We start from the raw sequence: 55,732 nt of genomic DNA, 5'->3' as shown, positions 1-55,732 counted from the left end.
CCCGACAGCGCGGGCATCCCGCGCGCCGTCGCCGACGAGATGCTGATCGCGCCCTTCAACGACATTGAATACATGCGCAGCTTGCTTGATGAATATGCCGGGCAAGTGGCCGCCATCATCGTCGAGCCGCTGCAACGTGTCATCCCGCCCGTACCCGGCTACCTGCAAGCGCTGCGCGACGAATGCACCCGGCGCGGGGTGTTGCTGGTTTTCGACGAAATCGTGACCGGCTTCCGCTTTGCCTATGGCGGCGCGCAGGAGCTTTATGGCGTGACGCCTGACATCGCCACACTGGGCAAGATCATCGGGGGCGGCTTCCCCTTGGCGGCCACTGTCGCCAGCGCCGACATCATGGCCCATTTCGACAAATCCAAAGTGGGTGCCGAAGGCTGGCTGATGCAGCTTGGCACACTGTCGGGCAACCCGGTCGCTGCCGCCGCCGGGCTCAAGACGATGGAGGTGTTGCGGAGGCGAGGGGCTTACGACCGGCTGCGCAGCCATGGCCAGCGCCTGATGGATATGCAGTCGGGTGCCCTGACCTCTGCGGGCATCCCGCACCGCGTGGTGGGTGACCCGACCCTCTTTGACATCGTGTTCACCGACCGCGACGTACGCAGCTACCGCGACACCCAAGCGGCAGATCACGCCATAAACACCCGCTACAATGCGGCTCTGCGGGCCAATGGTATCTTCAAGAGCCCCACGAAACTCTATCCGTCACTTGCGCTGACCCAAGCGGATTTCGACCAGACCGAAGCCGCAATTCAGTTCGCCATCACAGTCCTTTAACCCGCCCCTTGGCAGCCGGTGCGCCCCGCGCTACCTTGTCGCACAAGCGGGCGGACAACGCCCGTAATTAGGGAGAAACATCAATGAACAAGATTGCTGTCGGCGCCGTTGTTGGCGCCATTTCGTGCACCTTCGCACTGGAGGCCGCGGCCACCGAATGGAACGTGTCTGTCTGGGGCAAGCGCCGCGCCTTTACCGAGCATGTCGAAAAGCTGGCCGAACTGGTGAGCGAAAAGACCAACGGCGAATTCACCATGAACATCAGCTATGGTGGCCTGTCCAAGAACCGCGAAAACCTCGACGGGATCTCCATTGGCGCTTTTGAAATGGCGCAGTTCTGCGCTGGCTATCACCGCGACAAAAACCGCGTGATCACCGTTCTGGAACTGCCCTTCCTCGGTGTCGAAAACCTCGAACAGGAAGTCGCCGTATCGAGCGCTGTCTACGCGCACCCCGCCGCCGCAGAAGAGATGGCGCAGTGGAACGCGCGCCTGCTGATGACCTCGCCCATGCCGCAATACAACCTCGTCGGCACTGGTGAACCCAAGACATCGCTGGCCGATTTCGAGGGGATGCGCGTGCGCGCCACAGGCGGCATCGGCAACGCCTTTGCCGCAGTGGGTGGTGTGCCCACTTCCGTGACCGCGACCGAAGCCTATCAGGCGATGGAATCGGGCGTTGTGGACACGGTGGCCTTTGCCCAGCACGCGCACTTGTCCTTTGGCACGATCAATCAGGCCGAATGGTGGACCGCAAACCTGAACCCCGGCACGGTGAACTGCCCCGTGGTCGTGAACATCGACGCCTATGACAGCCTGTCGGATGACCACAAGGCCGCGCTCGACAGTTCCGTCTCCGAAGCATTGGACCACTACCTCGCCAACTATGGTGAACTGCTCGAGCGGTGGGACAGCGTGCTTGAGGAAAAGGGCGTGCAAAAGGTCGAACTCGACGACAGCGTGATCGCTGAATTCCGCGCCGCCGCAGCCGACCCGATCCGTGACCAGTGGATCGCGGACATGGAAGCACAGGGCCTGCCGGGCCAAGAGCTGTATGACCTCGTGGTCAAGACACTCGCCGACGCCAAAGGCGGCAGCTAAAGCAGGGGTTGGGCGGGGACATCCCCGCCCACCACCGCCGCCCGCGCGGCGCAACAAGGGGGCAGATCATGGCAGGTACAGCCACAGTGCTGGAGGATTCGAGCCTCCTCAGTCGGCTTGACCGGGCGTTGTTGCCCATCGAACGGATCATGGCGCTGCTCAGCGGATTTGCCGCCTTTTCGCTCATGTTCCTCGCCGTGTATTCGGTGGGCGGGCGCGAATTCTTCGAATCCCCGCTGCTGGGGTATGTCGACCTGATCGAGATGCTCATGCCCCTGATCGCGATCATGGGTGTGTCCTTTGTCCAGCGCAATGGCGGCCATATCCGCATGGACATCATCGTGGGGGCCATGCGTGGGCGACTGTTGTGGCTGATCGAACTGATCATGGTCCTGTTGATCCTGTTCCTGATCACGTTTTTGGTCTGGGGCGCGTGGGCGCATTTTGACCGGTCCTTTGACTGCGCGCGCCCGCTGTGTTCGCGGGACAGCTCCATTGACATCTCCCTGCCCATCTGGCCGTCCAAGCTGATCGTGCCCCTCGCTTTCGTGGTGCTGGCCGCGCGCCTGATCCTTCAGGCCATGGGCTACGCGCGCGCCTTCTGGCTGGGGCTCGAAGCGCCTGTCGCCGTGCCCATGATCCAAAGCGTGGCCGAACAGGCCCGCGCCGAGGCCGAAGCGCTGGACGGAGCAGAATAGATGGATCCGATCACCATTGGCCTTTGGACCACGGGCGGTATGCTGGTCCTCGTTTTTCTGGGGATGCGCGTGGCCTTTGCCGCAGGGCTTGCCGGGTTTGTGGGCCTTGTCTGGCTGCGCTGGAACGGGTTTGACTATGATCCCGCGCGGCTCGGCAAAGCGGTCGAGATCAGCGCCAAAGTGGCCGGGCAGGTGCCCCATTCCAAGGTCTCCGCCCACGCGCTCAGCCTGATCCCCACCTTCATCCTGATCGGCTATCTGGCCTATTACGCCAAGCTCACCACCGCTCTCTTCGAGGCGGCCAAGAAATGGATCGCCTGGGTGCCCGGCGGTCTTGCTGTATCAACGGTTTTTGCAACCGCAGGCTTTGCCGCCGTATCGGGCGCGTCCGTTGCGACTGCGGCCGTCTTTGCCCGCATCGCCATCCCCGAAATGCTCAAGATCGGCTATAACAAGCAATTTGCGGCAGGGGTTGTGGCCGCGGGCGGCACGCTTGCCTCCCTGATCCCGCCGTCCGCCATCCTCGTGATCTACGCGATCATTGTCGAACAGGATGTGGGTAAACTCCTGCTCGCAGGCTTTATCCCCGGCATGTTCTCGGCGCTTGTCTACGCCGCACTGATCATTGGCCTTGCCCTCACCTTCAAGAATATTGGCCCGCCCGTGGGGGGCTTTTCCTGGGGCGAGCGTTTCGTAGCGCTGCTGCCGGCGCTGCCCATCGTTGCGGTTGTCGTGATCATCATCTTCTTTGTCTACAACCCCTTTGGTGACGCCTGGGGCACCCCAACCGAAGGCGGCGCCGTCGGCGCGTTCATCGTCTTCTGCATGGCGCTCTACCGGGGGATGCGCTGGCCCGCGCTCAAGGACGCATTGATCGAGACGGCCAAGCTCACAGTGATGATCTTCACCATCATCTGGGGCGTGCTGATCTATGTGCGCTTCCTCGGCTTTGCCGATCTTCCGGGCGCATTTTCCGACTGGATCACGTCTCTCACCGTGTCGCCCATGCTGATCCTAGTCTGCATCCTGCTGGCCTACGCGGTGCTTGGCATGTTCATGGACGCGATTGGAATGCTGCTTTTGACCCTGCCGGTCGTCTACCCCGCCGTTATGGCGCTGAACGGGGGCGAATTCGTCTCCGCCGAAGACAGCACCTTTGGCATGTCGGGTCCGATGTGCGCCATCTGGTTTGGCATCCTCGTGGTCAAAATGGCCGAGTTTTGTCTGATCACCCCCCCCATTGGCCTCAACTGCTTTGTCGTGGCGGGCGTGCGGGATGATCTCAGCGTGCAGGACGTATTCAAGGGCGTCACCCCCTTCTTCATCGCCGATGGCATCACCATCGCGCTGCTGGTCGCCTTTCCGGCCATCGTGCTCTGGCTTCCCAGCCTCGCTTAGCCCTTCTTCTCTTTGGAAAATACTCCGGGGGGCCCGGTACGGGCGGGGGCAGCGCCCCCTCCGCGCTCAGCCCAAGGTGCCTGTATCCACAACTACGCGAAATCCGGTATGCGAGGTGGTGCTGTCCGGCGTGTTAAAACTGCGCGCCGCAATCCTGTAGCGGTAGCAATAGGATTTGTGGCACAGGAACGACCCGCCCTTGACGGTGTAGGACGGTGTCGCCTGCGCCTCGGCCTGCGCGGCACGCGCTGCCTTTTTCAAGGACCGCACCCGGTGCCGGTCCGCCGTCCATTCCCATGTGTTGCCGCACATGTTGAACAGGCCATAGCCATTAGGGTCGAAACTGCGGACCGGGGCCGTACCGGCATAGCCGTCAGCCCCCGTGTCATGATGCGGGAACCGTCCCTGCCAGATGTTGCAGGGCTGAAAGCCCGCATCATCCGGCTCTGCATCCCCCCAGGGAAAGCGCGCCTGTTCCAGCCCTCCCAGCGCGGCAAATTCCCACTCGGCCTCGGTCGGCAAGCGTCCCCCGACCCACGCCGCATAGGCGCTGGCGTCCCGGTGCGACACATGCACCACCGGGTGGTCCGCCGCGTTCCTCCAGGTCGTGCCTGGTCCTTGCGGCGCGTGCCAGGCCGCGCCATCGACCTTGCGCCACCATTCCAGCCCCGGCAGGGGCTCATGCGCCTCCGGGGTCTGCAAAAGCCCCATGAACACATAGGTCCAGCCAAACTGTTCTGCGTCGGTCACATATCCGGTCTCATCCACGAAGCGCGCAAAATCCGCGTTGCAAACCGCCGTGTCGGAAATGGCAAAGGGTTTGACCCGCACCCGTCGCGGCGGGCCTTCGCCATCTTCGGGAAAGAACTTGTCGTGTGTGCCCATCTCGAACCGTCCGCCGCGCAAGGGGACCAATCCTTCGACCCGGACGGTCCCGTCCGGCATGGGTGCGGCGGGGGCCGCGCCTTCGGCATCACGCGAGGGGCAGCAGGTCACGCCACGCCCATGTGGCGCAGCACCGCATGTGTCATGGCATGTGTCCCCATGTCGCCGCCAAACTCCATCGGGCGCAAATCATTCGCCTCGAACCCGCGCTGCACGGCGGCCTCAATCGCAAGACCTGCCGCCTCGAACCGCGCATCGTCGGCCTTGTCCGCCAGATAATCCAGCATCAGAGCGCCCGACAGGATCGCCGCCAGCGGGTTGGCCTTGTCCTGTCCCATGATGTCCGGGGCAGAGCCGTGGGCAGGCTGAAACAGGCCAATCCCGTCCCCGATCTCGGCGCAGGCCGCCATGCCCATGCCGCCCACAAGCCCACCGGCCAGATCGCTCAGGATGTCGCCAAACATGTTCTCCATCACCATCACATCATAATCCCACGGCGCGCGGATCAGGTTCAGCGCCTGTGCGTCCACATAGGCATAGTCGTGCGGGGCGTCGGGAAACGCCACCGCCACCTCGTCAAAGATTTTGCGGAAAAACGCCATGGAGGCAAAGACATTGGCCTTGTCCACGCACGTCACGCGCCCTGTGTGCCCCCGCGCGCGGCGCCGTTCAGCCAGACGAAAGGCAAAGCGGTGCAGTTTTTCGGTCGTGCTGCGGGTGATGCGCATTGTGTCTTCGACGGCTGTGTCATCCTCGATCCGCGCGCGGCCATGCACGGCGGCGGAATAAAACAGCCCTTCGGTCGACTCGCGCAGGATCACCATGTCGATGGCCGCCGCGCGCGGATCGGCGAGGCGTTGGGGCGCGTTTGGATAGGCCTTGACCGGGCGCACCCCGGCATAAAGACCGTAGCGGTCGCGCAGGCGCAAATGCGGGCTGATTTCGGTTCCGTCCGCGTGCCGAACCGATGGCAGGCCTATGGCCCCCAGAAAAATCGCGTCGGCCGCGCCTGCACGTTCTTCGCCGCCCGGTTCGATATCCGCACCGGTCTCGGCAAAATATTCTGCCCCGGCGGCAATCTCGGTCACGGCAAGGCTGATGCCTTCGGCGGCACAGGCGGCCTCTGCCACGGCCATTGCGGCCTCGGCCACGTCCACGCCAATCCCGTCGCCTTTGATCAGCGCAACCTCAGCGTTCCTGCCCATGACCCCTCCGTCAAAACTTCGATACTTCGATGGATGCACGATTTTTTGCAAAGTATCAATTTTTTGCGTAAGCAATGATCGGAACAGGAGGATCGCACATGCAGTGGACCGTTCATGCCATAAAATATGCCGAGCGCAATGCGCGCACCCGTGGCGACAGCTTTGTTTTTGATGATCACGCTGCGGCGGCGCATGGGATGGATTATTTTGTCTGGCTGCTGGAATGCGATGGACGGCGGATCGTTGTGGATACGGGCTATGACATGGCCGAAGCGGCGCGGCGCGACCGGCCCATCCTGCGTGATCCGGTCGAGGCTTTGGGCGCGCTGGGCGTTTCGGCAGAGACGGTCGATACGGTGATCATCACCCATTTGCATTACGACCATGCGGGCGGGCTCGACCGTTATCCGGCGGCGACCTTTCATTTGCAGGCTGCCGAGATGGCCTATGCCACGGGCCCGTGCATGTGCCATGATGTGCTTCAGATGCCGTTCACCGCCGACCATGTCTGCGAGATGGTGCGGCACGTCTATGCGGGCCGCGTGGTGTTTCACGACGGCAGCGCCGAGGTGGCGCCGGGGGTGCGTGTGCATTGCGTGGGCGGGCATTCTCGCGGGCTGCAAGTGGTTGAGGTCGACACCGGCCACGGGCCCTTGTGCCTCGCCTCGGACGCCTCGCATTACTACGAGAATTTTCTTGCGGCCAAGCCGTTCCCGATTGTGGTGGACATGCAGCCGATGCTGGACGGGTTCGACACGATCCAGCAGCTTGGGGGCGGGGCGTCCCGCGTGATCCCCGGACATGACCCGCTGGTCACGTCCCTGTTTCCCGTGCACGAGACGGTGCCCTTTGCCTGGCGGTTGGATGTGGGGCCGTCGCGGGCGGTCAGCCTCGATACGCTTTAGCCCGGTTTGTAGACCCGGTTCGCCTCCGGGTCGGTCGACTCGAACGGCAGGTCGGCCAGCGCGTCCCACACCGCTTGCGGAATGTCTGCCTGTGCCCACGCCAGCGTCTGCGCCACGCGTTCGGGTTTGCTCACGCCCACAAGGGTCGAGGTGATGCGCGGGTCGCGCATGGAGAACTGGAGCGCCACGGCGCCGGGCGCCACGTCGTGTTTGGCACAGATCGCCTCGATCGTGCGGACGGGAGCGAGGGCTTCGTCCGTGGCGGGCTGGTAGGTGATACGCGGCATGTCCGCGCTGCCCTTGGCCAGCACACCGCCCGCATAGGGGGCTGCGTTGATGATGGCGATGCCGCGGGCGTGGGCGTCCGAGAACATCCGGTCCGCCGAGCGGTTCAGCAGCGTGAAGCGGTTATGGCTGATCAACGCGTCGAACGGGTGGGCGGCCAGAATGGGCTCCATGATGTCGAGCCGCCCCATGGCGAGGCCCACAGCGTCGCACAAGCCGTCGTCCTTGAGTTTAAAGAGTTCGTCTATGGCCCCGTTTTTACAGGTGATTTCATTCAGGTCGCGCGCATGTTCCGGATCGTGCAGATGCAGGAGCGGCACACGGTCGAGGCCCAACCGCCCAAGGCTCTCCTCAAGCGACTGGCGCACGCGGGCCGCGTCGAACCGGCCGGTGCCCATGTCGCGGTCAAGTTTGGTGGCGAGGACAAAGCCATTGGGCAACGAACGGTCGCGCAGCACGTCGCCGATGCGCGCCTCGGACCGGCCCATGCCGTAATTGTTGGACGTGTCCAGCATGTTGCACGGTCCGTCCAGTATCGCGGAAACGGTGGCATGGGCGCGGTCGGCGTCCACTTTATAGCCATAGGTATCCGGCATATCGCCCAGACCCGAACTGCCAAAGCTGAGCGGGGTCAGGGACAGGCCGGTATCACCAACCGCGCGCCGCTCCATCAGATGGACCCTGCGTCGACCATGAAGTTCGAGGCCGTGCACATTGCGGCATCATCGGAGGCGAGGAACACCACCATGCGCACCACGTAGATGGGGTCAATCAGGTCGGGCAGGCATTGCCGGTCGCGGTGCTTGTCCAGCGCTGCGGGCGTCGCCCACAGCTCTTTCTGCCGCTCGGTCATGATCCAGCCGGGCACAACGGTGTTCACGCGGATGCGGTGATCGCCCAGATCGCGGGCCATGGTACGGGTGAGGCCGTGTACGGCGGATTTGGCGGTGGCGTAGGCCGGAAAGCCGCCACCGGCCTCCCACCACGAATTGGAACCCACATTGATGATGGACCCGCCGCCTGCCGCGATCATGCCGGGGGCCACGGCCTGAATGGCAAAGAACATATGGCGTAGGTTCGTGGCCATGCGTTCATCCCAGTATTCCGGCGTCACGTCGCGCCAGTCGTGGCGGTCGTCGCGGGCGGCGTTGTTGACGAGGACCTGAACCTTGCCCAGACGCTCTTCAAGCCGCTGGATTGCGGCTTTCATCGCGTCGATGTCGCGCAGGTCGCAAATCTCGTAGTCTACGGTGCCGTCGGTTTCGGCTTTCATGGCGGCGCTGGCGTCGGCGTTGAAATCCAGAAACCCGACCTTGGCCCCTTGGGCGGCAAAGGCGCGGACGGTGTCGGCGCCGATCCCGGACGCGCCTCCGGACACAAGGACGGTTTTTCCGGCGAGCGATGGATAGGCGGCAAAGGTCATGGCGTGGCCTCCTGTGGCTGAACGGTGAATGCAGAGCGAAAGGCGTGAAGCGCGTCCTCCGCATGATCGGAGGCGTACGCCTCGAGTGCTATCGGCCCGGCGTAGCCCATGTCGTAAAGGGCGCGGGCGACGGCCGGGTAATTGATCTCCCCGGTGCCGGGTTCAAGCCGTCCGGGATTGTCGGCGACCTGAATTTCTCCGATCCACGGCAGGCAGGCCTGACACCAGCGGATCAGGTCTCCTTCGCCGATTTGCGTGTGATAAAGATCGAGGTTGATGCGCAACTGTGGCCGGTCGATGTCCGACACCAGCGCCAGAACGTCAGCGGTTGTGTTGAACGGGCAACCGGGGTGGTCGCGCAGGTTCAGGTTTTCGAGGGTGAAGGTAACACCGTGGTCTTGGGCCAGATCGCAGATGCGATGCAACGTGTCGCGCGCCTTGAGCCACATGGGGCCGGTTGTGGTGTCGTGCTGCCACAGCGGCACGCCACGCTCGCCAAGGCCGGTGCCATGCAGGTTCAGGCGGTCCACACCCAGCCGTTTGCCAACCTCGATCGTCTCGCGGACAGAGCCGAGCAGCATGTCCGCACCTTCGTCATCCGCAAGCCGTCCGCGCAGGTAGCCGTTCATAATGGTAAAATGCGCGCCTGTTGCTTCGAGCGCGTCGAAATCCCAGTCCGGCCAGTTCCACAGGCCCACACCAAACCCCAGTTCGGTGAGGCGCGCGGCACGCCATGCCAGCGGCTTTTCCGGCCACAGCATCTCGGCGCAGGCGGCAAGTTGGAAGGGGCTGCTCACCCGTCGCGTTCCATGATCCATTCCACCTCGGGGGCGGGCACAAAGCGCCAGTTCCGCCGGGGGCCTGCCATGACGTTGAGGTAGTAGAGGTCGAACCCATAGGGCGCGCCGCAGGGATGGTGGCCACGGGGGACGCAGACCACCTCGCCATCCGACACGGCCATGGTTTCATCGAGCTGCCGGTCGTCGGTATAGACCCGCTGGATGGAGAACCCGTTGGCGGGGTCGATGCGGTGGTAATAGGTCTCTTCGAGGTAGGTGATGCGGGGAAAGTCATCCTCGTCATGGCGGTGGCTGGGGAAGGATGACCAGTTGCCTGCGGGGGTGAAGACCTCCGTGACCAGCAGGCTGTCGGCATAGTCCTCGCCCTCCATTGCGATGTTGTTGATGTAGCGCGTGTTGGTGCCGGTGCCGCGTGGGGTGAGCGTGATTCCGTCGGGGCCGATCCGGCGCGGTGCGTGGCCGCCGTGGCCGGGGGCGGAGCAGACTGCGATCACGCAATCGGTTTCTGCCGTCGCTTTCCAGTCGGAGCCGTTGGGCAGGTAGAGGCAGTGGGGCGGGGTGCGTTCGAACACGGAACGACGCTCGCCCAGCACGCCCCAGTCCTGATCCGCGCCGGTGATTTGTGCCTTGCCCTCGACCATCACAAGGATGACCTCGCGGTCGCCTGTCGCCTCGGCGGCGGTATCACCCGACTTGAGGTGCCAGAGGTCAAAGCCGACATAGCGCCAGCCCGCACTTTGCGGCGTGATGTTGTGGACCTTGCCACGGGTGCCAAAGGGTTTGCGCAGAAGGTCAGGCATCGTCGCCTCCGTAATTGTCGGGATCAAACAGGATGAAGAATTCCAGAATGCATATTGCGGCGAGGATGGCAAAGAAACTGGCCCAGCCGGTATTGCCCAGCCACAGCTCGAACCCGCCCCAAAGGGTGATAGCCAGCACTGTTGCCACCCGCCGCCAGGGCGGCAGGAAGAACGGGTGCTGGAGGCCGAGTTTTTTGAACATCTGATCTTTTCGCAGGGTTTAGGAGACGGTCAGGCCGACTTCCTGACAGTGGCCGATGATCGTCTCGAACCCCAGTTTAGAGTATTCATATGGTGGTGCCTTGGCCGGGTCCTGTTCTGCTTCGACCACGATCCAGCCGTTATAGTTGAGCGATTTCAGAACTTTGCTGACTGCGCCAAAGTCGATGCAGCCGTCGCCGGGGACAGTGAACGCACCCGCGATCACCGCGTCGAGGAAGGACCGGTCATTCTTGCGCACATCCTTGACCACTTCGGGGCGGATGTCCTTGTAGTGGACATGGTGGATGCGGTGGCCCCAGCGGTTCATCGTCGCCATGACGTCGCCGCCGCCAAAGAGCAGGTGGCCAGTGTCAAAGCACAGATGCAACGCATCGCCGGAGCCGTCCATCAGTGCGTCCACATCCGCCTCGGCCTCCACGATGGAGCCCATGTGGTGGTGGTAGGCCATGGGCATCCCCTGATCGGCGGACCATTTGGCGACCTCGGTGAGTTTGGCACCGTAAGCCTTCATGTCGTCGCGGCTCAGCGTGGGGCGTTTGTTCACGGGTGTGCCGATGTCCCCTTGGATGGTGTTGGAGCATTCGGCGTAGACGATGCAGGGCGCGCCCAGATCGACAAATTGTTTGACCTGTGCGGCGATGGCCTTGCACTCCTGCGCGACCGAGTTGTTCAGCAGATTGCCCGAACACCAGCCGCCACAGAGCGCAAGGCCGGCATCGTCCAGATAGGCGCGCAGGCCTTTGGTGTCCTTGGGCATCCGCTGGCCGCGTTCGACGCCGGTATAGCCGATCTCGCGGCTTTCACGCAGCGCCTGTTCCATGGTATAGGCCTTGGTCAGGTCGGGCAGGTCGTCGTTCTGCCATGCGATGGGAGAAATCCCGATGCGGACGCTCATTGGCTGTTTCTTTCCTTGATCGCGGCCTCGTAGGCGGCGCGTTTTTCCTGAACTTGTGGCCGCACGCTGACTTCGGGCACGGCGACCTCCCACCATGTGCCACCATGTTCTGTAGAAGGGTAGGGGTCGGTGTCGATGACAACGACATAGGGGCCTTTGACCGCGTGACGCTTGGTCAGCGCGTCTTCCAGTTCCGCGATGCTGGAGACCTTGAGCGACGTGGCCCCCATGGCCTCTGCGTGCTTGGCAAAGTCGATATGGCTTGGGTTCTCGTGCACGGCGTGGTCCAGCAGGTTGTTGAACTGCTCACCGCCGGTGCCCATTTGCAGCCGGTTGATGCAGCCAAAGCCGCGGTTGTCTGTGATCACGACCGTGAAATCGATGCCCATCATGGCGGCGGTCGCCATTTCCGAGTTCGCCATCATATAGGTGCCGTCGCCGGTAAAGCAGATCACGTCACGGTCCGGGTCGGCCATCTTGATCCCGATGGCTCCGGCGATCTCGTAGCCCATGCAGGAGAAGCCGTATTCCATGTGGTAAGACATGGGACGCCCGGCCTTCCACAGCTTGTGCAGTTCGCCCGGCATGGTGCCTGCGGCGCACATGGCGACGGTGTTGTCCTTTGCGCTGCGCTGGACGGCACCTACAACCTGCATGTCGGTGGGGAGTTCGTTGCCGTCAGGGGCATTGGTGAGCGTGTCGACCTTGTCGAACCAGTCGGATTTCACCGACGGCGCAAACGCTGGCGCGGTGTAGTCGCCAAGGGCGGCGGTCAGTTCCTCAAGGCCCACACGTGCGTCGGCCATAAGCGGCATAGCTCCGTGCTTGTTGGTGTCATAGGCCTGCACGTTCAGGCCGATGAGCTGACCCTCCGGGTTGGCGAAGAGGCCCCATGAGCCGGTGGTGAAATCCTGTAGCCGCGTGCCCACAGCCAAGATCACGTCGGCGGCGGCGCAGCGGTCATTGGCGGGCGCGCCACCCGTGACACCAATGGGGCCGAGGTTCAGCGAGTGGTCCCAGGGCAGTGCGGATTTGCCCGCTTGGGTTTCGGCGACGGGGATACCATGCGCTTCGGCGAAACGTGCGAGCGCATCCGTGGCATCCGAATAATGCACCCCACCGCCGGCGATGATGACCGGCTGGCGGGCGCTCTTCAGTGCCTTCATCGCGCGGTCCATCTCGCCTGCATCGGGGCGCACGCGGCGCTGGTACCAGACGGTGGGTTCAAAGAAGCTTTCCGGATAGTCATACGCCATCGCCTGCGTGTCCTGACAGAAGGCCAGCGTGACGGGGCCGCACATGGCCGGATCGGTCATGGTGCGCAGGGCACGGGGCAGGGCGGTCAGCAGGTGTTCGGGCCGGGAAATCCGGTCGAAATAGCGCGATACGGGGCGGAAACAGTCATTGGCGCTGACCGTGCCGTCGGAAAAATCCTCGATCTGTTGCAGCACGGGGTCGGGGCCGCGGGTAGCGAAGACGTCGCCGGGAATGATCAGCACAGGCAGCCGGTTGGCATGGGCCAAGGCGGCCGCCGTCACCATGTTGGTGGCCCCCGGACCGATGGACGATGTCACGGCCATCGCCCGCCGACGACCCGACTGCTTGGCATAGGCAATCGCGGCATGGGCCATAGTCTGTTCGTTGTGACCACGCCACGTGGGAAACCGGTCCTTTGCGCCGTGCAGCGCCTCGCCCAGCCCGGCCACGTTGCCATGACCAAAAATCGCCCAGATGCCCGCCAGGAAACGCGCCCCGTCTTCGTTCATCTGTGCCTCAAGATACCGCACAAGGGCCTGAGCCGCGGTCAGTCGGATGGTGCTCATGCGTGCTTCCTTTCCATAGGACAAGCAGGGACAACCGTGCGTCCTGCACGGTCTGACAGCTGGGGGAGTGGAGGGGTCTGCATGGCGCGCCTCCGGAGTGTGTTCAGGGTGCGGTGCGGATGACCTGACGTGGTCGGACCCGGTTGCCGCGGCAGGTGACGAGCGCCCCGTCGGGGCGCTCTTCGGTGTTCTAACCGATCTCGGCCAGTTCCTGTTCGAGATCGCCCATTTCGGCACCCCCTGACATCAGGCGGCGCATTTCCTTGTCTGTAATCTCTTCGGACGTGCCGGCACCGATCACCTTGCCAAGCGCAAGGAAGCTGAACCGGTCGCCCACAAGGCGCGAATGGATTTCGTTGTGGGTGATGAAGATGATGGCGATGTCGCCCCGCTTGCGCACCCGTTTGATCGTCTTCAGGACACCCATCTGCTGTTTCTGACCCAAGGCCGAGGTGGGTTCGTCGAGGATCAGAACCTTGGCACCAAAGTGGATGGCGCGCGCGATGGCCAGTGTCTGGCGCTGACCGCCCGACATGGTGCCCACGGCCTGCGTCGGATCGGAAAAGTCGATCCCGATCTTGAGCATTTCGTCATGTGCGATCTGGTTCATCTTGTCGAGATCCAGCATCCCAAAGCTCTTTTTCAACTCGCGGCCCATGAAAAAGTTGCGGGTGACGCTCATCAACTGGTTCAGGGCGAGGTCCTGATAGACCGTCCCGATCCCGGCGGCAGAGGCATCGCGGGGCGAGCGGAATTGCACCGGCTTGCCCTCGATATAGATCTGCCCCTCGGTCGGTTGGTGCACGCCTGCAAGCGTCTTGATGAGGGTTGATTTGCCCGCACCGTTGTCGCCCAGAAGGGCGTGCACTTCGCCCGGGTACACTTCGAGATCGACACCACCCAGAGCGGTGAAGGGCCCAAAGCGTTTGACCAGCTTTTCAACGCGGAGATATGGCTCGGCCATGTCATGTGCTCCTTTTCATAAGGAATCGGTTTTTGCGGCCTGTCGGCGTTGCCTCCAACGCGAAACCTGTCGAAGAACGCATTATGTCAAAGGAGATCATCATATTCCCCCTGTGATGCGTTTGCGGATGCGTTCGTTGGCGAACACGGCAGCGAGCAGGATTGCACCGAGGAACACCCGGAACCACGCGCCGTCGATGGCAGGGATGAAGAACACCGCGTTGGCCACAAGACCCACGGTGATCGCTCCGAACACCACGCCCAGCACGGTGCCGAACCCGCCGGTCATCAACGTGCCGCCGACAACAGCGATGGCGATGGCAAAAAGCTCCATCAGGTTGCCCTTGGCCGCGTCCGATGTGTTGTTCTCGAACACCTGACAGGCGGCAAAGATGGTGGCGCAGAAAGCGGTGAACATGAACAGGCCGATCTTGACCTTGTTTGTGGGCACACCGTTGGCGCGGGCCGCATCCTTGTTGTCGCCGGTGGCGTAAATCCAGTTGCCCAGCTGCGTGCGGCTGAGGATGTAATATGCGACCAATGCGATCAGGATGAACCACAGGAACCGTGCGTCAAACCCTTCGACCCATTGCGTGCCGCGGCGGTTGAGGTTGCCGCCCAGCGTGAACCACTGGTCGCCGCGCTCGACGCCCATGTTCACGAACTGCACGCCGATCCAGTACCACGCGTCGTAGAACCAACCGAACACTTCACCGCCAAAGACCCAAGCGACCCAGCTTTCTTCCTTGAAATCGGGCAGGCCGGACACCTGCGTGGACTGGTTGATCAGGCGGAAGGACACTTCGGTCACGCCACGCATGAAGAAGAGAAAGGCGAGCGTCACGATAAAGGATGACAGACCGGATCGCACCACAATGGTGCCGATGATCCAGCCGAGCGTCAGCGTCATGGCCAGCGTGATCAGCAGAGCGGTGAGCGGCGTCGCCGCACCCAGACCAAAGGGCAGGCCCCATTTCAGCATGATCGCCATGGACATGCCCGCAAAACCGATCATGGACCCGATAGACAGGTCAAATTCGCCCGCGATCATCAGCAGGGCAGCGCCAATGGCGATGATGCCATATTGCGCGATAATCTGAATGTTGTTCTTGAGACCGAGCGCGTTGAACGCCTTGCCGTTCGACGCCCACGTGAGCACCACAACGATCACGATCATCACGATGAACGATCCGATCTCGGGACGGCGGATCGTCCGTTGCAGCCACGTTTCCTGCGCCAGTCTGTCAGCTTCGCTGAGATCGGCCATAATTCCCCCCCAATAGATGTCTTGAATGTGCTGGCTAAGCTCACAGGCGGGCGCGGGGCCCGCCTGTGAATGAAAGTGTCAGATCAGACCGATTACCGGTCGATGCCTGCCAGTTCCTTGACGGCTGCGGCGTTCGACTTGTCGACGAAACCGGGGCCGGATGCGATGTTGTTGCCGGGCAGCAGACCTGCGTGGTTGTTGTACAGGTGCAGCACGATCACGGGCATGTAGCCCTGCAGACGCTGTTGCTGGTCGATGGTGAAGGAGGCGCGACCGTCTTCGATCATGTCCATCACACCGGGCGACAGGTCAAAACAGGCCAGGTGCACATCGGCACCGACGGCTTCGATCGCCTTGGTTGCGGCTTCGCAGACGTGCGGGCCAACCGCCAAAACACCGTCGATCGATTCGTCAGCTTCCAGAGCGGCGGCTGTCCGTGTTTCGATCTGTGCGGGGTCATTCGACACGTCGATCTGGTTCAGATCGGCGCCCATGGCGTCAAAGTAACCGGTGCAGCGGTCCACGAGGGCTGTGTTGAACGCCTCTTGGTTCAGGCAGAGACCTTTGGTCACGCCTTCGGCCATCGCGCGTGTGCCAGCGGCAAAGCCCGCGTCACGCTCGGGCTGACCGACGTGCATCAGCGCGCCCAGTTCAGCGGAGGATTCCAGACCGGAGTTCATGGTCACAACCGGGATGCCATCCGCCACGGCGGATTTGATGGCCGGGCCAAGCGCGTCGGCGTCGGGCAGCGACACGATGATCCCATCGGGGTCGGAGGCTGCGGCAGCTTCGATCAGTGCGGCCATCGCGGCCATGTCACCGGAGACGTCGAAGTTGTATTCGAGTGTCGCGCCAACGGCGGCTGCGGCGTCACGGCCACCTTTTTCCACGACGGGCCAGAACGGGTCTGTGCCTTGTGTGTGCGTGATCATGACATAGCGTTCACCATGACCGTCGGCATAAGCGGGTGCGGCCAGTGCGGTTGCAGCTGCAAGCGCTGCGAAAACCGTCTTTTTCATCGATGTTCCTCCCTATGAACATTCAATTTTGTTACGGGGCCGGGTTGGCCCCCTTTATCCGGCTTTTGCCGAATTCCTTATGTTCCGGATTTGCCTCCGGACATGTTCTTTGGTTGCGCGCATCTCACAGCCATTTTCACGCAACATCAACAAGTTTTACGGGCTTTTTATCCTTGACGGACCGTGTCGCGGCCTCGGCCATGACAAGCGCTTGCACGCCGTCATGGAGAGAGACGGGCATCGGCGTCCCGGTTTCGACGGCCTCGACAAAGGCCGACCATTCGGCTTCGTATGCGGGCATGTAGCGTTCAAGGAAAAAGTAGGTGGGTTTGGCCCCGGTCACGCCCTGTGCCGTGGATTTGACCACCAGATTTTCCAACATGTTCTGGGCCTGAAGCATTCCGTCAGAGCCCAGAAGTTCAATGCGCTGATCATAGCCATAGGCCGCCCGGCGCGAGTTTTTGATGACCGCAATCCGGCCATCCGCATACGTCAGCGTGACGGCGGCGGTGTCGACATCGCCTGCGGCGCCGATCTCGGGATCGACGATGGCGCTGCCCACGGCCATGACCGTTTCAGGAGCGTCGCTCATGATGAAATTGGCCATGTCAAAATCGTGGATCATCATGTCGCGAAACAACCCGCCGGACACTTTGACATAGCTGACCGGCGGCGGGGCAGGGTCAAAGGACGTGATCGACAAAAGCTCGGGCTTGCCGATCTCGCCCGCCTTCAGCGCCGATTTGAACGCACCGAAACTGGGGTCGAACCGGCGATTGAACCCGATCATCACGGGCTGACCGGTTGCCGCGACCGCGTCCTGACATGCGCGGGCGCGCGACAGGCTCAGATCAACGGGCTTTTCACACAGCACCGCCTTGCCAGCGGCTGTCGCGGCTTCGATGAAATCGCAATGCGTGTCGGTGGATGTTGCGATCAGAACGGCGTCAATGGCAGGGTCTGCGATGATTTCATCGCTGGTGCGCGCGTCGGTGCCATATGTCTCGGCCAAACGGGCCGCGTTGTCTGCGACGACGTCCGAAATCGCGGCCAAGGTGCTGCCCCGATGCGCAGTGATCGCGCGGGCATGAACAGCACCGATGCGGCCTGCGCCAAGCAACCCAACGTTCAACAAAGTGATTCCTCCCCCACCTCGTGACCGCTAACAGAGGCGCTTTTGCACCCGCGTGCAAGAAAAATTTGCACCCGCGTGCAAAATTAGTGGCAGGGGGGCGGGACGCGGCGTATGGTCATCTGCGGGGGAGTTCACAGCATGGCATCGGACAAAGCCTACGAGACGATCACTGCGGACGATGTCGCGCAGTTGGCGGGCGTGTCGCGCTGGACCGTGCACCGCGCGTTCAAGAAAGACGCGTCGATTTCGGCCAAGAGCCGGGGCAAGGTTATGGCTGCGGCGGAAACGCTGGGATATGTGCCGGACTTGCTTGCGGTTAGCCTTGCGTCGGATCGCAGTGGCCTTGTGGCGATCCTCGTGGATGACTTTGCCAACCCGCAACAGACGACCAATATTGCGCTTTTGACCAAGACCTTGCGCCGCGCGGGCTGGCACACGCTTTTGGTTCATACGCTGGACGAGGTTGATGCGTCCGCCGGGTTGCTGCACGCCAGCCAGCACCGTGTGGACGCGGCCATCCTGATCGGGGGACGGTTCAACGACGAAGAACTGGCCGCCGCTTTGGGCGCGCAACGCCTGCGCCGTCTCATCGTCTATGGCCGGGTGTCGCTGAACCCCAAGACCGTGTCAATTTGTTGCGATGACACGGACGCCATGACCGAAGTGGCCGAATACGTTCTGTCGCGCGGCTACCGCAAACCGCTGTTCGTGGCCGGTCCGCCGACCAAGTCGGCCCATATCCTGCGCAAGGACGTCTTTCTGCAACGATGGGCCGAGGCGACGGGAACCACGCCGGAGGTGATCGTGGCGGGATCTTACGATCCCGATCACGCCAATGGTGTCGTGACCGCGCATTTCGATGCGCTGGAGCGGGCCGCCTATCCGGATGTTGTGGTCTGCGAGACCGATGCGATTGCCATGGGGGCGATGGATGCGCTGCGGTACGGGTTTGGCCTGCGTGTGCCGGACGATATCGCTGTCACCGGCTTTGACGACGTGCCTTACGCGGGCAACCGGAATTACGATCTGACGACCTATCAGCAGCCCAACGCGGTTCTGGCCGATGCGGTTGTCGAAGTCCTCAAGGGCGCGGCAAACACCGCGCAATTCTCGAAACTGTCGGGCAAACTGGTGGTCCGCAGCAGCGCCTGAGCGTTGCACCTGCCGCAACGAGGCGGCACAGTCACACCGAACCACAAAAGGAGAGGCATATGCTGGACTGGTCCGGGCAAGGGGCGATTGTAACAGGCGGAGCGTCGGGGCTGGGGGCTGCGACGGCGACACGGCTGGCGTGCGCGGGCATGAAGGTCACGCTGTTTGATCTGAACGCTGACCTGGGGGCGGCGCACGCGGCGTCCATCGGCGGGACCTATGCGCAGGTGGACGTGACCAATGACGCTTCCGTGTCGGACGGAATTGCGGCTGCGGTCGCGGCCCATGGCGCGCCGCGCGTTCTGGTCAATTGCGCGGGTATCGCAGGCGCTGCAAAGACCGTGTCGCGGGGCGAGCCGCACGAACCTGCGCTGTTTAACAAGACCATTGCCGTGAATCTGATTGGTACGTTCAACGTGGCCTCACAGGTCGCGGCACAGATGGTCGGTGCCGATCCCATCGCCCCCGACGGTGCGCGCGGCGTGATCGTCAACACGGCGTCGGTTGCGGCCTTTGACGGGCAGGTGGGGCAGTTGGCCTATGCCGCCTCCAAGGCGGGCGTGGCGGGCATGACCCTGCCCATGGCGCGCGATCTGGCGGACAAGGGTGTGCGCGTCTGCGCCATCGCGCCGGGCCTGTTCCTGACGCCCATGCTCGAAGGGTTGCCCGAGGACGTGCAGGCATCGCTGGGCGCGCAGGTGCCGTTCCCGTCGCGGTTGGGCGATCCGGCTGAGTTTGCGGAAATGGCGTTGCACATCACACAGAACCCGATGCTGAACGGCGAGGTTATACGGCTCGATGGTGCAATCCGAATGGCACCGCGCTAACGGAATTTGGGGGCGCGTTTTTCGAGGAAGGCGCGCATACCTTCCTTGGCCCCGTCCGAGGTCTGCGACATGGCAGCAGCAAGGCTTTCGGTGAACAGCCCGTCACCGCGCGACATGTCCGACACGCGGGGCAGGGCGTTGATCATCAGGTAGTTGGAAAAGGGTGCGTTGTCCGCAATCTTGCGTGCAATGTCCTGCGCGAGCGCAAGACCCTCGCCCGCGCCCACGCTGTAATGCCCAAGCCCCAGCGCCAACCCCTCGTCCGCGCCATAGCTGCGCCCTGTGAGCATCATTTCGCGCATCCGGTCGGGGCCGAGGATGCGGCCCACGCGCACCGTGGCCCCGCCACCCACAAAGATGCCGCGCCGCCCTTCGGGCAGTTGAAACCGCACGGACGGCTCCGCAATGCGCACATGGGTCGACGTCGCAATCTCGAGGCCGCCGCCAATCACCGCGCCATGCAGCACGGACACGACCGGCAGACCGCCAAACTCGATCAATTCGGTGACACGGTGCCAGTTGCGGGAATGATGCACACCGTCGATCGGGTCGCGGTGCTCGTGTTCCGCCAGATCCAGCCCGGCGCAGAAATGATCCCCCGCGCCGCACAGGATCACCGCGTTCACACCATCGGGCGGGCGGGCAAAGAACGCATCCAGCGCATCGATCAGCGCGTCGTTGATTGCGTTGCGCTTGTCGGGGCGGTTGAAGGTCAGCGTGGCAATGTCATCCGCCATGTCGATCTGGATCAGGTCTGTCATGCATTTTCCCTTTTGCGAGCCCCGCGCGCGTCGAAGAAAAGTTGTAAGAACAATCGGTTTTTAAGTATAGCGGGTTTTGGAGGCGGGCCACGGGAGGGGCGGGCATGGTGGATTTTGCAAAGGTGAAGGCGATCGACTTTCACACCCACGCCGAAGAGCCGTGTAACACCTGCCGCGACGATGGCTATAACGCGTTTCAGGCTGGCATGGCGGCCTATTTCAAGAACCCGGCGGGGGCGGAGGGGATGTTGCCCACGGTGACCGACACCGCCGCCTATTACCGCGAACGCAACATCGCCGCCGTGATCTTTCCCGTTGATGCAGAGCGCGAGACCGGCTTTCGCCGGTATTCCAACGAAGAGGTGGCGCAACTCTGCGCGGAGAATGACGATATCCTGATCCCCTTTGCCAGCGTTGACCCGCACAAGGGCCGCGCGGGCGCGCGAGAGGTGCGTCGGCTGGTGCGCGAGTTCGGCGTGCGCGGGTTCAAGTTCCACCCCACGATGCAGGGCTTTTTCCCCAACGACCGGGAGGCCTGCTACACCGTGCTGGAGGCCTGCGCGGAGGAGGGCGTGATCACGCTTTTTCACACCGGGCAGACCGGCGTAGGGTCAGGGATGCGGGGCGGCATGGGGATGCGGCTGAAATACTCGAACCCGATGCACCTCGACGATGTCGCCGTTGATTTTCCCGACCTCAGGATCGTGATGGCGCACCCCAGCTTCCCGTGGACCGAAGAAGGGCTGGCCGTGGCCCAGCACAAGCCCAACGTCTACTATGATATGTCTGGTTGGTCGCCCAAGTATTTCCCCGAGATTTTTGTGCGTTACGCCAATTCCCTGCTGAAGAAAAAGATGCTCTTCGGCTCGGACTGGCCTGCGATCACGCCCGACCGCTGGCTCGCGGATTTCGAGGATGCACCGTTCAAGGACGAGGTGCGCCCGCTGATCCTCAAGGAAAACGCGCTGCGTCTGCTGGGCGAGACGGCATGAAGACGCAAGTGGCCATCATCGGCGGCGGCCCTTCGGGCCTGCTGCTGTCGCAGATGCTGAACAAGGCGGGTGTGGAGACGGTCATTCTGGAGCGGGCGACCCGGTTCCACGTGCTGGCGCGCATTCGCGCGGGTGTGCTTGAGGCCGGAACAGTCGAGATGCTGCGCGCCGCGGGTGTCGCGGACAGGATGGAGCAGGAGGGCACACCACATTCAGGCTGCTACCTGACCGATGATGATCTGATGGTGCACATCAACTTCCAGGAGCTGACCGGCAAGCCCGTGATGGTCTATGGCCAGACGGAGGTGACTGCGGACCTCTTCGAGGCGCAGGACGCTATGGGCACGCCGATCCTGCACGAGGTGTCAGACGTTGTGATCCATAACGCTGACAGCAGCGCACCGCATGTCACATTTACGCATAAGGGCACCGCAAAACGGCTCGACTGCGCCTATGTGGCGGGGTGCGACGGGTTCCATGGGGTCAGCCGCCAGACCATCCCGGCGGCCAAGCGGCGCGCCTTTGAACGGGTATATCCCTTTGGCTGGCTGGGCATCCTGTCCCGGACCAAACCCGCACACGAGGAACTGATCTACGCCAATTCCGCCAACGGCTTTGCCTTGGCGTCGATGCGCAGCGACACGCTCAGCCGGTATTACGTGCAGGTCCCGCTCACCGACCGCGTTCAGGATTGGAGCGATGCGCGGTTCTGGGGCAAGTTGCGGTCCTGCCTGCCGGGCGATATCGCGGCAGACATGGAGACGGGACCATCCATCGAAAAATCCATCGCGCCCTTGCGGTCATTTGTGAACGAACCCTTGCGCTGGGGGCGGTTGTTTCTGGTGGGCGACGCGACGCATATCGTGCCACCAACGGGGGCCAAGGGCCTGAACCTTGCCGTGTCGGACGTCTACTATCTGCATTCGGCCTTGATCGACGCGCTGACAAAAGGGGACGAGAGCGGCATTGACGCCTATTCCGAACGCGCGCTGACGCGGATATGGAAGGCGATGCGGTTCAGCTGGCAAATGACAACGATGCTGCACCAGTTCGAGGGCGAGGACAGCTTTGCCGCGCAGATGCGCAAGGCGACCCTGCGCCACCTGTCACAGTCCGAGACCGCGCGGCGCGAGCTTGCCGAGAACTATATCGGCTTGCCGTTTTGAGCGCAGCGCGGGACAGTCGGGGTCGGAGGACGCCATGACAGACCGATATGACGAAGGGATGCGCGTGCGGCGTGCGGTGCTGGGTGACGCTCATGTGGACCGGGCCGAGGCGGCACGCAGTGACCTCGACACCCCGTTCCAGACGCTGATCACCGAAGGGGCGTGGGGCAATGTCTGGGCCTCGGACGCGATCAGCCCGCGCGAGCGGTCGATGCTGACACTGGCCTTGCTCGCTGCGACGGGGAATTTCGAGGAAATTCCGATGCATATCCGGGCCTGTTCACGCACGGGCGCCAGCAAAACGGACGTGATGGAGGCGTTCCAGCACGTCGCCATTTACGCCGGTGTGCCGCGCGCCAACCATGCTATCAAGCTGGCCAAGCAGACCTATGCCGAGATGGAGGCCGAGGATGACTGACCCCCTGATGCCGCGCCGCCGCGAGGTGCATCCGGTGCCGCTGTGGCCGGACTACAAAACCTCCGTGCCGCGCTCGCCATCGCTGCCGCTCTTGTCGATGGAAAGTACGCCCAGCGAAGAGACTGGTCCGCGCTTTGGTCACAGCCTCATTGGACCGCACGACAACAACCTAATCGTGAATTTCACCCAAGGGGCCGAAAGTGCCGTGGGCGAGCGCATTCGCGTCCATGGCCGCGTGATGGACGAGACGGGGCGGGGCGTGCCCGAAACGCTGATCGAGATCTGGCAGGCCAATGCCGGAGGGCGTTACCGGCACGTGAAGGACACGTATTTCGCCCCGCTTGACCCGCATTTTGGCGGCTGCGGGCGGACGTTGACGGACGGTGAGGGCCATTACGAGTTCATGACGATCAAGCCCGGCGCATATCCGTGGCCCAACCGTGCCAATGACTGGCGGCCCGCGCATATCCATTTTTCCGTCTTTGGACATGCCTTTGGCCAGCGCCTGATCAGCCAGATGTATTTCGAGGGCGACCCGCTGATTGACCGCTGCCCGATTGCGGCAACGGTGCGGGACCGCAGCCAGTTGGACCGCCTTGTTGCGCCGCTTGAGATGCAGCAATCACGCGGCATGGATTACCTTGCTTACCGCTTTGACATCGTGCTGCGCGGGCGACGGCAGAGCGTGTTCGAGAACAAGCCGGAGGGGATGTGAAACATGGCGCAACCGCTTGATACGCTTGTGGAAACGCCCAGCCAGACCGCTGGGCCTTATGTCCATATCGGCTGCATCCCGACCTTTGCCGGGGTCGAGGGTGTGTACCCACAGGACCTTGGGCGTTCGCCGATTGCGAAAGGTGCCAAGGGTGAGGTGATCACGATCACCGGGGCGGTGCTGGACGGCACCGGCTGGCCCTTGCGCGATGCGATGCTGGAAAGTTGGCAGGCGGATGCGGCGGGTGTCTATCCCGGGCAGGACGGGGCGGACCCGGCGGTGAGCGGCTTTTGCCGCTTTGCCGCGGATGCGGACAGCGGCGCATTTACCCTGCGCACGGTCAAGCCGGGTGCCACACACGGCCGCAACGGTTTGCACTTTGCGCCACACATCTCGCTTTGGATCGTGGCGCGCGGGATTAATATCGGCCTGTCCACGCGCATCTATTTCGCGGACGAGGACAACAGCACGGATGCCCTTCTGGCGCGGATCGAGCAGCGCCCGCGGGTCGAGACCTTGCTGGCGCAACCAACGGACCCGGGGGCTTACCGCTTTGATATCCGCCTGCAAGGGCCTGACGAAACAGTATTTTTAGACCTTTGAGGCACGCATGACCGACGTTTTCATCTGCGATTACATCCGCACACCGATCGGGCGCTTTGCCGGGGCCCTGTCGGGCGTGCGCACCGACGATCTCGGGGCGATCCCCCTGCGTGCGCTGGCCGAGCGGAACCCGTCGCTTGATCTGGCTGCGGTCGAAGAGGTGATCTTTGGCTGCGCCAATCAGGCGGGCGAGGACAACCGAAACGTGGCGCGTATGTGCGCGCTGCTGGCGGGCTACCCGGAGAGCGTACCGGGCACGACGATGAACCGCCTGTGTGGCTCTGGCATGGATGCGGTCATTGCCGCGGCACGGGCGATCAAGGCGGGCGAGGCGGAGCTGATGGTGGCGGGCGGCGTCGAAAGCATGAGCCGTGCACCCTTTGTCATGCCCAAGGCCACGGCGGCTTTTTCCCGCGCGAACGAGGTGCATGACACCACCATCGGCTGGCGGTTCGTGAACCCAGTGATGCAGGCGCAATACGGCATCGATTCGATGCCGGAAACGGCAGAGAACGTGGCTGAAGAGTTCGACGTAAACCGTTCGGATCAGGACGCTTTTGCCTTGCGCTCACAGGTGCGGGCAGGTGAGGCGAAGGCGTCGGGACGCCTCGCAGAAGAGATCACGCCGGTCAGCATTCCACAGCGGCGCAGTGATCCCAAGGTGGTGGACACGGACGAACACCCGCGCCCGCAGACCAGCGCCGAAGACCTCGCCAAACTCCGGCCCTTCGTCAAGGCCGATGGCACCGTCACCGCAGGCAACGCATCGGGCGTCAACGATGGTGCGGCGGCGCTGATCGTTGCGTCGGCGGCAGCCGCACGAGCTCACGGGCTGACCCCGATCGCGCGCGTTCTGGGCGGTGCTACCGCAGGTGTGCCCCCACGCATTATGGGGATTGGGCCCGCGCCTGCCTCGCAGAAACTGATGGCACGGCTGGGGCTGACGCAGGCCGATTTCAGCGTGATCGAGTTGAACGAAGCCTTTGCGGCGCAGGGCCTTGCCACGTTGCGCCAATTGGGCATCGCGGATGACGATGCGCGGGTCAACCCGAACGGGGGCGCCATTGCGCTGGGGCATCCGCTGGGCATGTCGGGCGCGCGCATCACGGGCAGTGCGGCGCTGGACCTGAAGGCTGGCCAGCGTGCGCTCGCCACGATGTGCATCGGTGTGGGACAGGGGATTGCGATTGCGCTTGAGGCGGCTTAGCCCAGCGTTTCGATCCACTTGGCAAAGGCGGTTGCGGCGGGCGTGTCCGCATTGCGGGCGAGGAAATACCCTTCGGTGCCGTCAATCCGGGTTGCATTGCTCTGCACCAACTGACCCGAGCGCATGGCGTCCCGCGCCAACCATGCGCTGACCAGCGCCGTGCCCGAGCCGGTGGCGGCAAGGTCCAACGCAGCGCCATAGGAATCGACGAACATCGACGGGGCGGGCAGGTCTGATTGCCCCGCGGCCTTGGCCCAGTCGCGCCAGCTTTCGGACGTGCCGACGGTTTCGATCAGGCGGTCCATCCCATCTGGCGCGCGCACCGCGATCAGTCCATCCGGTCCCAGCTGCACAGCGCCGCGCCCCACCTGCGTGGCCGAGCCAAAGCGGATTTCCACATCCGCAAGCGGCGTTTTGAAGTCGTCCGGCCAGATCGTGCTGAGGATGCGCACACGGATGCCAGGATGTGTGTCCAGGAACGCCGACAGGTGCGGTGCAATGATCCAGCGCGCGACGCTGACGGAGGTGGCGACGGTCAGAACATCGTCGGCGTGGTCGGTGTCAAAGGCGGCGGTTGCCTCGGCCAACTGGCCCAGTGACGCGCCCACCTTGGGCAACAGCTTGCGGCCATCATCGGTCAGCGCCAGCCCGCGCGCCTTGCGGGCAAAGAGGCTTACCCCCAGCCGCTGTTCCAGCAGCCGCACCTGCTGGCTGACCGCCGATTGCGTCAGCCCGATCTCTTGCGCGGCGGCGGTAAAGTTCAGATGCCGGGCCGCCGCCTCGAAGGACCGGAACCACGTCAAAGGGGGGAGCGCGCGCGCCATGGGTCAACCGTACCATTACTGCTACTTATGGCTGTGCGGTCAAATTCGTCGTTTGTCAACGCACCCGACCCCAACGATCCTGCGCGCCGGAGGAGCGCGCATGACACCACAGATCCGCAAGATCGTGACCTATGACGAAGAGGTGCTGGTCGAGGGGTTCAAGCCCGCCGATCCGCCATGGCGCATGTTCGCGGTGGCGGCGGTGGTGCAGAACCCGTGGGCGGGCCGGTTTGTCGCCGATCTCAAGCCCGAGATCATGGCCTATGGTCCCGTTCTGGGCGCGCTGCTGACAGAGCGGATGATTGCGCTGGCAGACTCTGGCGCGGCCATTGAGGCCTATGGCAAGGCGGCGGTCGTGGGTGTGGATGGTGAGGTGGAACACGCCTCGGGCCTGATCCATACGCTGCGGTTCGGCAACCACTTCCGCGAGGCTGTGGGGGCCAAGTCTTACCTCGCTTTCACCAACGCGCGGGGCGGCCCAAATGCGCCGATCATGGTGCCGCTGATGGACAAGAACGATGCGGGGCGGCGGTCGCATTACCTGACCATCCAGTTCGCGATACCTGACGCGCCGCGCGCGGATGAGATTGTCGTGGTGCTGGGTGGGGCCACCTCGGGTCGTCCGCATCACCGCATCGGCGACCGATATCAGGACCTCAAGGATTTGGGCCATGACGTGGACAACCCGGCCGCGGTCTGATGCCTCTGGTTTGCCCGCGATCCGGGCGGGCACGGGCGCGCGGGTCGTGCTGTTGCACGGTGTCGGGCTGCGGGCCGAGGCGTGGGGCGCGCAGATTGACGACCTGAGCCGAGATTACGCGGTCGACGCCTATGACATGCCCGGACACGGGACGGCCGCACGGTTCAATCAACCACCGCACTTGCGCGCCTATACCGACCGTCTGGCAGGCGGGCTGACAGGCTGTGCGGTGGTGGTGGGTCATTCAATGGGCGCGATGATCGCATTGGATCTGGCGGTGCGATATCCAGAGCTGGTGCGCGGTGTCGTGGCCATGAACGCCATTTACCAACGCACGCCCCAAGCGGCAGAGGCGGTCAGACGGCGCGCTGGTGAATTGGACGGCAAGACGGTTGCGGACCCCGCGGCACCCATCGCCCGGTGGTTCGGTGGCGCCGACACGTCAGAGGCCACCGCGTGCCGCACATGGCTGCAAGAGGTTGATCCCGCAGGCTACCGCGACGCCTACACCGTCTTTGCCCGTGCGGATGGTCCGGACCCAGCGGACTTGCGCAACCTGCACGTGCCCGCGCTGTTTCTGACCGGCGCGGACGACCCCAATTCCACGCCCGCCATGTCGGACGCGATGGCGCGTGCCACCCCAAATGCCCACGCCGATAGCGTCACGGGGGCCGCGCATATGCTGCCCATGACGCACGCGGCCCATGTCAACCGCCGCTTGCGTGCGTTCATCGCATCCTGCCCGGCGAAAGGAGCCTGAGAATGGAGTTTTCACTCTTTGCCCATATGGAGAGGCTGACACCGGACCAGTCCCACGATGTACTCTACCAAGAGTTCATTGGCCTGTGCCAGATGGCGGATCAGGGCGGGATGCGGGCGATCTGGACCGGCGAGCATCACGGGATGGAGTTCACCATTGCGCCAAACCCGTTCCTGTCGATTGTCGATCTCGCACATCACACCAAGCACGTGAAACTGGGGACCGGCACCGTGGTCGCGCCGTTCTGGCACCCGATCAAACTGGCAGGAGAGGCTGCGGCGACCGATCTGATGACGGGCGGGCGGCTCGAGATGGGGATCGCGCGCGGCGCTTATTCCTACGAATACGAACGTCTCATGCCGGGCATGGACGCGTGGGAGGCGGGGCAACGGATGCGCGAAACGGCTCCTCTTCTCCGCCCGCTGTGGGAGGGGGATTGCGCCCATGAAGGGACCTTTTTCAACTTTCCGGCGACAACCGCCGCGCCAAAGCCCAAACAGGATGGCGGTCCGCCCATCTGGATCGCGGCGCGCGATCCCAACAGCTTTGAGTTTGCGGTTCAGAACGGGTTTCACGTGCAGGTCACGCCGCTCTGGCAGGGCATGGAAGAGGTGGAAACACTCGCCGCTCGCTTTGATGCGGCCTGTTCGGACCATGACGGACCGCGCCCCAAATGCATGTTGCTGCACCACACCTACGTGGGCGCGGACGCCGCGGATGTGGACCACGCCGCAGAGGAATTCAGCCGGTTTTACAACTACTTCGGCGCGTGGTTCCAGAACAAGCGGCCCGTGCGTCAGGGCCTAATCGAGGAAATCAGCACCGAAGATATGGTTGGCAACGCTATGATGGCCCCGGCCAATATGCGCCGTGATTTGACCATGGGCACGGCGGATGAGGTCGTGGACCTGATCAAACGGTACGAAGACCTCGGCTATGACGAATTCTCATTCTGGATCGATTCTGGCATGAGTGCGGAACGCAAACGTGCATCCCTGTCGCGGTTCATCGACGACGTAATGCCCCGGTTCCAATGAGGTCGCCCATGCCGCACTATCAGCTATTTATCGACGGTATGTGGACCGAAGGGGCCGAAGGGCAGGTGATGTCTTCGGACAATCCCGCAACGGGCGCGTCTTGGGCCACCTTTGCCTGTGCGGCGCCTGCGGATGTGGACCGGGCCGTAGATGCCGCGGCACGGGCGCTGGACGATCCCGCATGGCGCGACATGACGCAGACGGCGCGGGGCAAGCTGCTTTATCGTTTGGCCGATCTGGTTGAGGCGCACGCGCAGGAGATCGGGCGGATCGAGACCACCGACAGCGGCAAACTGCTGGCGGAAACGTCCAGCCAGACGGGCTATGTCGCGGACTACTACCGTTACTTCGCGGGTCTTGCTGACAAGATCGAAGGGACTGTGCTGCCCATCGACAAGCCGGACATGCACGCCTTTACCACCCGCACGCCCATCGGTGTCGTGGCGGCGATTGTGCCGTGGAACGCGCAGATGTTTCTGACCGCGACCAAGCTGGGACCCGCGCTGGCGGCAGGCTGCACGATTGTGCTCAAGGCGTCCGAGATTGCGCCTGCGCCGATGCTGGAGTTTGCCCGCCTGATCGAGCAGGCCGGGTTTCGGCCCGGCGTGGTGTCGGTGATCACGGGCGATGCCGAAGGGTGCGCCATCCCGCTGACCCGTCATCCCCGTGTGGACCGGATCGCCTTTACCGGCGGGCCGGAGACGGCGCGGCATGTGGTGCGCAATTCGGCTGAGAATTTCGCTGTTACCTCGCTGGAACTGGGGGGCAAGTCGCCGATCCTCGTCTTTGACGACGCCGATCTGGAAAGTGCGGCCAACGGGCTGATCGCAGGCAATTTCGGCGCGTCGGGGCAGTCTTGTGTGGCAGGCACGCGGGGGCTGGTACACCGGCCCGTCTTTGACAGGTTGGCCGCACTGATCGAAGAGAAATCACAAGGCATTGTGGTGGGTGACCCGTTGGCGGCGGACACGCATATGGGTCCGCTCTGCACAGCGGCGCAAGTGGCACGGATCAAGGCCACGTTGGCCGCGGCGCAGGCGCAGGGGGCCACCATCCGCTTTGGCGGCGCACCGTTGGATCAGCCCGGTAACTTTATGGCGCCCACATTGGTCGAATGCGCTGGCCCGGACACCGAAACGCTCAAGGTCGAGATGTTCGGACCAGTCATGTCCCTGCTTCCCTTCGACACCGAGGAAGAGGCCATTCAGCTGGCCAATGACAGCGACTTTGGTCTGGGGTCTGGCGTGTTCACCCGCGACGTGGCGCGCGCCCACCGGGTGTCAAAGCGTCTGCGGGCGGGCATCTGCTGGGTCAACACCTACCGTGTGATTTCTCCGATTGCGCCCTTTGGCGGGTTCAACCAGTCTGGCTATGGCCGCGAGGCGGGGGTCGAGGCCGTGCTGGACTACACCCGGACAAAAACCACGTGGATCAACACATCTTCGGCACCGATGGCCAATCCGTTCGTGATGCGCTGACCCCGTTTGCAGTGGCGCAATTCGGTGCTATCTGAAGCGGCCCGAGCCAGAGACCGCCACATGCAACTGGAACAACACGCCAAACTGTCCGTCGCCCCGATGATGGACTGGACCGACCGCCACTGCCGCTACCTGCACCGGCAGCTAAGCCGTCATGCGCTGCTCTATACCGAAATGGTGACAGCGGCTGCGCTTGTGCGGGGTGGGGCAGTGCACCTGCTGGACCACGATCCGGCGGAGCATCCCGTGGCCCTGCAACTGGGCGGATCGGACCCGGTCGAACTGGCCAAGGCGGCGCGGTTGGGGGCTGCGGCAGGGTATGACGAGATCAACCTGAACTGTGGCTGCCCGTCGGACCGGGTGCAATCAGGCACCTTTGGCGCGGTGCTGATGCGCCAGCCTGGGCTGGTGGCCGATTGCGTTGCCGCCATGCGCGATGCGGTCGATGTGGATGTGACCATAAAGTGCCGGATCGGCGTGGACGATCAGGACCCGGAAAATGTGCTGCCGGAATTTCTTGCCCGTATCGTCGCGGCAGGGTGCGAGCGGGTGACGATCCACGCTCGAAAGGCGTGGCTTCAGGGGCTGAGCCCCAAGGAAAACCGCGATATCCCACCTCTGGACTACGATCTGGTCATGCGGATGAAAGGTCTGTTTCCGAACCTGCACATTTCCATCAACGGCGGTGTGGCAACGCTGGATCAGGCGGTTGAACTGCTTGACGGCGGTCTGGACGGGGTGATGATCGGGCGTGCCGCCTATCACCAGCCTGCCGATATTCTCATCAGCGCGGATCGGCGTGTCTTTGGGTCCGCGGGGCCTGACACATCTGCCGACACGGCGGTGCAAGCGATGCTGCCTTATATCGAGGCGCATCTGTCCGCCGGTGGCCGGTTGCATCAGGTGACGCGGCATATGCTGGGTCTTTTTGCAGGGCGGCCCGGTGCGCGCACTTGGCGCCGGATGCTGAGCGAGGGGGCGACGGCGCCCGGTGCGGGGCCTGCCTTGGTCGAGGCGGCGCTGGCCGAGGTTCTGCCACTGGCCCCTGCGCGCAAAGCAGTGTAGCACCGCGCGACCCAAAACGCGGAGCCGGTGATGCCCGACCTGTCCCTAGTCTTGCAGATGCTGGTGTTGCTGGCTGTTATCGGTGCTTTTGCCGGAGTGCTGGCGGGGCTGTTGGGCGTTGGCGGTGGCATCGTTTTGGTGTTTGCGTTTTTCTATGCCTTTCAGACACTTGGTTACGGTGGTCCGGACCTTATGCAAATCTGTGTGGCGACGTCGCTGGCCACGATCATTGTCACCTCTGTCCGGTCGGTTCTGGGACATAACAAGAAAGGTGCGGTGGATTGGGATATCCTGCGCGGTTGGGCGCCCGGCATTGCGCTTGGTGCAGTGCTGGGGATGCTGGTGGTGGCGGGGCTGCGATCCTCTGCGTTGCAGGTGATCTTTGGCGTGCTGGCACTTGCGGTGGGGCTCTACATGGCGCTGGGGCAGGCGGGATGGCGGCTGGGACCTGCGATGCCACAGGGGATCAGGCGGTTGCTTTTGTCGCCGGTGGTCGGGTTCCTGTCGGTGCTGATGGGGATTGGCGGCGGCAGTTTTGGCGTGCCGATCATGACGCTCTATGCGGTGCCGATCCACCGCGCGGTGGCCACCGCCGCCGGGTTTGGCGTGGTGATCGCTGTGCCTGCCGTCATTGGATTTCTGCTGTCGCCGGTCGCGGCACCTGCGCCGCCCCTGACGGTGGGGGCCGTGAACCTGCCCGCGTTTGCGGTGGTCATTGCGATGACGCTGATCACCACGCCGCTGGGGGTTCGGATGGCACATGCGATGGATCCCGGACCGCTCAAACGCGTGTTTGCTGTGTTCCTGATCGTGGTGGCCCTGAACATGTTGCGGACGACGCTGTGGGGGTGAACCGGGACAGCTACGCGCTGTTTGACGCGACAAAAGCGGGCGTGCGTTGGGCCGCCGCCGCGCGCCGTGTTGCGACGCGGATCAGTGAAGCGCCGGGGTTTCGGGCTGCGAACCTGCGACATGGCCAGACATGGTCTGTCGGGGTGGATGCGCTGCCCAACGCGGCAGATGCCGCGGTGGACGGTGTTGCGCTGAACGGCGATTGGCAGGCACATGTGCCCGCAGTGCCGCTGCACCGCGCGCAAGTGTCGATTGTCTATCCGGGATATCCCGGCCGGGACGCGGACGAGACTGCGACCGCGCACCGCTTTCGCCTGATCCGTCAGGCGGCACATGTGGACGGGCTGCTGCCCGTCGGGCCGGCGCGGCGTCGCTTTCCCCGAGAGTTCCACGCCTACATCCTTGGCCTGCCGTTGAACCGGTCCGACAATGCGCCCACGGTGGTTTGGCCCGGCAGCCACATCATCATGCAGGCAGCGCTCAGCGCGGTGATTGGCGCGCGCGATCCGGCGACCGTAGATGTCACGGAGGCCTATAACGCCGCGCGTCGTGATGTGTTCGACCGGATCAGCCCCGTGTCGTTGCAGGTGCCGCCGGGGGGCGCGTTCCTGATGCACAGGTTCGCGCTGCACGGCACGGCACCGTGGACGGGTCCGGCAGCGCCAGCGCGTATGATCGCGTTCTTTCGTCCTGAATTTGCATCGGCGCAGGACTGGTTGCGCTAGCCGCAACTGGCCCTGTCCTGCGGCACCCGGATTACCGCGACAGACGTGCGGCGCGGCCACCCCGGCGTGTCTTGGGGGCTGCCTCGCGCTGGGGCAGGTCCGCCATCACGGCGCGACGCGCATCAGGTGTCATCCGGCTCCAGCCGCCGATCTCTTCGATGCTGCGCGCACAGCCGGTGCACAGGCGCGTCTCTGGATGGATCACACAAATCTGCACGCACGGGCTTTCGATCTCGTTGCGCCGCCAAACGGGGGGAGTGTCGGTCATGCCTGCCTCGCCATTGCTGCCAGCCTGTCCAGCAGTCCCTGAAGGATATAGCTCGCCGCGACGTGGTCGATCACCTCGGCGCGACGTTTGCGTGTCGTATCCGCCTCAAGCAGCGCCTTTTCCGCGGCCACAGTGCTGAGCCGTTCGTCCCAAAAGGTGATCGGCCCGTCCCAAAGCCGTTCGAAGTTGCGGGCAAAGGCGCGCGTCGACTGACAGCGCGGCCCTTCGGAACCGTCCATGTTGCGCGGCAGGCCCAGCACGATGCCACAGACCGATCTGTCAGCCATCACCGCTTGCAGACGCGCCGCGTCGAGCCCGAATTTCTTGCGCCGGACCGTCTCTGTCGGGGTTGCGACGCTGCGCATGACATCAGACAGGGCCACGCCAATGGTCTTGTCCCCAAGGTCGAGGCCCATCAGGGCACCGGTCGGCGGCAGGGCCGCGACAAAGTCATCCGGCGTGTCACAGATCATTCAAGGCCAATCCGATCCGCCACGCGGGCCAGCATGTCCACCGCCGTCGGGTCCGATCCAAAGGCTTCGCGCGCATTCGCAAGAATGGCTGCCGCCTCGTCCATGCGGCCCAGCACGCCAAGGGCCGAGATCAATTGCGCCCAGACTTCGACCGGGCCGCCTTCCTCGGCAAGGCGTTCGCCCAGACCGGAGACCATGCCTTGGATCATCTCCATCCGTTCGGCGGGGCTCATGTCCTGCGCCGCGTCGATCTGATCCTGCGACGGGCCACGGCCCGTACCGATGGCGGGCACAGCATAGTTCACACCCGCCCGCATCGCCGTGTTTTCGATCTGCGCGGTGATCGCGTCAATCCAAGGCGCGTCCGCTGGCCCTTCGCGCAAAAGCTGATCCCAGATTTGCAACGCGGTGTCAGGGCGCCCGGTCTGCACCATCATCAGCCCAAAATAGTAGCGCGCCGTGCCGTCTGTCGGATCGCGCGACAACACCTGTTCCAGAACCTGCTCGGCCTCGGGCGACACATAGCCACCAGCCGCCAGCACCATCAGGTCTGCATATTCGGACAGGTCACGCACCGTGGCCGCGTCGCCCGCCAGTTCGATCACCTTGGCCTTGGCCACATGTGCCGCGTCGAAATTGCCCAGACGCGCTTCGAAATGCGCAAGCAGTATGTGGCCCTGCAAATCTTCCGGACGTTGGGCCACCGCCTCGCGCAACTGCTGCACCAATGCGACATCATCGGGCGGTACGTCAGCGGCCGGGGGTGCGGGTTCAAGGCTGGCCTCGGCATCGGCCTGACTGGGCCGTTCGGCCCGCAGCGTTTCGGCCAGCGCCATCCGGTCCGCCAGCGCCAGATCGCCATAGCCCGGCGCACCGATTTGCAGGTAGATGCCAAAGCTGCCGCCAACCAGCACCGCCACAACCAGCGCCGCCACCACCGGCCCGCCGCGGGGACGCGACCCGTCGCGCGACTCTTGCAGGGCAGCGTCTGCGGCAAGGATGCGCCGCGACACTTCGGTACGTACCCGCGCGGCGTCCGCTTCGGACAGCACATTGCGCGCCACGTCCCGCTCCACTTCGCGCAGCTGATCACGGTACACATCAAGATCATAGGCCGCCGGAGGCCGCGCATCCGGCGCGTGGCGCACAAGGGCCAGCGCCAAGGTCGCAGCGACAAAGGCGGCCAATCCAACAGCGACGATCCAGAACATTATCACGCGGGTTTCCTCACTCCAGTGCAGGGCATGTAACCCCTGTGCCGCGCGCGCAAAAGGGGGTAGGGCGCCGCAGGTCGCGCAGCGGTGCGCGATGTGTCGCAAATCTGCCAAGAAACGCCGCGCCGGATGGCCTGTTTTGACGCGCTCGGGGCGATACCCTATGCGACACCGATCCGGTTTGATTCCTGCTGATGGACGTGCGCCCATGAAACGTTATTCCGCCTTTGCCATTGCGCGCGAAGCTGCCCGCTACCACACGGGCTGGGAACGCGCATGGCGCGCTCCTGAACCCAAAAAGAAATACGATGTGATCATCATCGGGGCAGGTGGGCATGGCCTCGCCACGGCGTATTATCTGGGCAAGAATTTCGGGATCAAAAACGTGGCCATCCTTGAAAAAGGCTGGCTCGGAGGCGGCAATACGGGCCGCAACACGACGATCATCCGCTCGAACTATCTCCAGGACCCGTCGGCGGCGCTGTATGAAAAAGCGCGCTCGCTTTACGAAACAATGAGTCAGGACCTGAACTACAACGTCATGTTCAGCCCCCGTGGCGTGATCATGCTGGCCCAGACGCACCACGAGGTCCGCGGCTACCAGCGCACCGCACATGCCAATGCCCTGCAAGGGGTTGCGACCGAATTCATCGGACCCGAACGGGTCAAAGAACTGGTGCCGATCATCAATATTGACGGGCCGCGCTATCCGGTGCTGGGCGGGCTCTGGCAGGCGCGTGGTGGCACGGCGCGGCACGATGCAGTGGCGTGGGGCTATGCGCGGGCCTGTTCGGACATGGGCATGGATGTGATCCAGCAATGCGAAGTAACGGCGGTCCGCCGTGAAGGCGGCAAAGTCGTGGGGGTGGACACGTCCAAAGGTGCAATCGACTGCGACAAGCTGGGCATCGTGGTTGCGGGCCATTCGGGCCATGTGGCGGATATGGCGGGCTTCCGTCTGCCGCTGGAATCGGTGGCCTTGCAGGCGCTGGTCAGCGAGCCGATCAAACCCTGCATGGACGTGGTCGTGATGGCCAACACCGTGCATGGCTACATGAGCCAGTCCGACAAGGGCGAGATGGTCATCGGCGGCGGCACGGACGGGTACAACAACTACACCCAGCGCGGGTCTTTCCACCATATCGAGGAAACCGTGCGCGCGCTGGTCGAGACGTTTCCGATGATCAGCCGGCTCAAGATGCTGCGCCAATGGGGCGGCATCGTGGATGTGACAGGGGACCGCTCGCCCATCCTTTCGAAAACGCCGGTCGATGGTGTGTTCATCAACTGCGGCTGGGGTACGGGCGGGTTCAAGGCAATCCCCGGCTCTGGCTGGGCGATGGCCGAGCTGATGGCCAAGGGGCATTCGCCGCTCACCGACGCCTACGGGATGGAGCGGTTCCGCGAGGGACGCTTTATCGACGAAAGCGTGGCGGCAGGGGTGGCGCATTGATGGGGCGCTTGATGTCCCATACGACAGGCGTCTGGAACAAATCCGGCGGCGCGGTCGTTTCTTCTGCAATTGAACTGCAGAAAGGAATGAGATCATGGCCCATATGGACCGGACCGACAGCAATCACACCACAACCACGACCACAACGAATGCAGGGGGGGGCGCGGGCATGGGCATCATCGTCGGCGCACTGGTGGTTGTCGTGGCAATCCTTGCATATTTCGTCTTTGTCGGCGAGCAGGGCGTCTCGGACGACTTCACCATCTCGGTCGAAGGCGCAGGCGCTGCAATCGAAAACGCCGCAGACGCAGTGTCCGGCGAGGGTAACTGATCCCGGCAGCGACACGTCATTTTATTGTGCGAAACGCCCCGAGGCGTCCGCAGCGACACTGGCGCCTCGGCGCCTGTCAGTCGTGGGTCTTTTGTCCTTCGCCCGCGGCAGAGCCGAAGGCGATCAGGTTGGCAACGTCCACTTCGCGCCCGCCACGCGCAGCCTTGCGTCTGGCCGCGGCACGCCGTTCCAGCGCAAACATGATCAATGCGGCCAAGGCAATTGCGCCAAACACGAGAACGGCGCCCATCTCTTTGCTCATCACACACTCCTGTCAACTTTGGTTGACAGTACCGCACCAACGCCGTGCGCGTCACGCAAAATCGCGCGACCGGCGGGACGCGGCGCATCGCGGGGGGCGAAACCGGCTGGGCTCGGCTGGAATCCCGCAGTCACCCCCGGCGCGGTTGAGCACGCGCCGCGAAATGGTCTGATGCCGTCACACAAGACGGAGGACTACCCATGTCAGACTATCCAAATCCGAACATCCACCGCGGTGACGGCGTCAGCGCGCGTGGTGTCCTTGTTGCATTCGGCATCGTCCTTGCCATCATTCTCCTGCTTGCCGTGGTCGGCTCGCTGGGGTCGGGTGGCGGTGAAGGTGCGCCAACTCAGGATGCCATCGCGCCCGCTGTCGAAGGCACGCCCGTGCCGACTGAATAACCTCCCCGTTCAATCCCAAACCGCGTCAGGCGGGTGCTTTGCGGCACCCGCCTGTTTGCGTGTGCGGGCCGTCCAAGGAGCCTGCATATGCTGACCCTGACCTGTCCCTGCTGCGGTGTCACCGCAGAGGAAACCGAATTTCACGCAGGCGGAGAGGCGCATCTCACGCGGTTCGGCCCCGGCTCCGGCGACGAAGAGTTCGAGGGCTACCTGTTCATGCGCGAAAACCCGAAAGGCGTGCATTTCGAACGCTGGCGCCATGTCTATGGCTGCGGCAAGTGGTTCCATGCCGCGCGCTGCACCATGACGCTCGAAGTCTTTGGCACCTATCCCGCGCAAACCCTCGCTCCGCCCCCGGACCTTCTCGACACCATCGCGGCCAAGCGCCCCGGATGGTCACGGAAGGATCTCGCATGATGTTTCTTCTGACCAAAAATACCACCGCCGGAGGCTCCGACGCCTGCCGCCGCGATGAGGCCCGAACATGAGCACGCGACTGGCCACAGGTGGCCGCCTGATCAACACCGACCGCGCCATGCGCTTTACTTTCAACGGCAAGGTCATGAAGGGCTACGAAGGCGACACGCTCGCCTCGGCCTTGCTGGCCAATGACCAGATGCTGGTGGGCCGATCGTTCAAGTATCACCGTCCGCGGGGCATCGTCGCCTCCGGCGTCGAAGAGCCCAACGCGCTTGTGAATCTCGGCGTCGAGGGCAAATTCGAGCCGAACCAGCGCGCCACCACGACGGAACTGTTTGACGGGCTACTGGCCACGTCTCAGAACCACTGGCCCAGCCTCGAATTTGACGTGGGGGCGCTGAACGCAAAGCTGTCGCGCTTCATGCCCGCTGGATTTTACTACAAGACGTTCATTCACCCGCGGCCCCTGTGGAAACATGTCTACGAGCCGTTCATTCGGCAGGCCGCCGGACTGGGGCAGGCGCCCAAGGGGCGTGACGCAGATCGCTACGAACATTTCTACGCGTTCTGCGATGTGCTGGTCGTGGGGGCGGGCATCGCTGGTCTGACGGCGGCGAAATCCGCAGCCGATTCCGGGGCCAAGGTCCTGATTGTCGAGCAAAACGCTCATCCGGGTGGGCGCGCGCCCGTCGATGGCGGAACTGTGGATGGTCTGCCTGTGGATAAGGTCGTGGATCAATTGGTGTCCGAGCTGTCCGCCATGCCAAATGTGACATTGCGCCTGCGCACGATGGGGGCAGGGGTCTATGACCACGGCTACGTGCTGGGCTATGAGCGGTTGACAGACCACGCGCCGGATCAGCCCGGCCCGCGCCACCGGCTGTGGCGGATCAAGGCGGGGCATGTGATCACCGCCACCGGTGCCATCGAACGCCCGCTCAGTTTTGCCGGAAATGACATTCCCGGCGTCATGCTGGCCAGCGCCGTGCGCGACTACATCGTGAATTACGGCGTCAGCCCCGGTGACCGTGTCGCCGTTGTGACCAACAATGACGATGCTTATCGTACTGCAATTGCAGTGAAAAAAGCGGGTCTTGACGTGCCGGTCATCCTTGATGCGCGCGTGCTGCCTGTGGACAGCCCGCTGATGGCCGAGGCCAAGGCGATGGGCATCCGCGTGATGATGGGGCATGGCGTGGCCAAGGTGCAGGGCGGCAAGCGCGTCACGGGCGTCGCCGTCTGCGCGCAGGCTGGCGAAGGTGCGGTGCTCGAAGAGATCGCCTGCGACACGGTCGCGATGTCCGGTGGTTGGTCGCCCGTTGTGCATCTGTGGTCCCATTGCGGGGGCAAATTGGCCTGGGACAACGATTTTGCCATGTTCCGCCCCGATGTGGACAAAGCGCCCAAAGGCGCGGATGGCACCGGCTTTGTGCGTGCGACTGGTGCCGCCAACGGCCATTTCGGTCTGCGAGCTGTTGTGGACGACGGTCATGTGGCCGGTGGCCATGCCGCGGAAGCGACGGGCCATACGCCAAAAGCCGACGACGCGCCCAGCGGGGAGAGCGTCGATGAGGCGCCGCTGGCGCAGGTGTGGCTGATGCCGCAGGGGGCAAAGACGTCCTTGCGCGCCAAGGCGTGGCTCGACTACCAGAACGATGTCAAAGTGTCCGATGTGCAACTGGCCGCTCAGGAAGGGTTCGAAAGCGTCGAACATGCCAAACGCTATACCACGCTGGGTATGGCGACAGACCAAGGTAAGTTGAGCAATATCAACGGTCTCGCGATCCTTTCTGATGCGTTGGATCAACCTATTCCACAAACGGGCACAACGACGTTTCGCCCGCCTTACACCCCGATCTCGATGGGGGCGATTGCGGGTGAGGCGCGCGGTGACGTGTTCCAGCCGATCCGCCGGACACCCATGCATGACTGGCATGACGCACACGGGGCCGACTGGGAACCGGTTGGCGCATGGCGTCGGCCCTATGCCTTTGTGCGGGCTGGCGAGTCGGTCCATGACGCGGTGATGCGCGAAACCAAAAACACGCGCGAAAACCTTGGCCTGCTGGACGCCTCGACGCTGGGCAAGCTGCTGGTCAAGGGGCCGGACGCGGGCCGCTTTCTTGATATGCTTTACACCAACATGATGAGCACGCTGAAACCGGGCAAATGTCGTTATGGGCTGATGTGCGGTGAAAACGGGTTCCTGATCGATGACGGCGTTGTGGCGCGCATCGACGAGGATACTTGGCTGTGTCACACCACCACCGGCGGCGCCGACAGCATTCATCAGCACATGGAAGAATGGCTGCAAACCGAATGGTGGGACTGGAAGGTCCATGTCGCCAACCTGACCGAACAATACGCGCAGGTCGCCGTGGTTGGCCCGAATGCGCGCAAGGCACTCGAAGCGCTGGGGGGCATGGATGTCTCCAAGGAGGCGCTGGGGTTCATGGAATGGGCCGACGGCACGCTGGGCGGGTTCAGCGCGCGCGTCTACCGCATCTCGTTCTCGGGCGAATTGAGCTATGAGATCGCGGTGAAAGCCAGCCAAGGGCAGGCATTTTGGGATGCGCTCATGGCCGTGGGCGACAGCCTTGGCGTGATGCCCTACGGCACCGAGGCGCTGCATATCCTGCGCGCGGAAAAGGGCTTTATCATGATCGGGGACGAGACGGACGGGACGGTGATCCCACAGGATCTCGGCCTGCATTGGGCGCTTTCCAAGAAAAAGGAAGACTATCTGGGCAAACGCGCACACGAACGCAGCCATATGGCCGATCCCGAACGCTGGAAGCTGGTGGGGCTGGAGACGCTGGACGGCTCTACCTTGCCGGACGGTGCCTATGCTGTGGCCGATGGCACCAACGCCAATGGGCAGCGCAATGTGCAGGGGCGCGTTACCTCAACCTACCATTCGCCCAACCTAGGCAAGGGGATCGCGATGGGGCTGGTACATCGCGGGCCAGACCGGATGGGCGAGGTGATCGAATTGCCCGGAACGGACGGCAAGACCTATCAGGCGCGGATCGTGAACCCGGTGTTCTATGATGCAGAAGGGGAAAAGCAGGATGGCTGAGGCTGTGACAGCATTGGGCGGTGTGGCCGCTGATGACGGGATCGCCCGGATCACCGAAGGTGGGCTGCAAGGCATGATCACTTTGCGCGGCGACCTGGCGAACACCAGCATCAAGAACGCGGCCACCGGGGTCGCTGCCGTCGACATGCCCGCGCAAGGAAAAGCCAATTGCGTTGAGGATCGCGGCATCGCGTGGATGTCGCCGGACGAAGTGCTGGTTCTGTGCCCATACGAGGCGGTTGACGCAAACCTTGCCAAGATGCACGCGACCTTGGGCGAGACGTTCGCGCTGGCTGTGGATGTGTCCGATGCGCGCGCGGTGTTTCTGGTCGAAGGTGCGCAGGCGCGCGAAGTTATGGCAAAACTGGCCCCCGTGGACCTGAGCCCAGAGGCGTTCACGCCCGGCATGTTCCGCCGCACGCGGCTGGCACAGGTGCCGGCGGCGTTCTGGATGCGTGACGCGACAACCTTTCAGATCGTCTGTTTCCGCAGCCACGCGGCCTATGTGTTTGACCTGCTGCGCACGGCAGCGGCGCCGGGCAGCGCCGTGGACTTTTTTACCGAATAGGGCGGTTTCGCATCTTCTTCTTTTACGCGAAATGATGCAGGTTGGCGTCAGGGAAGCGAAGGAGGACAGGGCAGTGAAGACGTTTCTGTTTGCTGGGCTGTTTTGCGTTTGTGCGACTGTGACGCAGGCTCAGGGATACGTATGCACACTCAAGACAAACGGCAGCAGTTTTGCGCCCGAAGTGCTCGCCATGGATTTTGACAGTTCGGGCAAAACGGCGACGGTCTATGGCCCGGTGATCGAATGGGCCAAAGGTGGACCGATGAAGGCGAAGACGCGCAAACGTCAGGATGGCCAAATCGAGGTGCGGTGGTCGATGACGTTGCCCTCGCGCCCGATCCGCGCCTATGCACGGTACCGTGTGGTGTTCAATCAGGACACCAAGCAAACGACGTTGAATGCCACCTTGCGCAACGCCGACAACGACGTGTCGGGCCGCGGCACATGTGCGCCGGAGGATTGGCTGCCAAGCTGATCCTGCGCGGCGTGCCCGGAGCAACACTTCACGCGACGTTTGAAACCATCCGGCCCCGGGCGGATCAGAACAGCACGTTCAGCGCGTTGCCCTTAACGTCCGCAGGCTGACGACACGACATAGTGACCTGAGGCAATAGGTGGAATTTGGGCAGGCGGATCGGATGACCCACCAGTCGCAGGACCGGTAAAAAGATGCGTGGCGCGGGATTGCCGGTCACGCCAACCCTTGAACTTGCAGAGGTTTGCACAATCTGTCAGGCACACACCTGCACGATGAACAATGGGGGCCCCATCATGGCTTTTGAACTTCCCGATCTTCCCTATGCCCACGACGCGCTGGCGGACAACGGCATGTCGAAAGAGACGCTGGAATACCACCACGACCTGCACCACAACGCCTATGTGGTGAACGGCAACAAGGCCATCGAAGGCACCGAATGGGCGGACAAATCGCTCGAACAGATTATCGTCGGCACCTACGACGCTGGCGCGGTTGCTCAGAATGGCATCTTCAACAACATCAGCCAGTTGTGGAACCACAACCAGTTCTGGGAAATGATGGGGCCGGGTGCTTCGTCGATGCCCGGAGAACTGGAAAAGGCGCTGATAGAGAGCTTTGGGTCCGTTGACGCGTTCAAAGATGCGTTTTCGGCCGCCGGTGCCGGTCAGTTCGGTTCAGGCTGGGCGTGGTTGGTCAAGGACAAGGACGGCAGCCTCAAAGTCACCAAGACCGAGAATGGCGTGAACCCGCTGTGCTTTGGGCAGACGGCGCTGCTGGGCTGTGATGTGTGGGAGCATTCCTATTACATCGATTTCCGCAACAAGCGTCCCGCTTACCTGACGAACTTCCTCGACAACCTTGTGAACTGGGAAAACGTCGCCAGCCGCATGTGATGCGGTCGCAGGCTGTACCGGCTGCTTTGGGTGGCGGGTACAGCGACAGTTTGGGGCGCTGCACGGCACCCTTCAAAGCGCGCGAGGATCTTCGCGCGCTTTTTTCGTGCGCTGGGTTTGGATGGGCGCGTCAGGTGCCGCCATGGTCCGCAATGGCGTCCAACGCGGCACCGGGGTCCGGCACAACCTGCATCAGGTCGAAGAGGCTGGCATCGGCAAACCCTTCGTCCACCACATGGGTCAGAAGACGCATCAGCGGTGTCCAGTATCCGTCTGTATCAATTGCGAAAATCGGCTTGTCATGCAGGCCCAGTTGCCGCCAGGTGAGCGCCTCGAAAAACTCGTCCAGTGATCCCGCGCCGCCCGGCAACAAAACCACGGCATCGGCATTCATCAGCATGACCTTTTTGCGTTCATGCATGGTTTCTGTGACGACATATGTCGACAGGTCCGCCTTGCCGACCTCCATCGCAACGAGATGCGCGGGGATGACGCCGAATGTGTCGCCGCCTGCCTCCTGTGCTGCGCGTGCGACGGTCCCCATCAGACCCACATCGCCCGCGCCGTAAACCAGCCGCCAGTTGCGGGCGGCAAGCCCTTGGCCCAGGACCTCTGCGGCCTCCGTATAGGATGCGCGCGCACCCTTGCGTGCGCCGCAATAGACACAGACGGACAATTTCGACATCACCGACCCCTAGCTTTGTTCACAAGCGCTGGACGGGCGCGTGTTTTGACCGTTCTATCCCCGCCTGTTATGCAAGCGCAACGCGCCTGCACGGTGCGAAACCTGGGGAAAGGTTGGCAATGTCCAAACTGGCGGCATTGATGGGCTCAAATGGTGGCCTCGTTGCGGGGGCTGCGGTGGTGGCCGTGGCCGCCATTGGCGCTGGCCTATACGTCAACAGTCTGGGCGGCACCGCGCCAACGCCCCCGCTCGAAGAGCAGACTGCCGTTGCGCCCGCGCCCGCGCCCGAGGTGGAAGCCGAAGCGGTACCCGAAACACCCGCAGCCCCAGAGGTGGCGGAGGACGTGTCAGCGCCCACAGATGGCGTTGCCCAAGCCGCCGACGTGGCACCTGCGCCGGCCCCGTCAATTGACGAGGTCCGGGTCGAGGCTGACGGTCTCGCCGTGATTGCGGGCCGGGCGGAGCCGGGCAGCAAGGTCACCGTATTGCTCGACGGTGTCGCCAATACCGAAGTGACAGTGGACGCCGCGGGTGGCTTTGCCGCCGTGACGACGATTGCCCCCAACACGGATGCGCAGGTTTTGACCATCGTGCAGGGCATGGCACAGCACGAGATTGCATCGCTGGACGAAGTTATTGTGGCACCAGTGGCGCGCCCGGCGCCCGACCCGGTGGAAGAGACCGCGCCGGAGGTGGCCGAAACCGTGCCCGAAGCGCCCGCGCCAGACAATCCGACGCAAGACCCCGCGCCAGTCGTGGCCGCGGCAGAACCCGACGCACCGGCAGATGAAACGGTTGTGCGTGCGGACCCGGCCCCTGATGCACAACCCGAACCACCCGCGCCCGCCCCCGAAACGGCGGATGCGCCAACGGTGGAACCTGCGCCGCAGGTCGCCGCCGTGCCGACACCGCAGACGCCGGCCATCCTCAAGTCGACCGAAGAGGGGGTCGAAGTGCTCAGCAGCACGCGGCCCGAGGCGCTCGACAATATCGAAATCGACACGATCAGCTATTCGCAATCGGGTGCGGTCGAATTGTCCGGGCGTGCGCAGTCCGAGGCTGACGTGGTGCGGGTCTATGTGGACAACCGCCCGGTCGCAGATATCGAGGTGGACAGCAACGGGCGCTGGCGCGGCGCGTTGCCGACCATCGACACCGGCGTCTACACCCTGCGCGTGGACGAACTGGACGCAGAGGGTGACGTCACCAGCCGCGTTGAAACCCCGTTCAAGCGTGAGGACCCGGATGTGCTGGCGCAGGCGGATGATGCGGATGCCCCGGCCAAGCGGATCACCGTCCAGACTGGCAACACGCTTTGGGGTATCTCGCGCGAACGCTATGGGGATGGGCGGTTGTACGTGCAGGTGTTCGATGCCAACCGCGATAATATCCGCAATCCCGATCTGATCTTTCCCGGTCAGGTCTTTGACTTGCCGGAATAGCGACGCCGGACGCTGGTCACTGCCCCAGCATCGCCCTATGATCTAAGTCCCAGAGACAAGGGACTGCCCCTAAATGCCAAGTGATACCGCTGCCCCGCGCAGCACAAGCCCGGCGCGCCAAGCCTCCCCGACACCCGATCCGTCCAGCGATGTGCAGGCTGAGGAACGCGAATCCGGCTGGCGCGTGATCCGCAAGGTTGCGCCATACCTGTGGCCTGCGGACAAACCGTGGGTCAAACGCCGTGTCGTGCTGGCAATGCTGGCCCTTATCCTGTCCAAACTGGTGTCCGTTTACACCCCGATCATCTACCGCGACGCGGTGGACGTGCTGGCGGGCGAGGGCGTGTCGCAGCTTGCCTTGGGGGCGATTGGGCTGACGGTGGCTTATGGCCTTGCCCGGCTGATGAATGTCGGATTTCAGCAATTGCGCGACGCGATCTTTGCCCGTGTGGCGCAGCGCGCGCTGCGGATGCTGGCGCTGGAGACGTTCCAGCATATTCACCGCCTGTCGATGCGCTACCACATCACCCGCAAGACCGGCGGTCTGAGCCGCATCATCGAGCGTGGGGTGAAGGGGGTCGAGTTCCTGCTGCGCTTCTTGCTGTTTTCCATTGGGCCGCTGGTGCTGGAACTGGTGCTGATCGGGATCGTCCTGACCATCCTGTTCGACGTGTCCTATCTGGGCATCGTGGCGGTCACGATTGGCTTGTATGTCTGGTTCACCTTTGCGGTGACAGAATGGCGGGTGAAACTGCGTCGGATCATGAACGATCAGGATACGGATGCGAACCAAAAGGCGATCGACAGCCTGCTGAATTTTGAAACGGTCAAATATTTCGGAGCCGAGGGGCGCGAGGCGGCGCGCTACGACCGTGCCATGGCGGGCTATGAGGTCGCAGCGCTCAAGACCAGCTATTCGCTGGCCTTTCTGAATTTTGGCCAATCGGTGATCATCACTGCGGGGTTGGTGGGCGTGATGGTTTTGGCGGCCATTGGCGTGCAGAACGGTACGTTGACGGTTGGGGATTTCGTGATGGTCAACGCCTACATGATCCAGATCACCATGCCGCTGAACTTCTTGGGCACCGTCTACCGGGAAATCCGGCAAGCGTTGGTCGATATGGGCGAGATGTTCACGCTGCTTGAACAACCTGCCGAGGTGGTGGATGCGCCCGACGCGCGCCCGCTGGAGGTTAAGGCCGGGCGGATCGAGCTTGACGATGTACACTTTGGCTATGACCCGGCACGCCCCATCCTCAAGGGCGTGTCGGTCGTGGCGGAACCGGGTCAGACCGTGGCGATTGTCGGCTCCACCGGGTCGGGCAAGTCGACCATTGGGCGGCTGTTGTTCCGGTTTTATGATGTGGGCGCGGGTGCCTTGCGCATCGATGGTCAGGACGTGCGCGACGTCACACAGGACAGCCTGCACGCAGCCATTGGCGTGGTGCCGCAGGACACCGTCCTGTTCAATGACACGATCCGATACAACATCGCCTATGGGCGTGATGCGGCGACCCAAGAGGATATCTTTGAGGCTGCCCGGGCAGCACAGATTCACGATTTCATCATGGCGCTGCCAGATGGTTATGACACGGCTGTGGGCGAGCGTGGGCTCAAGCTGTCCGGCGGGGAAAAGCAACGGGTGGGCATCGCGCGCACATTGCTCAAGAACCCGCCGATCCTGCTGTTGGACGAGGCGACAAGCGCGCTTGACACTGACACGGAGCAAGAGATCAAGGATGCGCTGCGCGCCGCCGGGCAGGGCCGAACGGTGCTGACTATTGCGCACAGGCTCAGTACGATTGCCGAAGCGGACCGGATCGTGGTGCTGGAAAAAGGCGAGATCGTCGAGACCGGCAATCACGAGGCGCTGTTGTCACAGGACGGTCGATACGCGCAGCTCTGGCACCGCCAGCAAGCGGACGAACGCTAGCGGCGCGGCCTTGGCGCGACGCGGTCAAACCGCGTCGGGCCCCCTTACTCGGCCGCCTTCAGCGGTGCGCTGGTCAGCGGAAGTTCGGGCTGTGACGTATCTGTCGCGGGCTGCTCATCGAAATCCCAGACCAGCTCTTGGCTGGGCATCCGCCCGGCCTGACGCGACAGCGCCCAATCGCGCGCCGCAGCGCTTGCCCGACCCAGCGACAGCTTCGCCAGTAGCTGGCTCAGCCACAGGCCGTAGGTCACGACCCACACGCGCATCGCCAGCATGGACGGGGTGACCATCAGCGTCAGCACGGTCGCGATGCCCAGACCGAACACAACTGCTGTTGCTAGCTGTTTCCACCACAGCGCCGTCGGGCTGTCGACCGTATAGCCGCCGCCGCCAAAGTCGAGGCTGAGCCCGAACATCATCGGCGCAAGGCCCGCCATTGTGGTGATCGTCGTCAGCAGCACGGGCCGAATGCGGTCCTGTGCGGTCCGAATGATCGCCTCGATCCGGGGCATGTAGCGTTCGTATTCCTGATAGGTGTCGATCAGCACGATGTTGTTGTTCACAACAATCCCGGCCAAGGCCACGATGCCTGTCCCGGTCATAATGATCGAGAATGTCTGATCCATGATCAGCATCCCCCAGAGCACACCTGTGGTCGACAGCACGACCGCCAGCAACACGAGGATCGCGTTGTAAAAGCTGTTGAACTGCGCCAGCAGGATGATGAACATCAGGAACAGGGCACCGGCAAAGGCTTGCCCGAGGAACGCACCGGATTCCTCCTGATCCTGTTGGTCGCCGGTCCATTCATGCTCCAGCCCGGCGGGGAAGGGGTCAGTTTGCAGCCATTTGGTCAGTTCGGCCACGCGTTCGTTGGCGTTGACCGGCACCATGCGCAATTCGCCATTGGCAAATTCGGCGGCCACGTCGCGGCCCGCAGCCGCAGCATCGCGCGCCATCACCGCGTACGTTATGCCGTCCGCCGACACGATGTCGCCCGCCCCATCGGGGCGCAACGTGGCGACGGTCTGTTCAATGTCTGCGCCGTCCACCTCGACCGTCTCGACCAGTTTTTGCAGACCGTCCATCGAATCCGCTTTGACGTCGAAATACCGCTTTTGGCCGACGCGGTTGATCTGCGCCAGTTCTGCAACCGGTGTCCGGGTGATGAAGTTTGCCAGCGGCACAAGCCCGTCCGCCGTGCGCACCTTGAGCGTGTCGAGCGTCGACAGAACGCGGTCCTGTTTGGGCAGGCGCACGCGGATTTCGATCTCTTCGTCCGAACTGTCGACGCGCATCGTGTCAAGCAGCAGCCCACGGGTGACCAGTTGCACCATCGCGCCCACGGTCGCCACATCCGCGCCATAGCGACCAGCCTTTTCCACATCCACGTCGATCTGCCAATCGATGCCGGGCAGGGGCCGCGTGTCTTCGATCCGAACAAGGCCGGGCGTTGCATCGAATTGCGCCCGGGCAATGCCAGTCGCGTCCAGCAGGTCCTGCCAATTGTCGCCCTTGATCCGAAGATGCACCGGCTTGGCCGAGGCGGGGCCTTGGGCCAGTGGCAGCACTTCGGTGCGGATACCGGGGATTTTGCGCAACTCTGCGTTCAGCTCTTCGACGACATAGTCGCCGTCAAAATCAGGTGCCTTGATCTCACGCATCACGGTGTAGTCGGTGAACGGCACTGTGAACCAGGGTTCTTTGGCGTCGGGGCGTTCTTCCCACGGGATGGTTTCGATCTGCACCTGCCCGATCGTGTCGCGCGGGTTCTGCGCGCCGCCCGTGTTGGCGTTCAGCCCGCCACTGCCCGCAAAGGCAAAGGCGCTCCGAATTCCGGGGTGGGCAAGAACGATATTCTCCACCTGCTGCAAGAGCGCGTCTTTCTCTTCCAGACCGAGATTGCCGCGCGCCATAACATAGACGATGGCCTGTTCGGTCTCCGTCTCGACAAAGAAATCGACGCCGCGATTGTTGTTGATGAAATAGATGAGCGTTGTTCCGACAAAGACGAACACAACGCCGATCATCACCAGCGGCATGACCGCATTGCCCACGATGCCTTGGATCACGTAACCAAATCCGGATCGGCGGTAGCCTGCGCGCACCTTGCGGCGCCGTTCACCAAAGACCGCCTTGGCCACCCAAAGCGCGCCGCCACCCACGCGGTTGAACACCGCACCAATGCACATGAGCGCCGTGACCAACCCGACAAGGAACATGCCAAACAGGGTCACCATGGCGAGACCGATCAGGAACACATCAAAGAATGTCGGCAGCACGGACCCCCAGATGTTTTGCCCGTCCATCGCGCTGAATGCGGCTATAACCTGTGCCTGCAACGGTTGCACGCCAAGGATCGCCACCATCAGAACAAGCGAGATGACCGCTACGCCGATATGCGCCAGCAGCGGCAGCGCGGCGATCCGGTGCATCTGCGTGCCGCACCAGTCAATCAGACGGCCAAGCACACCGCCCATGACGGGCAGATAGATCAAGGCCACCACCAGCGATGCCGACAGCACAAAGATCAGCGTTACGGGCAACATCCCCATGAACTCACCGGGCACGCCGGGCCAGAACAACATCGGCAAGAAGGCACAAAGCGTCGTCGCCGTGGACGACACCACCGGCCAGAACATACGTTGCGCCGCCTCCACATAGGACCGCATGGGCCCGACGCCCGCCTGTTGCCGCTTGTCGGCGTATTCGACCACCACAATGGCGCCGTCCACAAGCATACCGACCGACAGGATCAGGCCGAACATCACAATGTTCGACACCGAGATGCCCATGATCGCCAGCAGCACGAAACACAAAAGGAACGACGTCGGGATCGCAAAGCCGACAAGAATAGACGCCCGTGGCCCAAGAAAGGCCAGCGACACGATCATCACCAGCGAGATCGCGGTCAGAACCGACCCTTCGAGCTGGCCCACCATCGACGCGACCTCGCGGCTGGTGTCGTTGGAGGTGCCAACCTCGACTGCCGCCTGCAGCCCTTCGGGCCATTCGGCGGATTTCTCGGCTACGACCTCTTTGACCAAGGTCGCGGTGTCGATCAGGTTAAAGCCTTTGCGCTTGACCACTTGCAGCGCCACAGTGTCCGCCCCGTTGAAACGTGCCGTCGACACGCGATCCTCGAACGTGAGGTTGATCTGGGCCAGATCGCCCAGTGTCACCACCCGGTCGCCATTTGTCTTTACCGGCAGGTTGTAGATGTCGCGCACGCTGTTGAAGGAGGACGGGATCTTGACCGCAAAAGCACCCTGATCGGTTTCGATCTCGCCCGCTGCAATCAGTTGGTTGTTGTTCTGCACCACGGTGATCAGCTCGCCCGCGGTGACGTTGTAGGCCTCAAGACGCAGGGGGTCGATGGTCACCTCGACCATCTCGTCACGGCTGCCCACAAGGCTCGCCTCAAGCACGGCGTCCAGCGCCTCCAGATCGTCCTGAAGCGCCTTGGCCACCCGCGCGATGGTCCGTTCGGGCACCGGGCCCGTCAGGTTCACGATGATGATCGGGAATTCGGAAAAGTTGAATTCGTCCAGCGTATATTGCTCGTACCCGCTGGGAAATTCGGCCTCGGCCTTGTCCATGGCGTCGCGCACATCGGCCATGACTTGGGTCTTGTTCCAGCCAAACTCGAATTCCAGCACCACGTTGGCATAGCCTTCGGCGGCGGTAGAGGTCATTTTGTCGAGCCCATCGAGGTCCGACAGCTCGGTCTCCATCGGCTGGATCAGCAGGTCCTCTGCGTCGGAGGCCGAAATGCCGGGGAAGGGGAGGGAGATGACGAGCGTGGGGATTTCGATATCCGGCTCGCCTTCTTTGGGCAAGCTCATATAGGCATAGGTGCCCACCGCCAGCGACAGGAAGATAAAGGCAATCACCATCCGCGCACGGGACGCGGCCCAGTCGACGACACCGGTCATTGGGTCTGCTCCTGATAGGTGGGCGCAACGGTGACGCCTGCGGTCACAAATTCCTGCCCGACAACAATCACGCTCAGCGTATCCGGCAACCCGGTCAGCCAGACGCCCTGCGCGGTGTCGCGCAGCACCGTAACGGGGTTGAAAGTGACAAGGCCCGCATCATCCACGCTGCGCAGGCCAATCTGGCCTTCGGTGTTCAGCGTGAGCGCCGAGGGCGGCAGCAGGTGCGCCTTGGCCCCCGCAGCCGAAATGGCGATGTCAGCGGTCTGGCCGTCACTGATCGACAGGTCGGAGTTGGGCACTTCGATCTCGACGCGGAAGGTGCGGGTGGTCTCATCCGCCGCACGGCTGAGGAATGTGACGGTGCCTGCAACCTCTTGACCGCCCGCAGCAAGGCGCGCCGTCGCGGCTGCGCCGACCTTGACCCGGTTCACTTCGGTCTCGGGGACAAAGGCCACCAGCTTGATCGGGTCCAGCTGGATGATGGTGGCGCAGAGCGATCCGGGCTGCAGCAGGCTGCCCAGTTCTGCGGTGTCGCTTTCCAGCAGCCCGGCAAAGGGCGCGTGGATGTCGAGGCGGGAAAGTTCCTTTTCCGCAGAAGCGACGGCAGCGAGCGCGCTTTCGATGGTGGCGTCGGCGGCCTGAATGCCGGACCGGGCCGCCGTCACGCCCGCGCGCGCAGCCTCAAGCGAAGCCTCAGCGGAGGCCACCGCCGCTTCGGTGTTTTTCACACGTGTCTCGGCGGCAAAGCCTGTCTCGCTCAGCCGTTGCGCGGCGTTCTGGTTGACCAGCGCTTCGTCCAGACGCGCCTGCGCTTCGATCACGCGGGCCTGCGCCTCGGGCACGCGGGCCTCTGCCTCGGTCTTGCGTGACGTGGCCTCGGTGGCGCGTGCGCGCATCTCAGCGAGGGTCGAACCGCGGGTGCCCGGATCAAGTTGGCACAGCAGCGCGTCTTCCTCCACAAATGCGCCCTTGCGCAAGGGCGGAGAAATGACCGTCGATGTGGTTTCGGCGCGCACTTCGACCTCGCGGGCCGCTTCTGTCTGGCCGCGCAGCAAAACGGCGCTGTTGATTTCGCGTGCAATCGACCTGCGGGCCACAACTTTGATCAAATCATCGCCGGGCGCGTCCGCTTCTGCGACCTCTTCAGCCTCGGCTGTGGCATCCGTTTCAGTGTCCAGAGCCGCGGTTTCACCCCCGCCGGACTGTTCGGCAAGAAACGCCAATGTCCGGTCCCGTTCAATCACCCACAGGTACAGTCCCACGCCAACAAGAAGGGCAAGGATCAGTGACACAACACGCATGGTTTTCAATTTCCCAGTTGGTTCCGCGCAATAAGCGACATGGATTCACATCCATATAGGAACACTTACGACTAAACTAACCAGTTCAGATTACTTTTTTTGCGCCTCATGCGCAATGTGTCCGGTTTGTCGCAGGCAAGGGTCAGTGTAGCGTGACACGAAAAACTGCAGTGAATTACACGAAGAGTTGCAGCAAACCGGTTTTGCTTGAACGGCAGTTTTACGCTCGTTGGACGGCTCTTCGAGCATTCCGCAACACAATTTCCGGTGGCTGGCTCGGTTCGAAGCGGGCGATGGGCGGTCAGGACACACCTCTGATCACAGCGTCGGCAACCCAGCCAAAGCCGGAATTCACATACATCAAACTCCATGATGAAGTTTCAAGAGCAGCTCAGCGACAGAGGAGTGAAACTGACCGGCCAGTTCTTCAACGTCGTTACCGGCATCAGACATGGCATTTCGGAACTCCTCTTCGCTCATAGAGAGCAGACGGCTCGGGTCTTGCTCCGCGACGTCGTAAATCCAATGCTGATGCAAAAACTTGCCCCATAACCACTGGGGAGCGACCTTGTGTCCATCGTATCCAGGGCAAACTCAGCCCGAAGCGGACGTTGCCGAAGCGCTTGATCAATCACGTACAAGTGGCTTGTACGCCTTTCTGCGTTCCATCATGCTCAATCCCTGATAGAAAGAGGAAATTCAAACCAACTTCCGAGTTCTAAACATTGAAGCGATTGATAGACGCAAGCCATGCTGATGCCAAAAAGCACTTTCTAAAGGGCAGCAGCTACTTTAACGGCGATTTCCCTGAGTACGTAAGTTTCGAACCAATGTTGGCAGAAGTATCTGCGGTGTTGGGAGACAAAAACCTTTCTGACTTCGCATCCAAGTGGCCAGCAAATTATAGTGGGGTGAACTACAGCTTCACAGCAAACAAGGACGGTAGATTCTCCTGGCGTCCCTATGAGCTAATCCATCCTGCTATCTACGTTCGCCTTGTAAATCTCATATGCAAACCGGAAAACTGGGCGCAGGTTACTGCTCGTTTAGCGTCATTTGAGAAAGGCGCTGTCGTGTGCTGCAGTTCACCCGTCATGTCCATAGATGACCAATCGGATCAAGCTGCACAGGTGAGAAACTGGTGGCAGGCAGTAGAACAACAGTCTATTTCGCACTCCCTTGATTTCAGTCACTTGATCCATACTGACGTAACTGACTGTTATGGCTCTCTCTATACCCACAGCATCTCATGGGCGTTGCATGGTTTGGAAACAGCCAAGAAAATGAAAGGAGAAAAAAAGCTCCTTGGCAATCAGATCGACGGACTGATCCAATCAAGCCGATATGGCCAAACCAATGGCATCGCCCAAGGTTCTGTACTCATGGATTTCATAGCAGAGTTGGTCCTTGGCTGGGTCGACCTGCAAATCACCGAAGAGCTTGGCGAAGCGCTGGGCTTCAGGATTCTACGTTACCGAGATGACTACAGAATTTTCGCCAACAGTGATGTTCATGCTGAGGCTATCTTAAAGGTTGTGAGCGACAAGTTGCGTTCCGTTGGAATGAAGTTGGGCGTCGCCAAGACTCAGGTATCGCCTAACGTTGTCGAAGGAGCCATCAAGCCAGACAAACTAGCGGGAATTGAGCTACAAGATTTGGGAACTACAAATGCCAAGACCTTGCAAAAGCAGCTTTTGCGGCTCCACGCATTTGGACTACGCTATCCCAACAGCGGAGCGTTGAGGCGGCTTCTGAGCGAGTTTCACACGAAGATCGTCGCCCAAAAGGACAAACCGGATGACCTGGAAGTGCAGATCGCTATAGCAACCGATCTGGGTTTGACTTCTCCGCAGGCGTTCCCGGCGGTAGCAGGCATTCTGAGTCACCTAATTTCTCTCAGTGAACAGGATCAGAAAGAAGTTCTGTGGGGGCGAGTCCGGGACAAAATGCATCGAGTTCCATACAACGGGTACTTGGAAATCTGGCTACAACGCGTAACCAAGCCAAAATCTGTTGGTTTTGACTTGGTTAGCAATGAAAATATCTGCCGGATCGTAAACGGTGAAATTGTTCAATTATGGGAGAGCGGTTGGGTCGGAAGCAAAAGCCTCAAAACCGCGCTAGACGCATCAAAAATCTTGGTTGATGATCCAACTAGCATCCCCGAAGTCGTCGCCCCGAAGGAAGTCGAGTTGTTCACAAAAAATGCGTGGGCGTACTGAACGACAGCGATAATGGAAAGCGTTTAAGGCATTAGCTTAATGGAGATGAAGTGAAAAACCCTGCTGTTAAGTGGCTTCTCAACGGGGTAGTGCCCGGTCTAGTGGTAGCTGGTATCTTGGCCTTTGGGGTCACGTCTTTCGGCCTTATCGAGAACTGGGTCAAGCGAGCAGCCCTCGACGCTTTTCCGGACGGTTCTCTGGTGCTGATATCAAAATCAACAAAGAACTGCCCAGAAAGGTGGGAGCTATTGGGTGAAGTCTCAATTCTGGGCTGGGACCCAGAAGAAGGAGATGCAAAAGCGTTTGGTTCCTTTGGCGGTAAGTCGCTAGATGACTTCGGTGACAGACGCGATGCTGACAGATGGGGGTATAGTTTCGACTATTTCCGGCTTTTTGCATGTGGAAAGATCTGAATGGTGCACAAGTCGCAATTCTCGCAGCAACGGAGAAGAACGATAAAATCAGAGCGCAGAACTGGTGCAAAAATCGGTTCCACCAACCACCTGGTAGGAAGTTGCAAGGCAGACTTTGCAAAGCCTGCTTTCTGCGCTTAGCTCCCGCCCTGCAGCAACTTCAACAACGCATCCCCCATATCTCGCCCGTTCTGCTGCATTCCAGCGGCATTGTAGTGTGGGTCGCCAGCATCCAACGGATCAACCTGGTTCCCGGCGGCTGGTTGGATCACCCGGAAGTCGGCAATCGCGTTAGGGTGCCCACTGTCCTGGTCAAAGCGGTTGAGCCACTGCTGGCGATAGCTTCCAAAGCCCGGATTGCCGTTGGCATCTGTGTTGTCCACGACATGCTGGGCGATGTTGGTCAGCACCATTGGCATGGCACCAAACAGGGACCGCACCTCGGCGAAGAAGGACAGGTATTCCGGGGTATGGGCCGTGTCATAGCCTTCTGGCCCGTCAGGGGTGTTGAAGCCGTCGTTCTGACCGAGTGACCAGATGGCACCGACAACCTCGTGGGCAGGCCCCAGAGCTTCCACAGCAGTCTTCATGGCAACCATCTCGTTCCACATGCGCGAGGCCGTGTTCTGCTGTTGCGTGGTCTCGATCACCGCGCGGCTCGGGTGCCGCCAGTCTTGCGTGTTCATCAGCCCCGAGCCGGGGTCGCCAAGGGCCATGACCAGAAGCGGTCGGTTGCGCGCGGCTGACCAACCTACGAGGCGCGAGGCGGCGGCATGGACTGGAGACATGCGAGACGCGCCTGGTGCGCCCATGACCGGCTCGATCATCGGGAAGGGGATGTGCCGTTCGGCACCAACCGTGCCATAGATGGGCGAGGTTCGGAGGCAGGGCATGTACCAAAGGCGCGGATCGTAAGCGATCTCGTGATTGTCCTTGGTCACGAAGTCGGATCTGTCCGTCGTCAGGTTTTTTGGTGCCAATGGCGGCCTAAACTGAGAGAGAGTTTGGCTCATCTGGTTGGCTTGATGATGCGGCGTGCTGTCGATGATGCAAGCGCCGGGCTT

54 protein-coding genes and 1 pseudogene (1 of these 55 cut by a window edge) are annotated in these 55,732 nt (G+C 62.5%); 32 read left to right on the top strand and 23 right to left on the bottom strand.

Going from position 1 to position 55,732, the window contains the following annotated elements; translation table 11 throughout:
* The 4 genes from Q1A85_RS14075 to Q1A85_RS14060 form a co-directional block, all read left to right on the top strand.
* Positions 1-789, top strand: the 3' portion of a protein-coding gene (locus Q1A85_RS14075) for an aminotransferase class III-fold pyridoxal phosphate-dependent enzyme (protein WP_299690477.1). Its footprint begins 483 nt before the window's first position; only the last 789 of its 1,272 coding nucleotides appear in the window; its start codon lies off the left edge, out of view; its stop codon occupies positions 787-789.
* Positions 790-872: 83 nt separating this feature from the next.
* Positions 873-1,889: a C4-dicarboxylate TRAP transporter substrate-binding protein gene (locus tag Q1A85_RS14070; protein WP_299690475.1), complete on the top strand. Its 1,017-nt coding sequence runs from the start codon at positions 873-875 to the stop codon at positions 1,887-1,889.
* 68 nt (positions 1,890-1,957) lie between these two features.
* Positions 1,958-2,587, top strand: a complete 630-nt coding sequence (locus tag Q1A85_RS14065; protein ID WP_299690473.1) for a TRAP transporter small permease — start codon at positions 1,958-1,960, stop codon at positions 2,585-2,587.
* Positions 2,588-3,985, top strand: coding sequence for a TRAP transporter large permease (locus Q1A85_RS14060; protein ID WP_299690469.1), 1,398 nt, complete (start codon positions 2,588-2,590; stop codon positions 3,983-3,985).
* A 66-nt stretch (positions 3,986-4,051) separates the two neighbouring features.
* Here Q1A85_RS14060 and Q1A85_RS14055 read toward each other — a convergent pair whose 3' ends face one another.
* Together Q1A85_RS14055 and Q1A85_RS14050 are read right to left on the bottom strand one after the other, a co-directional pair.
* A complete protein-coding gene (locus Q1A85_RS14055; RefSeq protein ID WP_299690464.1) occupies positions 4,052-4,981 on the bottom strand; it encodes a formylglycine-generating enzyme family protein in 930 nt (309 codons plus the stop codon).
* Entirely contained in the window at positions 4,978-6,075 is a 1,098-nt protein-coding gene (locus tag Q1A85_RS14050; protein WP_299690459.1) for an isocitrate/isopropylmalate family dehydrogenase, read from the bottom strand. The genes Q1A85_RS14055 and Q1A85_RS14050 overlap by 4 nt, the downstream gene beginning before the upstream one ends.
* A gap of 98 nt (positions 6,076-6,173) precedes the next feature.
* Here Q1A85_RS14050 and Q1A85_RS14045 point away from each other — a divergent pair, with 98 nt between their 5' ends.
* Entirely contained in the window at positions 6,174-6,980 is an 807-nt protein-coding gene (locus Q1A85_RS14045) for an N-acyl homoserine lactonase family protein (protein WP_299690452.1), read from the top strand.
* Here the strand turns inward: Q1A85_RS14045 and Q1A85_RS14040 are convergent.
* From Q1A85_RS14040 to iolG, 11 genes are all read right to left on the bottom strand, one after another.
* Positions 6,977-7,936 carry an aldo/keto reductase gene (locus Q1A85_RS14040; RefSeq protein ID WP_299690443.1) on the bottom strand — a complete coding sequence of 320 codons (960 nt, stop codon included), beginning with the start codon at positions 7,934-7,936 and terminating at the stop codon, positions 6,977-6,979. The genes Q1A85_RS14045 and Q1A85_RS14040 overlap by 4 nt on opposite strands.
* Entirely contained in the window at positions 7,936-8,688 is a 753-nt protein-coding gene (locus Q1A85_RS14035; RefSeq protein ID WP_299690434.1) for an SDR family oxidoreductase, read from the bottom strand. The genes Q1A85_RS14040 and Q1A85_RS14035 overlap by 1 nt, the downstream gene beginning before the upstream one ends.
* On the bottom strand, positions 8,685-9,485 hold the full coding sequence (locus tag Q1A85_RS14030; protein ID WP_299690428.1) for a TIM barrel protein: 801 nt from the start codon (positions 9,483-9,485) through the stop codon (positions 8,685-8,687). Before Q1A85_RS14030 ends, Q1A85_RS14035 begins: the two co-directional genes overlap by 4 nt.
* Complete coding sequence (gene iolB, locus Q1A85_RS14025) at positions 9,482-10,288, bottom strand: 5-deoxy-glucuronate isomerase (RefSeq protein ID WP_299690425.1); 807 nt, start codon at positions 10,286-10,288, stop codon at positions 9,482-9,484. The genes Q1A85_RS14030 and iolB overlap by 4 nt, the downstream gene beginning before the upstream one ends.
* Positions 10,281-10,490, bottom strand: coding sequence for a hypothetical protein (locus Q1A85_RS14020; protein WP_299690421.1), 210 nt, complete (start codon positions 10,488-10,490; stop codon positions 10,281-10,283). Before Q1A85_RS14020 ends, iolB begins: the two co-directional genes overlap by 8 nt.
* 18 nt (positions 10,491-10,508) lie before the next feature.
* A complete protein-coding gene (iolE, locus tag Q1A85_RS14015) occupies positions 10,509-11,405 on the bottom strand; it encodes a myo-inosose-2 dehydratase (RefSeq protein ID WP_299690411.1) in 897 nt (298 codons plus the stop codon).
* Entirely contained in the window at positions 11,402-13,228 is a 1,827-nt protein-coding gene (iolD, locus tag Q1A85_RS14010) for a 3D-(3,5/4)-trihydroxycyclohexane-1,2-dione acylhydrolase (decyclizing) (RefSeq protein ID WP_299690405.1), read from the bottom strand. Before iolD ends, iolE begins: the two co-directional genes overlap by 4 nt.
* Positions 13,229-13,418: 190 nt before the next feature.
* Positions 13,419-14,192 (bottom strand): ATP-binding cassette domain-containing protein, encoded by a 774-nt coding sequence (locus tag Q1A85_RS14005; protein WP_299690395.1) that lies wholly within the window; start codon positions 14,190-14,192, stop codon positions 13,419-13,421.
* Between the two features lie 99 nt (positions 14,193-14,291).
* Positions 14,292-15,458, bottom strand: coding sequence for an ABC transporter permease (locus Q1A85_RS14000; protein ID WP_299690385.1), 1,167 nt, complete (start codon positions 15,456-15,458; stop codon positions 14,292-14,294).
* Positions 15,459-15,550: 92 nt separating this feature from the next.
* Positions 15,551-16,477: a substrate-binding domain-containing protein gene (locus tag Q1A85_RS13995; RefSeq protein WP_299690382.1), complete on the bottom strand. Its 927-nt coding sequence runs from the start codon at positions 16,475-16,477 to the stop codon at positions 15,551-15,553.
* Positions 16,478-16,613: 136 nt separating this feature from the next.
* Positions 16,614-17,612: an inositol 2-dehydrogenase gene (iolG, locus tag Q1A85_RS13990; protein ID WP_299690379.1), complete on the bottom strand. Its 999-nt coding sequence runs from the start codon at positions 17,610-17,612 to the stop codon at positions 16,614-16,616.
* A 138-nt stretch (positions 17,613-17,750) separates the two neighbouring features.
* Between iolG and Q1A85_RS13985 the strand changes: the two genes are divergently transcribed.
* Both Q1A85_RS13985 and Q1A85_RS13980 read left to right on the top strand, forming a co-directional pair.
* On the top strand, positions 17,751-18,764 hold the full coding sequence (locus Q1A85_RS13985) for a substrate-binding domain-containing protein (RefSeq protein ID WP_299690373.1): 1,014 nt from the start codon (positions 17,751-17,753) through the stop codon (positions 18,762-18,764).
* Positions 18,765-18,823: 59 nt separating this feature from the next.
* Positions 18,824-19,591, top strand: a complete 768-nt coding sequence (locus Q1A85_RS13980) for an SDR family NAD(P)-dependent oxidoreductase (RefSeq protein WP_299690372.1) — start codon at positions 18,824-18,826, stop codon at positions 19,589-19,591.
* Here the strand turns inward: Q1A85_RS13980 and Q1A85_RS13975 are convergent.
* Positions 19,588-20,352, bottom strand: coding sequence for a crotonase/enoyl-CoA hydratase family protein (locus tag Q1A85_RS13975; RefSeq protein WP_299690371.1), 765 nt, complete (start codon positions 20,350-20,352; stop codon positions 19,588-19,590). The genes Q1A85_RS13980 and Q1A85_RS13975 overlap by 4 nt on opposite strands.
* Positions 20,353-20,456: 104 nt before the next feature.
* On the opposite strand from Q1A85_RS13975, the gene Q1A85_RS13970 reads away from it, so the two are divergent.
* The 6 genes from Q1A85_RS13970 to pcaF are packed head-to-tail and all read left to right on the top strand — an operon-like array spanning position 20,457 to position 25,453.
* Positions 20,457-21,344 (top strand): amidohydrolase family protein, encoded by an 888-nt coding sequence (locus tag Q1A85_RS13970; protein WP_299690369.1) that lies wholly within the window; start codon positions 20,457-20,459, stop codon positions 21,342-21,344.
* The gene (gene pobA, locus Q1A85_RS13965) at positions 21,341-22,510 is read left to right on the top strand and encodes a 4-hydroxybenzoate 3-monooxygenase (protein WP_299690368.1); all 1,170 of its coding nucleotides are present in this window, start codon (positions 21,341-21,343) and stop codon (positions 22,508-22,510) included. The genes Q1A85_RS13970 and pobA overlap by 4 nt, the downstream gene beginning before the upstream one ends.
* Before the next feature lie 34 nt (positions 22,511-22,544).
* Positions 22,545-22,928: a 4-carboxymuconolactone decarboxylase gene (pcaC, locus tag Q1A85_RS13960; protein WP_299690366.1), complete on the top strand. Its 384-nt coding sequence runs from the start codon at positions 22,545-22,547 to the stop codon at positions 22,926-22,928.
* The gene (gene pcaH / locus Q1A85_RS13955; protein WP_299690357.1) at positions 22,921-23,643 is read left to right on the top strand and encodes a protocatechuate 3,4-dioxygenase subunit beta; all 723 of its coding nucleotides are present in this window, start codon (positions 22,921-22,923) and stop codon (positions 23,641-23,643) included. Before pcaC ends, pcaH begins: the two co-directional genes overlap by 8 nt.
* Before the next feature lie 3 nt (positions 23,644-23,646).
* Positions 23,647-24,246, top strand: a complete 600-nt coding sequence (gene pcaG / locus Q1A85_RS13950) for a protocatechuate 3,4-dioxygenase subunit alpha (RefSeq protein WP_299690354.1) — start codon at positions 23,647-23,649, stop codon at positions 24,244-24,246.
* Between the two features lie 7 nt (positions 24,247-24,253).
* Positions 24,254-25,453 carry a 3-oxoadipyl-CoA thiolase gene (pcaF, locus tag Q1A85_RS13945; RefSeq protein WP_299690350.1) on the top strand — a complete coding sequence of 400 codons (1,200 nt, stop codon included), beginning with the start codon at positions 24,254-24,256 and terminating at the stop codon, positions 25,451-25,453.
* Here pcaF and Q1A85_RS13940 read toward each other — a convergent pair.
* Positions 25,450-26,277 (bottom strand): LysR family transcriptional regulator, encoded by an 828-nt coding sequence (locus Q1A85_RS13940; RefSeq protein WP_299690347.1) that lies wholly within the window; start codon positions 26,275-26,277, stop codon positions 25,450-25,452. The two genes, pcaF and Q1A85_RS13940, sit on opposite strands and share 4 nt — an antisense overlap.
* Positions 26,278-26,377: 100 nt before the next feature.
* Here Q1A85_RS13940 and Q1A85_RS13935 point away from each other — a divergent pair, with 100 nt between their 5' ends.
* Genes Q1A85_RS13935 through Q1A85_RS13905 form a run of 7 tightly spaced genes read left to right on the top strand, consistent with a single transcriptional unit; the run spans position 26,378 to position 32,894 of the window.
* A complete protein-coding gene (locus Q1A85_RS13935) occupies positions 26,378-26,977 on the top strand; it encodes an amino acid synthesis family protein (protein ID WP_299690344.1) in 600 nt (199 codons plus the stop codon).
* Positions 26,949-27,737 (top strand): alpha/beta hydrolase, encoded by a 789-nt coding sequence (locus tag Q1A85_RS13930; RefSeq protein WP_299690341.1) that lies wholly within the window; start codon positions 26,949-26,951, stop codon positions 27,735-27,737. Before Q1A85_RS13935 ends, Q1A85_RS13930 begins: the two co-directional genes overlap by 29 nt.
* A gap of 2 nt (positions 27,738-27,739) precedes the next feature.
* Positions 27,740-28,774 carry an LLM class flavin-dependent oxidoreductase gene (locus tag Q1A85_RS13925; protein WP_299690339.1) on the top strand — a complete coding sequence of 345 codons (1,035 nt, stop codon included), beginning with the start codon at positions 27,740-27,742 and terminating at the stop codon, positions 28,772-28,774.
* Positions 28,775-28,782: 8 nt separating this feature from the next.
* Positions 28,783-30,252, top strand: a complete 1,470-nt coding sequence (locus Q1A85_RS13920; protein ID WP_299690337.1) for an aldehyde dehydrogenase — start codon at positions 28,783-28,785, stop codon at positions 30,250-30,252.
* A gap of 60 nt (positions 30,253-30,312) precedes the next feature.
* On the top strand, positions 30,313-31,317 hold the full coding sequence (gene dusA, locus Q1A85_RS13915) for a tRNA dihydrouridine(20/20a) synthase DusA (protein WP_299690335.1): 1,005 nt from the start codon (positions 30,313-30,315) through the stop codon (positions 31,315-31,317).
* 30 nt (positions 31,318-31,347) lie between these two features.
* Complete coding sequence (locus Q1A85_RS13910) at positions 31,348-32,169, top strand: sulfite exporter TauE/SafE family protein (RefSeq protein ID WP_299690333.1); 822 nt, start codon at positions 31,348-31,350, stop codon at positions 32,167-32,169.
* Positions 32,166-32,894 carry a hypothetical protein gene (locus Q1A85_RS13905; protein WP_299690327.1) on the top strand — a complete coding sequence of 243 codons (729 nt, stop codon included), beginning with the start codon at positions 32,166-32,168 and terminating at the stop codon, positions 32,892-32,894. Before Q1A85_RS13910 ends, Q1A85_RS13905 begins: the two co-directional genes overlap by 4 nt.
* Before the next feature lie 31 nt (positions 32,895-32,925).
* On the opposite strand, the gene Q1A85_RS13900 is transcribed toward Q1A85_RS13905, so the two are convergent.
* From Q1A85_RS13900 to ccmI, 3 genes are read right to left on the bottom strand one after another with little or no spacing between them, the layout of a single operon-like run.
* Positions 32,926-33,162 carry a DUF1289 domain-containing protein gene (locus tag Q1A85_RS13900; RefSeq protein WP_299690324.1) on the bottom strand — a complete coding sequence of 79 codons (237 nt, stop codon included), beginning with the start codon at positions 33,160-33,162 and terminating at the stop codon, positions 32,926-32,928.
* Positions 33,159-33,635 carry a Holliday junction resolvase RuvX gene (ruvX, locus tag Q1A85_RS13895; RefSeq protein ID WP_299690319.1) on the bottom strand — a complete coding sequence of 159 codons (477 nt, stop codon included), beginning with the start codon at positions 33,633-33,635 and terminating at the stop codon, positions 33,159-33,161. Before ruvX ends, Q1A85_RS13900 begins: the two co-directional genes overlap by 4 nt.
* A complete protein-coding gene (gene ccmI / locus Q1A85_RS13890) occupies positions 33,632-34,846 on the bottom strand; it encodes a c-type cytochrome biogenesis protein CcmI (protein WP_366140591.1) in 1,215 nt (404 codons plus the stop codon). Before ccmI ends, ruvX begins: the two co-directional genes overlap by 4 nt.
* A gap of 211 nt (positions 34,847-35,057) precedes the next feature.
* Between ccmI and Q1A85_RS13885 the strand changes: the two genes are divergently transcribed.
* Positions 35,058-36,302, top strand: a complete 1,245-nt coding sequence (locus Q1A85_RS13885) for a sarcosine oxidase subunit beta family protein (protein ID WP_299690316.1) — start codon at positions 35,058-35,060, stop codon at positions 36,300-36,302.
* Positions 36,303-36,396: 94 nt separating this feature from the next.
* Positions 36,397-36,633 carry a hypothetical protein gene (locus Q1A85_RS13880; RefSeq protein ID WP_299690313.1) on the top strand — a complete coding sequence of 79 codons (237 nt, stop codon included), beginning with the start codon at positions 36,397-36,399 and terminating at the stop codon, positions 36,631-36,633.
* Positions 36,634-36,709: 76 nt separating this feature from the next.
* Here Q1A85_RS13880 and Q1A85_RS13875 read toward each other — a convergent pair whose 3' ends face one another.
* A complete protein-coding gene (locus Q1A85_RS13875; protein WP_299690311.1) occupies positions 36,710-36,895 on the bottom strand; it encodes a hypothetical protein in 186 nt (61 codons plus the stop codon).
* A 200-nt stretch (positions 36,896-37,095) separates the two neighbouring features.
* Here Q1A85_RS13875 and Q1A85_RS13870 point away from each other — a divergent pair, with 200 nt between their 5' ends.
* From Q1A85_RS13870 to Q1A85_RS13845, 6 genes are all read left to right on the top strand, one after another.
* Positions 37,096-37,296, top strand: coding sequence for a hypothetical protein (locus tag Q1A85_RS13870; RefSeq protein WP_299690306.1), 201 nt, complete (start codon positions 37,096-37,098; stop codon positions 37,294-37,296).
* Between the two features lie 87 nt (positions 37,297-37,383).
* Positions 37,384-37,713 carry a sarcosine oxidase subunit delta gene (locus Q1A85_RS13865; RefSeq protein WP_299690303.1) on the top strand — a complete coding sequence of 110 codons (330 nt, stop codon included), beginning with the start codon at positions 37,384-37,386 and terminating at the stop codon, positions 37,711-37,713.
* Between the two features lie 67 nt (positions 37,714-37,780).
* Positions 37,781-40,795 (top strand): sarcosine oxidase subunit alpha family protein, encoded by a 3,015-nt coding sequence (locus Q1A85_RS13860; RefSeq protein WP_299690296.1) that lies wholly within the window; start codon positions 37,781-37,783, stop codon positions 40,793-40,795.
* Positions 40,788-41,363 carry a sarcosine oxidase subunit gamma family protein gene (locus Q1A85_RS13855; RefSeq protein WP_299690293.1) on the top strand — a complete coding sequence of 192 codons (576 nt, stop codon included), beginning with the start codon at positions 40,788-40,790 and terminating at the stop codon, positions 41,361-41,363. The genes Q1A85_RS13860 and Q1A85_RS13855 overlap by 8 nt, the downstream gene beginning before the upstream one ends.
* Before the next feature lie 73 nt (positions 41,364-41,436).
* The gene (locus Q1A85_RS13850) at positions 41,437-41,838 is read left to right on the top strand and encodes a hypothetical protein (RefSeq protein ID WP_299690290.1); all 402 of its coding nucleotides are present in this window, start codon (positions 41,437-41,439) and stop codon (positions 41,836-41,838) included.
* A 296-nt stretch (positions 41,839-42,134) separates the two neighbouring features.
* Positions 42,135-42,734 (top strand): superoxide dismutase, encoded by a 600-nt coding sequence (locus tag Q1A85_RS13845; protein WP_299690287.1) that lies wholly within the window; start codon positions 42,135-42,137, stop codon positions 42,732-42,734.
* A 130-nt stretch (positions 42,735-42,864) separates the two neighbouring features.
* Here the strand turns inward: Q1A85_RS13845 and Q1A85_RS13840 are convergent, their stop codons facing one another.
* The gene (locus Q1A85_RS13840; protein ID WP_299690285.1) at positions 42,865-43,419 is read right to left on the bottom strand and encodes a TIGR00730 family Rossman fold protein; all 555 of its coding nucleotides are present in this window, start codon (positions 43,417-43,419) and stop codon (positions 42,865-42,867) included.
* A 119-nt stretch (positions 43,420-43,538) separates the two neighbouring features.
* Here Q1A85_RS13840 and Q1A85_RS13835 point away from each other — a divergent pair, with 119 nt between their 5' ends.
* Together Q1A85_RS13835 and Q1A85_RS13830 are read left to right on the top strand one after the other, a co-directional pair.
* Positions 43,539-44,861, top strand: a complete 1,323-nt coding sequence (locus Q1A85_RS13835; protein ID WP_299690282.1) for a LysM peptidoglycan-binding domain-containing protein — start codon at positions 43,539-43,541, stop codon at positions 44,859-44,861.
* Between the two features lie 73 nt (positions 44,862-44,934).
* Positions 44,935-46,794, top strand: coding sequence for an ABC transporter ATP-binding protein/permease (locus Q1A85_RS13830; RefSeq protein ID WP_299690279.1), 1,860 nt, complete (start codon positions 44,935-44,937; stop codon positions 46,792-46,794).
* Positions 46,795-46,838: 44 nt separating this feature from the next.
* Here Q1A85_RS13830 and Q1A85_RS13825 read toward each other — a convergent pair whose 3' ends face one another.
* Complete coding sequence (locus Q1A85_RS13825) at positions 46,839-50,729, bottom strand: efflux RND transporter permease subunit (RefSeq protein ID WP_299690276.1); 3,891 nt, start codon at positions 50,727-50,729, stop codon at positions 46,839-46,841.
* Positions 50,726-52,033, bottom strand: a complete 1,308-nt coding sequence (locus Q1A85_RS13820; protein ID WP_299690273.1) for an efflux RND transporter periplasmic adaptor subunit — start codon at positions 52,031-52,033, stop codon at positions 50,726-50,728. Before Q1A85_RS13820 ends, Q1A85_RS13825 begins: the two co-directional genes overlap by 4 nt.
* 725 nt (positions 52,034-52,758) lie before the next feature.
* On the opposite strand from Q1A85_RS13820, the gene Q1A85_RS13815 reads away from it, so the two are divergent.
* Together Q1A85_RS13815 and Q1A85_RS13810 are read left to right on the top strand one after the other, a co-directional pair.
* On the top strand, positions 52,759-54,255 hold the full coding sequence (locus Q1A85_RS13815; RefSeq protein ID WP_299690270.1) for an RNA-directed DNA polymerase: 1,497 nt from the start codon (positions 52,759-52,761) through the stop codon (positions 54,253-54,255).
* A 50-nt stretch (positions 54,256-54,305) separates the two neighbouring features.
* Positions 54,306-54,668, top strand: coding sequence for a hypothetical protein (locus Q1A85_RS13810; protein WP_299690268.1), 363 nt, complete (start codon positions 54,306-54,308; stop codon positions 54,666-54,668).
* A gap of 137 nt (positions 54,669-54,805) precedes the next feature.
* Here the strand turns inward: Q1A85_RS13810 and Q1A85_RS13805 are convergent.
* Positions 54,806-55,732, bottom strand: a pseudogene (locus tag Q1A85_RS13805) (hypothetical protein); the annotation flags it as partial.

Origin of the sequence: uncultured Tateyamaria sp. (genome assembly GCF_947503385.1) — a bacterium.
In the GTDB taxonomy this organism is placed as follows: Bacteria; Pseudomonadota; Alphaproteobacteria; order Rhodobacterales; family Rhodobacteraceae; genus Tateyamaria.
Note: the sequence above shows the minus strand (reverse complement) of the source record. Positions and strands in the feature narration are given on the sequence as shown.

Excerpts from the sequence above, each read along its gene's own strand:
- iolD (WP_299690405.1), bottom strand. The coding sequence starts at position 13,228 with ATGAGCACCATCCGACTGACCGCGGCTCAGGCCCTTGTGCGGTATCTT.
- Q1A85_RS14070 (WP_299690475.1), top strand. The coding sequence starts at position 873 with ATGAACAAGATTGCTGTCGGCGCCGTTGTTGGCGCCATTTCGTGCACC.
- Q1A85_RS13825 (WP_299690276.1), bottom strand. The coding sequence starts at position 50,729 with ATGACCGGTGTCGTCGACTGGGCCGCGTCCCGTGCGCGGATGGTGATT.
- Q1A85_RS14000 (WP_299690385.1), bottom strand. The coding sequence starts at position 15,458 with ATGGCCGATCTCAGCGAAGCTGACAGACTGGCGCAGGAAACGTGGCTG.
- Q1A85_RS13970 (WP_299690369.1), top strand. The coding sequence starts at position 20,457 with ATGGTGGATTTTGCAAAGGTGAAGGCGATCGACTTTCACACCCACGCC.
- Q1A85_RS13875 (WP_299690311.1), bottom strand. The coding sequence starts at position 36,895 with ATGAGCAAAGAGATGGGCGCCGTTCTCGTGTTTGGCGCAATTGCCTTG.
- Q1A85_RS13985 (WP_299690373.1), top strand. The coding sequence starts at position 17,751 with ATGGCATCGGACAAAGCCTACGAGACGATCACTGCGGACGATGTCGCG.
- pcaH (WP_299690357.1), top strand. The coding sequence starts at position 22,921 with ATGACTGACCCCCTGATGCCGCGCCGCCGCGAGGTGCATCCGGTGCCG.
- Q1A85_RS13880 (WP_299690313.1), top strand. The coding sequence starts at position 36,397 with ATGGCCCATATGGACCGGACCGACAGCAATCACACCACAACCACGACC.
- Q1A85_RS14040 (WP_299690443.1), bottom strand. The coding sequence starts at position 7,936 with ATGGAGCGGCGCGCGGTTGGTGATACCGGCCTGTCCCTGACCCCGCTC.
- Q1A85_RS14060 (WP_299690469.1), top strand. The coding sequence starts at position 2,588 with ATGGATCCGATCACCATTGGCCTTTGGACCACGGGCGGTATGCTGGTC.
- Q1A85_RS13995 (WP_299690382.1), bottom strand. The coding sequence starts at position 16,477 with ATGAAAAAGACGGTTTTCGCAGCGCTTGCAGCTGCAACCGCACTGGCC.
- Q1A85_RS14045 (WP_299690452.1), top strand. The coding sequence starts at position 6,174 with ATGCAGTGGACCGTTCATGCCATAAAATATGCCGAGCGCAATGCGCGC.
- Q1A85_RS14035 (WP_299690434.1), bottom strand. The coding sequence starts at position 8,688 with ATGACCTTTGCCGCCTATCCATCGCTCGCCGGAAAAACCGTCCTTGTG.
- Q1A85_RS14065 (WP_299690473.1), top strand. The coding sequence starts at position 1,958 with ATGGCAGGTACAGCCACAGTGCTGGAGGATTCGAGCCTCCTCAGTCGG.
- iolE (WP_299690411.1), bottom strand. The coding sequence starts at position 11,405 with ATGAGCGTCCGCATCGGGATTTCTCCCATCGCATGGCAGAACGACGAC.
- Q1A85_RS13860 (WP_299690296.1), top strand. The coding sequence starts at position 37,781 with ATGAGCACGCGACTGGCCACAGGTGGCCGCCTGATCAACACCGACCGC.
- Q1A85_RS13900 (WP_299690324.1), bottom strand. The coding sequence starts at position 33,162 with ATGACCGACACTCCCCCCGTTTGGCGGCGCAACGAGATCGAAAGCCCG.
- pcaC (WP_299690366.1), top strand. The coding sequence starts at position 22,545 with ATGACAGACCGATATGACGAAGGGATGCGCGTGCGGCGTGCGGTGCTG.
- dusA (WP_299690335.1), top strand. The coding sequence starts at position 30,313 with ATGCAACTGGAACAACACGCCAAACTGTCCGTCGCCCCGATGATGGAC.
- Q1A85_RS13925 (WP_299690339.1), top strand. The coding sequence starts at position 27,740 with ATGGAGTTTTCACTCTTTGCCCATATGGAGAGGCTGACACCGGACCAG.
- Q1A85_RS14005 (WP_299690395.1), bottom strand. The coding sequence starts at position 14,192 with ATGGCCGAGCCATATCTCCGCGTTGAAAAGCTGGTCAAACGCTTTGGG.
- Q1A85_RS13980 (WP_299690372.1), top strand. The coding sequence starts at position 18,824 with ATGCTGGACTGGTCCGGGCAAGGGGCGATTGTAACAGGCGGAGCGTCG.
- pobA (WP_299690368.1), top strand. The coding sequence starts at position 21,341 with ATGAAGACGCAAGTGGCCATCATCGGCGGCGGCCCTTCGGGCCTGCTG.
- Q1A85_RS13885 (WP_299690316.1), top strand. The coding sequence starts at position 35,058 with ATGAAACGTTATTCCGCCTTTGCCATTGCGCGCGAAGCTGCCCGCTAC.
- Q1A85_RS13920 (WP_299690337.1), top strand. The coding sequence starts at position 28,783 with ATGCCGCACTATCAGCTATTTATCGACGGTATGTGGACCGAAGGGGCC.
- Q1A85_RS14020 (WP_299690421.1), bottom strand. The coding sequence starts at position 10,490 with ATGTTCAAAAAACTCGGCCTCCAGCACCCGTTCTTCCTGCCGCCCTGG.
- Q1A85_RS13930 (WP_299690341.1), top strand. The coding sequence starts at position 26,949 with ATGACGTGGACAACCCGGCCGCGGTCTGATGCCTCTGGTTTGCCCGCG.
- Q1A85_RS13830 (WP_299690279.1), top strand. The coding sequence starts at position 44,935 with ATGCCAAGTGATACCGCTGCCCCGCGCAGCACAAGCCCGGCGCGCCAA.
- Q1A85_RS13870 (WP_299690306.1), top strand. The coding sequence starts at position 37,096 with ATGTCAGACTATCCAAATCCGAACATCCACCGCGGTGACGGCGTCAGC.
- Q1A85_RS13820 (WP_299690273.1), bottom strand. The coding sequence starts at position 52,033 with ATGCGTGTTGTGTCACTGATCCTTGCCCTTCTTGTTGGCGTGGGACTG.
- Q1A85_RS13835 (WP_299690282.1), top strand. The coding sequence starts at position 43,539 with ATGTCCAAACTGGCGGCATTGATGGGCTCAAATGGTGGCCTCGTTGCG.
- Q1A85_RS13845 (WP_299690287.1), top strand. The coding sequence starts at position 42,135 with ATGGCTTTTGAACTTCCCGATCTTCCCTATGCCCACGACGCGCTGGCG.
- Q1A85_RS13940 (WP_299690347.1), bottom strand. The coding sequence starts at position 26,277 with ATGGCGCGCGCGCTCCCCCCTTTGACGTGGTTCCGGTCCTTCGAGGCG.
- pcaG (WP_299690354.1), top strand. The coding sequence starts at position 23,647 with ATGGCGCAACCGCTTGATACGCTTGTGGAAACGCCCAGCCAGACCGCT.
- Q1A85_RS13910 (WP_299690333.1), top strand. The coding sequence starts at position 31,348 with ATGCCCGACCTGTCCCTAGTCTTGCAGATGCTGGTGTTGCTGGCTGTT.
- Q1A85_RS13840 (WP_299690285.1), bottom strand. The coding sequence starts at position 43,419 with ATGTCGAAATTGTCCGTCTGTGTCTATTGCGGCGCACGCAAGGGTGCG.
- Q1A85_RS13865 (WP_299690303.1), top strand. The coding sequence starts at position 37,384 with ATGCTGACCCTGACCTGTCCCTGCTGCGGTGTCACCGCAGAGGAAACC.
- Q1A85_RS13975 (WP_299690371.1), bottom strand. The coding sequence starts at position 20,352 with ATGACAGACCTGATCCAGATCGACATGGCGGATGACATTGCCACGCTG.
- Q1A85_RS13935 (WP_299690344.1), top strand. The coding sequence starts at position 26,378 with ATGACACCACAGATCCGCAAGATCGTGACCTATGACGAAGAGGTGCTG.
- Q1A85_RS13855 (WP_299690293.1), top strand. The coding sequence starts at position 40,788 with ATGGCTGAGGCTGTGACAGCATTGGGCGGTGTGGCCGCTGATGACGGG.
- pcaF (WP_299690350.1), top strand. The coding sequence starts at position 24,254 with ATGACCGACGTTTTCATCTGCGATTACATCCGCACACCGATCGGGCGC.
- iolB (WP_299690425.1), bottom strand. The coding sequence starts at position 10,288 with ATGCCTGACCTTCTGCGCAAACCCTTTGGCACCCGTGGCAAGGTCCAC.
- ruvX (WP_299690319.1), bottom strand. The coding sequence starts at position 33,635 with ATGATCTGTGACACGCCGGATGACTTTGTCGCGGCCCTGCCGCCGACC.
- Q1A85_RS14050 (WP_299690459.1), bottom strand. The coding sequence starts at position 6,075 with ATGGGCAGGAACGCTGAGGTTGCGCTGATCAAAGGCGACGGGATTGGC.
- ccmI (WP_366140591.1), bottom strand. The coding sequence starts at position 34,846 with ATGTTCTGGATCGTCGCTGTTGGATTGGCCGCCTTTGTCGCTGCGACC.